Genomic DNA, 57,671 nt, shown 5'->3' with positions numbered 1-57,671 from the left:
CGCGTGATCCAGCCCATGCTGTTCATGGGCTTCGCCGTGGTCGAGGCGCTCGCCATTCTGGGCTTCGTCCTGGCACTGCTCTAAGGGCACACCCTTTCGCACACGCCCTATCTAGAGAACAGGAATCGCGCTCATGAACGCAATGGTGTTGGCAGCTGAAGAGGGACAGAGCCCTCTGTTCCCCAACGGCTGGGAAATGCTGATTACCTTTGTGGGGTTCGCAATTCTGCTCTTCATCGCGTACAAGTTCATCGTCCCGGCGTTCGAGAAGGTCTTCAGGGACCGCGCGGACGCCATCGAGGGTGGACTGGCCAAGGCCAAGGCCGCTCAGGCCGAGGCGAAGGCCGCTCGCGACGAGTACAACCAGCAGCTCGAAAGTGCCCGGCTCGAGGCCCAGAAGATCCGTGAGGAAGCTCGCTCCGAGGGTGAGAAGATCCTGGCGGACTTCAAGGATCGCGCCAACCTCGAATCCGCGCGGATCACCGAGAACGCCCACAAGGCCATCGAGGCCGAGCGTGCGGCCGCGGTGGTCTCACTGCGTGACGAGGTCGGCACTTTGGCAACACAGCTCGCGTCCAAGATCGTCGGGGAGTCCTTGAACGACGACGATCGCGCCAACCGCGTGGTCGATCGTTTCCTGGCTGATCTCGAGGCCGAGCAAGGTCGCACGGGAGCTGCACGGTAATGGCAGAAGCATCGAACGAACCCTATCGTCCGCTCTCCGTGGACGTTGACCACTGGGCATCCGCCGCGAGTCCCGAGATCGCACACCAGTTGTTCGAGATCCTGGACATCGTGGACGAGAACGGCGCACTGCGCCGCGCTCTCACGGATCCCTCCCGCCCCGCCGAGGACCGCGCCCGGTTCGTGCACACGCTGCTCGACGGCCGCGCGCACGAGGTGGCCGTGGACGTCGTCGCCGAACTCGCGTCCCAGCGCAGCGCCACCGAGCGCCAGCTGGGTGACGGGATCGAACGCACGGCCGTGTTGCTCGCGGCCGCGTCCGCCGAGAACCGCGGCGGCGTGAACGCGCTCGAGACGCTCGTGGACGAACTGATCCGGTTCAAGTCCGTGCTGGATCACTCCACCGAGGTGCAGAACGCGTTCTCGGACTCGCGCGCGAGCGCGCAGGCCAAGGCCACCCTGGCCCGTCGTCTCATGACGACGAGCTCGGAGGAGGCCTCCCTGCTGATCGAACGCGCGGTGAGCGAACCGCGGGGTGCGCTGCCCGGTCGCCTGCTCGAGCACTTCGCCGAGTGGGTCGCAGACCGTCAGCAGCGCTGGATCGCGCGGGTCACCACGGCTCGTCCCCTCCGGGAGGACCAGACGGAGAAACTGCGCCAGGGTCTGAACCGGCTGTACGGACGGGACCTGAAGCTCACCACGGAGGTGGACCCGTCGTTGGTGGGTGGCCTGCGGGTGCAGGTGGGCGAGGAGGTCATCGACGGATCGGTGACCCACCGGCTGGAACAGTTGCAGCAGCGGATCGCAGCCTGATCCCCGCGCGCAGCGGGGATCGCGGGGAGTCGGTCGATGCCGGCATCTCGTCGCGTTGCCCCCCGACCGCTGAGGCGGCCGCACGGCGATGGGGCAACGCATCGCGACAAGTACAACCGTGGTCATGGCTCGAGCGATGATCACAAGACGTAGAGAGCAGGGACAGCAGATGGCCGATGTGACCATCAATGCCGATGAGGTCCGTAGTGCGCTGAACGAGTTCGCGGCGTCCTACGATCCCGGCAATGTGGAACGAGTAGAAGTCGGACGCGTGTCGTCCGCCGCGGACGGTATCGCGCACGTGGAGGGCCTGCCCTCCGTCATGGCGAACGAGTTGCTCAAGTTCGAGAACGGGGTGCTGGGCCTGGCCCTGAACCTCGACACCCGCGACATCGGCGTCGTGGTGCTCGGTGACTTCCAGGGCATCGAGGAAGGCCAGGAGGTGCACCGCACCGGCGAGGTGTTGTCGGTGCCCGTGGGCGAGGGCTACCTCGGCCGCGTCGTGGATCCCCTGGGCGAGCCCCTGGACGATCTCGGACCCATCGCCACCGAGGGTCGCCGCGAACTGGAGCTGCAGGCTCCGGGCGTGACCATGCGTAAGTCGGTGCACGAGCCGCTGCAGACCGGCATCAAGGCCATCGACGCCATGATCCCGATCGGGCGTGGCCAGCGTCAGCTGATCATCGGTGACCGCCAGACCGGTAAGACCGCGATCGCGGTGGACGCCATCCTGAACCAGCGCTCCAACTGGGAGTCCGGTGACGTGGACAAGCAGGTGCGCTGCATCTACGTGGCCATCGGTCAGAAGGCCTCCACGATCGCCGCGGTGCGCCAGACCCTCGAGGACAACGGCGCCCTGGAGTACACCACGATCGTGGCCGCTCCCGCGTCCGAGTCCGCCGGTCTGAAGTACCTGGCGCCCTACTCGGGTTCCGCGATCGGTCAGCACTGGATGTACGGCGGCAAGCACGTTCTCATCGTGTTCGACGACCTCTCCAAGCAGGCCGAGGCCTACCGTGCGGTGTCGCTGCTGCTGCGCCGCCCGCCGGGACGTGAAGCGTACCCGGGTGACGTCTTCTACCTGCACTCCCGCCTGCTCGAGCGTTGCGCCAAGCTCTCCGACGAGCTGGGCGCGGGCTCCATGACCGGTCTGCCGATCATCGAGACCAAGGCGAACGACGTCTCGGCGTTCATCCCGACCAACGTCATCTCCATCACCGACGGCCAAATCTTCCTGCAGTCGGACCTGTTCAACGCCAACCAGCGTCCCGCCGTGGACGTGGGCATCTCGGTGTCCCGCGTGGGCGGTGCCGCGCAGGTCAAGGCCATGAAGAAGGTCTCCGGCACGCTGAAGCTGGACCTCGCGTCCTACCGTTCCATGCAGGCGTTCGCCATGTTCGCCTCGGACCTGGACGCCGCGTCCCGTCAGCAGCTGACCCGCGGTGAGCGGCTCATGGAGCTGCTCAAGCAGCCCCAGTACACGCCGTACCCCGTCGCGGACCAGGTCGTGTCCATCTGGGCCGGTACCACGGGCCAGCTCGACGACGTCGACGTCGCCAACGTCTCGGACTTCGAGCGCGCGCTGCTGGACCAGGTCCGGCGCACGACCAACGTGATGGACTCGATCAACTCCACGGGCAAGCTCGAGGACGACGCGGTCGAGGCGCTCAAGACGGCCGTGGCCGAGGTCAAGCGGGACTTCCACGGTTCCAAGCACGGGATCGAGGCCGGGGTCGAGGAGCCCGAGTCCCTGGGCGCGACCGCTGTGAACCAGGAAACGATCGTCAAGAAGTAACCGTTCTCGTGGTGCGCCGGGATCCGGCGCACCACGGCGGTGCCGAAAGGAAATTCCATGGGAGCGCAGATTCGGGTCTACCGACAGAAGATCGCGTCCACGTCGTCGATGAAGAAGATCTTCAAGGCGATGGAGATGATCGCGACCTCGCGCATCAACAAGTCCCGTCAGAGTCTCGAAGCCGCGTACCCGTACGCCAATGCGCTGACCCGCGCGGTCTCCCAGATCGCCACGCAGCACAACATCTCCCACCCCCTGACCACCGTCCCCGACGAGGTGCGGCGTTCGGCCGTCCTGGTGTTCACGTCGGACCGCGGGCTCGCGGGGTCCTACTCCTCCAACGTGCTCAAGCGCACGGAGGAGTTGCTCGAGCTGTTGCGTTCGCAGGGCAAGGAAGCACGCGTGTACCTCGTGGGCCGCAAGGCCAAGGCGTACTTCGACTTCCGGCACCGTGACTACGACGAATTCTGGACGGGCAACACGGACAACGCCACCACCGAGCGCGCCGAGGAACTCACGGACCAGTTGATGCACGACATCAACGCCCCGTACGAGGACGGTGGCGTGGACGAGGTGCTCCTCGTGTACACGCAGTTCAACTCCATGGTGAACCAGGAGCCGCGGGTGTTGCGCCTGCTGCCCCTGGAGGTCGTGGACGCGAACGATCTCGGGGACGAGGTCTCCGAGCGTTACGAGGCCCTCGAGGAGACGCAGAGCAACTTCGAGTTCGAGCCGAACGCGGAGGAGCTCTTCAACCAGATCCTGCCCCGGTACGTGAAGGCGCGGATCTACTCCGCCCTGTGCCACGCGGCGTCGAGCGAGCTCGCGTCCCGCCAGCGCGCCATGAAGGCCGCCGGGGACAACGCGACCGAGCTCATCAAGAAGTACACGCGCTTGATGAACAACGCCCGCCAGGCGGAGATCACCACCGAGTTGACCGAAATCGTCAGTGGCGCCGAGGCACTATAGCCCGCGCTGCCCGCCCTTGCCAGCCGAAACGAAGTGAGAGAAATGACTGCCACAATCAACGACCAGGCCACCCAGCCGGTCTCGGAAGGTGCCACCGGCCGCATCGCCCGGGTGATCGGGCCCGTGGTCGACGTCGAGTTCCCCGAGAACCAGGTCCCCGACCTCTACAACGCGCTGACCGCGGACTACGAGTTCAACGGCCAGCCCCGCCGGATCACCTTCGAGACGGCACAGCACCTGGGCACCAACGTGGTGCGCGCGATCTCCCTGCAACAGACCGACGGTCTGGTGCGCGGGACCCCCGTGCAGGACACGGGCGCCCCCATCTCCGTGCCCGTGGGTGACGTGGTCAAGGGCCACATCTTCAACGTGCTCGGCGACGCGCTGGACCTGCCCACCTCCGAGCTGGACATCCAGGAGCGCTGGCCCATCCACCGCAAGGCGCCGTCCTTCGCGGAGCTCGAGGGCAGCACCGAGATGATGGAAACGGGCATCAAGTCCATCGACCTGCTGACCCCCTACATCAAGGGCGGTAAGATCGGCCTCTTCGGCGGCGCGGGCGTGGGCAAGACCGTGCTGATCCAGGAGATGATCACACGTGTGGCCCGCAACTTCGGCGGTACTTCCGTGTTCGCCGGCGTGGGTGAGCGCACCCGTGAGGGTAACGATCTGTGGGTCGAGATGGAGGAGGCGGGCGTTCTCAAGGACACCGCCCTCGTGTTCGGCCAGATGGACGAGCCGCCCGGAACGCGTCTGCGCGTGGCCCTGACCGGTCTGACCATGGCGGAGTACTTCCGCGACGTGCAGAACCAGGACGTGCTGTTGTTCATCGACAACATCTTCCGGTTCACGCAGGCCGGTTCCGAGGTCTCCACGCTGCTGGGCCGCATCCCCTCCGCCGTGGGTTACCAGCCCACCCTCGCGGACGAGATGGGTGTGCTCCAGGAGCGCATCACCTCGACCCGTGGTCACTCCATCACGTCCATGCAGGCCATCTACGTGCCCGCTGACGACTACACCGACCCGGCTCCCGCGACCACGTTCGCGCACCTGGACGCGACCACCGAGCTCTCGCGTGAGATCGCCTCGCGTGGTCTGTACCCCGCGATCGACCCGCTGTCCTCGACCTCCCGCATCCTGGATCCGCAGTACGTGGGCCAGACCCACTACGACGTGGCCACCCGCGTCAAGGGGATCCTGCAGGAGAACAAGGAACTGCAGGACATCATCGCGATCCTCGGTGTCGAAGAGCTCTCCGAGGAGCAGAAGGTCGTGGTCTCCCGCGCCCGCCGGATCGAGCAGTTCCTGTCCCAGAACACCTACACCGCCAAGCAGTTCACCGGCGTGGAGGGCTCCACGGTTCCCCTCGAGGAGACCGTCGAGGCCTTCGGCAAGATCTGCGACGGCGAGCTGGACAACGTCCCCGAGCAGGCGTTCTACAACGTCGGCGGCCTGGACGACGTCATGCGGCGCTGGGACGAGATCAAGGCCGAGACGGGCGAGAAGTAATCATGGCCGAACTCATCGTGGAAATCGTCGCCCTGGATCGCAAGATCTGGACGGGTACCGCGCGCCTCGTGCGGGTGCGCACCACCGAGGGCGACATCGGCATCATGCCGGGTCACGAGTCCATGGCGGGGCTGCTCAAGCCGGGGGAGTTCGCCATCGACCGTGTGGACGGCGACCGACTCGTGGGCAGCATCGACTCCGGTTTCATCTCCGTGGACAACAACCGTGTCACGGTGGTCGCGGACGAGGTCTCCCTGGATTCGGCGGCGCGTTCCGCCTGAGCGGTATCGCGTGACCGGTCGACGTCGACCCTCGTGCCTTCGGGTGCGGGGGTCGACGTCGTTCGCGTACCGTGGCGCACCGGCCCAGGTGTCGCGGCCGACAGTTCCGTACTCGTGACCGAGGAGGATGCATGGAAGAGAAGATCGAAGTACACGGGCCCACGAAGGTCTCCGGTGAGCTGCCCGTGTACGGTGCCAAGAACAGTGTGCTCAAGCTCATGGCCGCGGCACTGCTCGCCACGGGCCGTTCCACGATCACCAACGTCCCCGAGATCCAGGACGTCACGATCATGGCGGAGCTGTTGCGCCGGCTGGGGTGCGAGGTCTCGTACGAGCCCGCGGCGCACACCGTCACCATCGACGTCCCGGAGGAGCTCGGTCACCAGGCCGACTACGACCTCGTGCGGGCCATGCGGGCGTCCATCTCCGTGCTGGGCCCGCTCATGGCGCGCTGCCGCCAGGCCGAGGTCGCCCTGCCGGGCGGGGACGCGATCGGAACCCGGGGCCTGGACATGCATCGCGCGGGACTCGAGGCCATGGGTGCCCGGCTGACCATCGAACGCGGGTTCCTGCGAGCCAGCGCGCCGGACGGTCTGACGGGTGCGACCTATCGACTGGGCTACCCGTCGGTGGGGGCCACCGAGAACCTGATGACGGCGGCCACGACCGCCCGGGGCGTCACGGTGCTGGACAACGTGGCCCGCGAACCGGAGATCGTGGACATCGGCCGCATGCTGCAGGCCATGGGTGCGCGGATCGAGGGGCTCGGTTCCACCACGATCACGGTCGAGGGGGTTCCGCGGCTGCACCCGGTGACACACCGCACGGTCCCGGACCGCATCGTGGCCGGGACGTGGGCCTTCGCCGCCGCGGTCACGGGCGGCCGCGTGGAGATCACGGGAGCGGAACCGGAGCACTTGGACGTGGTGCTGGCCAAGCTGCGCTGCGCGGGTTGCGAGATCGACACCGACGATGGGCGGTTCGTGGTGCGCGGTCCCGAGCGGCCCAAGGCCATCAACGTCTCGACCTTGCCCTACCCGGGGTTCCCCACGGACCTGCAACCGTTCGTGGTGGCGCTCAACGCCGTGGCCGAGGGCAGCGGGATCATCACGGAGAACGTGTTCGAGGCCCGATGGGGCTTCACCGCGGAACTCGAGCGGCTCGGTGCGCGCGTGCGCCTGGACGGACATCACGCCCGGGTGGACGGTGTCCCGTCCCAGGAGCTCTCGGGCGCTCCCGTGGAAGCCATGGACATCCGCGCCGGCGCGGCACTCGTGATTGCGGGAATGGCGGCCCACGGGGTCACCGAGGTCTCCGGGGTGGGGCACATCGACCGCGGCTACGAGCACTTCGTGGACCATCTGGCCGGCGCGGGAGCCAAGGTGCAGCGCCGCATGGCCCGCAGCTGGAACTGACCGCCCCCGCCGGCCACGGGCATGAGAAAACCCCCGCCACCTCGGAAGGTGACGGGGGTTTCGTCCGGGGACTGTCAGATGACGGTCACGCCGGTGGCCTGCGGGCCCTTCTGGCCCTGACCGATCTCGAACTCGACGCGCTGGTTCTCTTCGAGGGTGCGGAAGCCGCCCGACTGGATTTCGCTGTAGTGCACGAAGACGTCGCCATCAGCGTCGTCCGGCGTGATGAAGCCGAAGCCCTTCTCTGCGTTGAACCACTTAACGGTGCCCTGAGTCATAATGGGGCATCTCCTTCTGGAGTATGTAGTGCGTGCACACGATTGTGCACCTGAACCGGTACCGCGAGAAGGCTGTGGATGCGGCTCACGAGATGTTGTGCCACAGCGCCAGTCAGAACTTCACGCTCGCTACCATTCCTGCGAGCATGTCAAACATGATGCGAGAACACCTCAAGCATCACACACTGCCGCCCCGGGGTCAATCGTCATCAGGCGGCTTACTACGAGGTCCGAGAATATGACCGGTTTCCTCCCACGCTATCCGCAGACGGGTTCCGGCATAAGGGGCTGATCAGAAGAGGCGGGACTGGGTGTCCACGTTGCCGCGCATCTCGTCGTAGTCCAGGGTCAGGCACTCGATGCCGCGGTCGCGCGCGAGGACACGGGCCTGCGGTTTGATCTGCTGGGCGGCGTAGACGCCTCGCACGGGGCTCAACAGGGGATCGCGGTTGAGCAGTTCGAGGTAGCGGGTCAGCTGTTCCACCCCGTCGATGTCACCGCGGCGCTTGAGTTCCACGGCCACCGTGGCCCCGCCGGCGTCCCGCGCGAGGATGTCCACGGGGCCGATGCTCGTTGGGTATTCGCGACGCACCAGGGAGAAACCGTCCCCGAGCAGGGTGATCTGTTCCGCGAGCAGTCGCTGCAGATCGGCCTCCACGCCGTCCTTGACCAGGCCGGGGTCCGTGCCGAGCTCGTGGGTGAGCTGGGAGTGGACGGTCATGATGTGGATGATCAGCCGGTCGTCGGACTTGCCCGCCTGGACCTCCCACACCTCGCTCACACCGTCCGCGGCGAGCTCGTCGGAGGGCTCGCGCACGTGCATCGTGGCGGGGGGACTCATCCAGTTCAGCGGTTTGTAGGACCCGCCGTCGGAGTGGATCAGCACCGAGCCGTCCGCCTTGAGCATGATGAGCCGGCGAGCCAGGGGCAGGTGCGCGTTCAAGCGCCCTTCGTACCGGACCGAGCAGTCTGCAATCACTAAACGCACCAGGACAGCCTAGCGGTCCGGCCGCCCCCGGCTCACACGCCCGGGTCCACGGGCGACGACGCCGCGCGGCGGGGTACAGCGGCGTCGTCGCCGTCAGCGCGCGTCCTGGCGCGGGACGAAGACCTCGCGCACCAGCAGCAGTCCCGCGGCCGCGGTGGGGATGGCGATGAGCGCACCGAGGATGCCCCACAGCGCACCGCCGGCCGCCACCGCGATCACCGCGACCGCGCCGGGGACGGCCACCGCGCGGGCCATGATCCGGGGTGAGAACACGTAGGCCTCGAGTTGGAGGTACGCGAAGTAGCACAGGGCGTACGGGATCGCGGTGTCCCACCCGCCGAGCGTGGCCATGAGCGTCACGAGGATGCCGGCGAGCACGCCACCCACCAGGGGGATGAACGCGAGCAGCGCGACGAACAGGACCAGCAGTGTGGCGTAGGGGACCCCCGTGACGTTCATGAGGATGAACGCGACGAGCGCGTTGAGCAGTGCCACGCACGCCTGACCCATGACGTAGTTGCCCACGCCGTTGGTCATCTGATCGCCCAGGTGCTTGACCCGGGCGCGCTTGCTCGCGGGGGCCAGGCGGTAGCACCAGGCCTTGATCGTGGGCAGCGAGAAGAGGAAGTACAGGCTCAGCGCCATGACGATGAGCGTCCCGGTCACCGCGTTGATCACCACGCCGCTCACGCTCACGACCGAGCCGAACATCCCGCCCAGCAGGTTCTCGTCCGTGGCGAGGCGTTCCTGGAAGGCCCCGGTGGTGTGTTGCACGGACGCGGCGATCTCGAAGCGGTCGTCCAGGCCGTGGAACAACTCGGAGTTCATGAACTCGGTCACGAGCTCGGGGGCGCGGGCCACGAGTTGCTGGGCCTGCTCGATCATGCGGGGGACCACGACCATGATGAACGCGGTGATCACCAGGGCCAGGGCCAGGATCACCACCCCGGCGGCCAGCGCGCGGGGCAACCCCTTGGTCTCGAGCCGGCGGACCAGGGGATCCAGCCCCAGACAGATGAACGCGGCCGTGACGATCCACCCCACGAGTCCGCCCACGTTGGTCAGCACGTAGTAGCCCAGCAGGGCGATCCCCACGCCCACGGTGAGCAGGAAGCCCGTCTGGATGGGATGCGTCCGGGTGTTCACGGGGTGGTCCCACGGCGCACGCCGCGCGGGCTCGTCACCCGCAGCGGGTTCGGGCGGCACCTCGAAGCGGTGGCGGGTCGGACGGAAACGCGCGGGGGGCCGACCCTGCGCTCCTGGGGATGTGCTCACGCCGGAAGCGTACAACGCCGGGCCGCCAGGACTTCCAGCGTTCCCGGTGCACATAATGGGAGCAAAAGACACCCGTCCGTGTGCCCGGGAGCAGGGCGCACGATCGAGTCCGCGTCCCATGTCGCGGACTCGCCGTCGAAGGAGGTTCCCATGAGCGAATTCCCCCGTTCCACCCCGGGCCAGCAGCCCCCACGGGACGAGCAAGCGGTTCCCGCGTCCGTGCGCGGTGCCGTGGATCTCGGCGCGTCGGGCGGTGCCCGGACGGGCGCGCCGAACGACGACGCCGCGGCGTCGTCCGCGGGCGCCGGTAGCTACCGCGTGGAGCTGACCACCGCGAACTTCCAGCGCTACGCCGAGGCCTCCGCGACGTACCCCGTGGTCGTGGTGCTGCACGCGCCCCAGAGCCCGGAGTCGGAGACGTTCGTGGAGGTGGTCGCGCGGGTCGTGGACGAGTTCCAGGGTCGCCTCATGCTGGGGACCGTGGACGCCGCCGCGGAACCGCAGATCGCGCAGGCGTTCCAGGCGCAGACCGTTCCCACCGTGCTCGCATTGCTCGGTGGGCGCGTGGTGCCGCTCGTGAACTCCACGGTCCCGGAACAGCAATTGCGTGAGCTGCTGACCGAGCTCGTGAGCCTCGCGCAGCAGAACGGTGTCACGGGGACGGCCGAACCGGTCGCGGCGAACGAGCCCAAGCCCCTGCCCCCGCTGCACCAGGAGGCCCTGGACAAACTCGAGGCCGGGGACCTGGCCGGCGCGGAGGCCAGTTACAACAAGGCGCTCGCGGAGAACCCCGGTGACCACGACGCCAAGCTCGCGCTCGCCCAGGTGCACCTCTTGCAGCGCGTGAGCGCGATGGACGCGACCGCCGTGCGGGAAGCCGCGGCCGCTGATCCCACGAACGTGCAGGCCGCTCTGGACGTCGCGGACCTGGACCTGTCCGGTGGGCACGTGGAGGACGCGTTCCGGCGCCTGCTCAACCTCGTGCGCACCACGGCCGGGGACGACAAGGACGCCGCGCGGGCGCGCCTCGTGGACCTCTTCGACGTCGTCGGCGCGGAGGATCCCCGCGTGGTGGCCGCGCGCGCCCAGTTGATGCGGGCGCTCTTCTAGGGCGCGGCGGATTCCCGGGCCGCGGCTGAGGTCGACCGGTTCGGGCGGGTGGGCCGTGCGGCGACGCGCGGCCCCGGGCGTCCCCGGACGGGCGTCGTTCAGAGGATCCGGTGAAGGGTTGGCGGGATCCTCGGGTCGACAGTGCCAAGGTCCGGTGAATCCGCCATGTCACGCGGGTCACTCAGTACGTTGGTGACATGAGTAGCCCAGTGAACGGACCCACGACCCCGCGCCGCGAGCCCGCCCCCGGCGCCGGGGGACCCGTGGCGAACGACCCCTCGACCGAGCAGCAGGGAACACCCCGGCACGCGACGCCCCAGTATGCCGCGCCCGGTGACAGTGCTCCCCACTATGCGACCTCTCACCGCGCCCCGGGTAGTGCACCCCAGCACGCGGCGCCCCATGCCACCGCGCAGCACGCGCCTCGCGACGCCGCGCAGCACTCCGGCACGGGGACGACCGCGCTCGCGGTGCGGGACCTCACCAAGTTCTACGGCCAGTCCGGCCGACCGGCCGCGGATCACGTGAACCTCACGGTACCGCGGGGATCGTTCTACGGCCTCGTGGGGCGCAACGGTGCCGGCAAGACGACCACGCTGTCCATGGCCACGGGGTTGCTGCGTCCCTCGGCGGGTTCGGTGCTCGTGGGCGGCGGCAGCCGCGACGAGCTCTTGGACGTGTGGCGCGATCCCGTGACCGCCAAGCGGCGCATGGGCGTGCTGCCGGACGGCGCCCACCTATTCGACCGGCTCACGGGACGCCAGCTCGTGACCTACTCGGGTCTGCTGCGCGGGATGGACCGCGACCTCGTGGCGCAGCGCACCGAGGACCTCATCGTGGCCATGGACCTGCAGGACGCCGCGGGGCGCCAGGTGCAGGACTACTCCGCGGGCATGACCAAGAAGATCGCCCTGGCCGCGGCCATGATCCACGCTCCGAGCCTGCTCGTGCTGGACGAGCCCTTCGAGTCGGTGGACCCGGTCTCCGCGGCGAACATCCGCTCCCTGCTGCACCAGTACACCAACTCCGGCGGCACCGTGGTGGTCTCGAGCCACGTGATGGACCTCGTGCAGCGCATGTGCGATCACGTGGCCGTGATGGACCAGGGCCGTGTGCTGGCCCAGGGGACCATGGACGAGGTGTGCGCCGGCATGTCCCTCGAGGACCGGTTCGTGTCCTTCGTGGGTGGGCGCACCGAAGCGGGGGAGGGGTTGCAGTGGCTGCGTCCCGAGTGAACGACCCGCACGAATCCCCGGCGTCCCGCCACCTCGACACGGCACCCGGGGACGTGCCGGGGCAGGACGTCGCGCCCGACGCCGCCGTCCCCGCCTCCGTGCGCCCCTCGCACGGCAGTGGCGAACCCGTCACGCGCAACATCGGGCCGTTCGAGGAAGCCCGCCGACTGGCCGGGCTGAAGTGGCGGATCCTGATCAACACCCTCACGCGTAGCACGTGGATCCTGGTGGGCACGATCCTGGGCGGTCTCTACGCCCTGTTCATCGTGGGGATGGCGCTCACCGCGTTGTTCGCCCTCGGGAGTGAGGCCCTCGAGACCGTGATCATCGCGTCGGTCCTGGTGGGCTCGCTGCTGCTCATGGGCTGGTGGCTCGTACCGCTGGTCTCCTCCAAGGCCGATTCCACGCTGGACCCGTCCCGGCTCGCACTGTTCCCCCTGAGCACCACGGGCCTGGTGGCCGGACAGGTCGTGGGCGCCGTCATCGGCATCCCGGGGGTGCTGACCGTGATCGCCCTGCTCGGCTGGCTGTTCTCGTGGCGTGGTTCCACGACGGCGCTCGTCGCGGCGATCCCGTGCGCGATCATCGGCGCCCTGCTCGCCTTCGTGGGCTCGCGCTGCGTCACGGCCCTGGGCGCGAACTTCGCCAAGGGGCGGCGCACGAACGAGATCATCTCCATGGTCGTGCTCGTGCTCGTGGTGCTGTTGGGGCCCCTCATCTCCTTGTTCGCGACCGGCCTGGGCCAGGTGTGGCAGATGCTCCCCACGTGGGCGGGTGTCCTCGCGTGGACGCCCCTCGGTGCGATCTGGGCGGTCCCCGGCGACGTCGCGTCGGGTCACTGGCTCGCGGCCCTCGCCCGGATCGCGATCTCCCTGGTCACATTGGTCGTGCTCGTGGTCGCCACGCGAGCAGGTCTGCGCCGCGCCCTCGGCGACGCCGCCGGTGGCGCCGCCCGCGCCACGTCCCGTGCACAGGAGGGCGTCGGCCTGTTCGACCGGTTCCCCGCGAACCAGTGGGGTGCCGTGGCCGCACGCTGTCTCACCTACTGGCGCAAGGATCCACGTTATTCGGCATCACTGCTCATGATCCCCGCGATCGGGGCGGCCTTCTGGTTCATCGCGGGGGATTCGGGATTCAGCCTGTGGGCATTGCCCCTCTTCGTGTCGCTGTTGATGGCGTACGCGATCTCCGCGGACGTCTCCTACGACAACACCGCGTTCAGCCTCCACGTGCTGGCACCGGTCTCCGGCCGGGCGGACCGGCTGGGTCGCGTGGTCGCGATGCTCATCGTGGCCGTACCGCTGGTGCTGCTCTCGATCGTGCTCTGGCTCGTGGGCGTGCAGCGCTGGGACGCCCTGCCCGCCATGGTGGGCGTGTGCGCGGGCATCCTGCTGGGTGGCGCCGGTGTGGTCTCGGTCGTCTCCGCCCGGTACACGTACCCCACACCGCCCCCGGGTGCGTCCCCCATGAAGACACCCCAGGGGTTCACCATCCTGAACCTGGTGGTCCAGTTCGTCATCATGGGTCTGATGGCGCTGCTCGCGCTGCCGGCCGGCATCCTGTTGATCGTGTACCTCGTCACGGGGGCCGCTCTGTGGGGCTGGTTGGCGCTCGTGGTGGGCATCGTGGAGGGCCTGGTCCTGCTGTGGATCGGTGTGCGCATGGGTGGTAAGTGGTTGGACGCGCGCGGACCCGAACTGCTTCAGGAGGTGGCGGCCTACCGGTGAGCCGGGGCCGGGGCTCGGGGTACAGTGGTGGACATGGAATTCACCGAAGCCCAGGACGTCACGGGTCCTTCCGTGCGCTCCTCCCGGGTGATCAGCAACGGTCTGTTCGGCACCAAACCCGAGACCGTGGGTGGCACCTCCACGATCGAGCGCGAGGACACCCGGCAACTGCAGGAACCCGGTGATCACGAGCGGTTCGCCCACTACGTGCGCAAGGAGAAGATCATGGAGTCGGCCCTGTCCGGCGAACCCGTGATCGCCCTGTGCGGCAAGGTGTGGACCCCTGGTCGGGATCCCCAGAAGTTCCCGGTGTGCCCGGAGTGCAAGGAGATCTACCAGGGTCTGCGTCCCGGCAAGGACGAGCCCGAGAACTGACCACCCTTCCCTTTTCGTGAGGTCCCGCCCCGCGCGGGACCACCGGCGGCGCCCGCGCTCAGCGGGCGCCTTTGCCGTGCGGGGTCGGGAACGGGCGCGAGCGGCGTCGTCGCCCGTGCCAGAGACGACCACGACCCGTGCGACGGGACCGGAGTGGATGCGCGCCCAGGAGCGCGCGGAGAGGACGAGCACCACGTGTCTGACAGCGATCAAATGTCCCTTTTCGGAGCCGCGGCGGACCTCCCGCCGGCCTATCCGGACCGGGCGGCGTGGGGGACCGCGCCCAAGTTGCGCGCGTGGCAGGCGGAGGCGATCCACCGCTACGAACAGGCCCAGCCGCGCGACTTCATGGCCGTGGCGACCCCCGGCGCGGGTAAGACGACCTTCGCGTTGACCGTGGCCAAGAAACTGCACGACGCCGGGACCGTCCAGCGCGTGACCGTGGTGACCCCCACCGAGCACCTCAAGCGCCAGTGGGCGGACGCCGCCGCGCGGGTGGGACTCGCGATCGACCCCAACTTCAAGAACGCGGACGGCCAGCACGGCCGCGGGTACATGGGTGCGGCCGTGACGTACGCGCAGGTGGCCAACAAGCCGCTGCTGCATCGCGCGCGCACCGAGGCCGGGCGCACGCTCGTGATCATGGACGAGATCCACCACGCCGGCGACTCCCTGTCCTGGGGTGACGGGCTGCGCGAGGCGTTCGAACCAGCGACCCGTCGGCTCGCGCTCACCGGTACACCGTTCCGCTCGGACACCTCCCCGATCCCGTTCGTGAGCTATGCCGAGGACGGCGACGGGATCCGCCGGTCCACGGCCGACTACACGTACGGGTACGCGGACGCCCTGCACGATCACGTGGTGCGTCCCGTGATCTTCATGGCGTACTCGGGTCAGATGCGCTGGCGGACCTCGGCCGGTGAGGAGATGGCCGCCCAGCTCGGGGAGGGGTTCACCAAGGACATCACGTCCCACGCGTGGCGTACCGCCCTGGACCCGCACGGGCAGTGGATCCCGTCCGTGCTGCGCGCCGCCGATCAGCGGCTCACGCAGGTGCGGCGCACCGTCCCGGACGCCGGGGCGCTCGTGATCGCCACGGACCACCAGGACGCCAAGGCCTACGCCGAGCAGTTGCACGCCATCACGGGGGAGCGGCCCACCGTGGTGCTTTCCGACGACAAGACCGCGTCCAACAAGATCGACGAGTTCTCCGAATCCGACAAGCGCTGGATGGTCGCGGTGCGCATGGTCTCCGAGGGCGTGGACGTGCCCCGGTTGGCCGTGGGCGTGTACGCCACGTCCACCTCCACGCCGCTGTTCTTCGCCCAGGCGGTGGGTCGCTTCGTGCGCGCCCGCAAGCGTGGGGAGACCGCGTCCGTGTTCCTGCCCTCGGTGCCCACGCTCATGGCGCTCGCCAACTCCATGGAGGAGGAGCGGGACCACGCGCTGGACAAGCCCAAGAACATGCCGGGGGTCGTGGACTTCGACCAGCACATGGAGACCGGCTGGGACGACGACCTGCTGGATGAGGCCAACCGCGAGGACAGGGCGTCGTCGTCCCTGGCCCAGGGCAACTTCCAGGCCCTGGACTCGGACGCGTCCTTCCACGGCGTGCTGTTCGACGGCGGTGCCTTCGGCGGCGGGGCCGCGGTGGGTTCGGAGGAGGAGGCCGAGTACCTGGGGATCCCCGGGTTGCTCGACGCCGACCAGGTCTCGGCCCTGCTGCGGGAGCGGCAGTCGCGCTCGGCCCAGCGCAACGGTCAGGGCGGTCACGACGCGCCCCAGGCCCCCGCGGTGCCTGACCACCGTCGCCTGAAGGACCTGCGCTCGCAGCTGTCCAAGAACGTCTCCGCGTGGTCCGCGCGCACCGGCACACCGCACGGGGTGATCCACAACGAGCTGCGCACCAAGTGCGGCGGCCCGGCCGTGGCCCAGGCCTCGGAGGATCAGCTCACCGCGCGGATCGCCCTGTTGCAGCGTTGGTTCATCGGCCGGAAGTAACCGGCGCAGCGACGTACCCGCGCGGGGAAGTACCCCGCGCAGCGACGTGCCCGGCGCTCAAGGCAGGTCGGTGACGACCTCCGCGCCGGCGGCCTCGAGTTCCTCGACCGCCCGCTCACCGGACTCGGCTGCCACGGGCGCGGTCAGCGGCAGCAGCACCCGGGTCTCGTAGCCGGCCTCCACGGCGTCCTTGGCCGTGGCCAGCACGCAGTGGTCCAGCGCGAGACCCACGACGTCCACGGCCTCGACGCCGCGTTCCTGCAGCCAGTCGTCCAGGCTCACGCGTTCTTCGTCGGAGTCCTCCTCCGATTCCCCCATGGGGACGTCCACGTCCGGGGCGGACAGGCCCTCGAAACCGGAGTAGGCGGCGTCGTACGCGCCCTTGCGGAAGTACTCCGTGACGTACTCGGTGTCGAGATCGGGGTGCGTGTCAGCGCCGGTGGTCTCAGCGACGCAGTGCACGGGCCAGCTCGTGACGAAGTCGGGGGTGTCGCTGAAGTGCTCCCCGGGATCCACGTGCCAGTCCTGGGTCGCGGCCACGGCCACGTAGTCGCCGTGGTGGTCCTCGAGGTACTCGGAGACCTGCGCGGCGACCGCCGCCCCGCCTTCGACAGCCAGGCTGCCGCCCTCGCAGAAGTCGTTCTGGATGTCCACGATCAGCAATGCAGTGCGCATGGCTACCTCCCTGGTCAGTGTGCGGTTCCGGGTTCGATCACGGTGGGGATCACGGGCTCGCCCTCGGAGAGCCGGCGCGCCGCGCGGGGCAGTTCGGCCACGGAATCGACGTGGCGCTGCCGGGCGCGGGTCACGGCCTCGGGGCCCGTGTAGCCGTCGTGCAGCTCGCCGCCGGTGACGTAGTCCACGAGCAAGGGGCGGTCGTCGCCGTCGTCCTCGGGCATGTGAGACACGCCCACGATCTCGTGCGTGGCCACGCCCTGGGGATCACGACGGCGCAGCGCGTACTTCTCGCCGCCCACCGACTTCTTGCCGGAGGACGCCTTGGCCACGGGTTCCATGGCGCCCGAGGCGCCCTCGCGCGAGACGAGCTTGTAGACCATCGACGACGTGGGGGCACCCGAGCCCGTGACGAGGCGCGTGCCCACGCCGTACGCGTCCACCGGAGCGGCGCGCAGGGCGGCGATCGCGTACTCGTCCAGGTCACTCGTGACCGTGATCCGGGTGTTGGAGTTGCCGAGCTTGTCGAGCAGCGCGCGCACGGACGCGGCCTGTGTCACGAGATCGCCCGAGTCCAGGCGCACGCCCCCGAGGTCCTTGCCCGCGATCTCCACGGCGAGCGTGACGGCCCGTTCGACGTCGTACGTGTCCACCAACAGGGTCGTGGACACACCCAGCGCGTCCAGCTGGGCGCGGAACGCCTGCTCCTCGGAGTCGTGCAGCAGGGTGAACGAGTGGGCCGCGGTGCCCACGGTCTTGACCCCGTAGCGGAAACCGGCCTCGAGGTTGGAGGTCGAGTCGAAGCCCGCGACCACGGCGGCGCGGGCCGCGGCCACGGCCGCCTGCTCGTGGGCGCGGCGCGACCCCATCTCGATGCACGGGCGCTCTCCCGCGGCACCCACCATGCGGGAGGCCGCCGAGGCCACGGCGGAATCGAAGTTCAGGACGGAGAGGATGTAGGTCTCCAGGACGCACGCCTCGGCGAACGAGGACTCCACGCTCAGCAGCGGCGAGTGGGGGAAGTACGTCTCGCCCTCCGCGTAGCCGCGGATCTGGCCGGTGAAGCGGAAGTTCTCGAGGTACGCCACGGTCTGGGCGTCCACCACGGCGGTGTCTCGCAGGAACCGCAACTGCTCGTCGGTGAATCGGAACTGCTCGAGCCCCTCGAGCACCCGGCCCATCCCGGCGAACACCCCGTAGCGGCGGCCGTTGGGGAGTCTGCGGGCGAAGACCTCGAACACGCTGCGGCGGGACGCGGTGCCCGCCCGGAGCGCGGCCTGCAACATGGTCAACTCGTAGTGGTCCGTCAGCAAGGACGTGGGCTGCGGGTGCCAGGAATAGGTGTGCTCGTTCACGTGGCCAGCCTAGTGGGCCGTCCGGCGTGCGCACATCCGTGTCCCCGTGACTACCATGGAGGCGATGTCCACTACGCACCGCGCCGTCCCCGCCCGGATCCCGGCCGTCCTGATGAGCTCCGCGCCGGCGGAGTCCCCCGTGCTCGAACGGGAGGAGCAGGCGGTCACGGCCATGAACGTGCCGTGGAACGTGGTGGTCTGGGACGACCCCGTGAACCTCATGAGCTACGTGGTCTACGTGTTCCGCGCCCACTTCGGCTACTCGGACGCCAAGGCCCGCAAACTCATGCTCGAGGTGCACAACCGGGGCCGCTCGATCGTGTTCACGGGAACCCTCGAGGAAGCGGAGACGCACGTGAGCTCGCTGCACGGCTACGGCCTGTGGGCCACGTACGAGAAGGCGGGGGAGCACTGATGGCGCACGGGTTCAAGCGCACGCGCAAGGGCATCGTCGGTCGGTTCGAGGCCCCCGAGGTGCGGTTGTTGCAGAAACTGTTCTCGGACGTGGGGGAGACCCTCGAGCCCGAGGCTCGCGAGGACGGGTCGGCTCGCAACGACGACCCGCTCGAGGCGCTGCTCGGCTGGGACGAGGACGTGGCCGAACCCACGGACCCGGCGGTGCGCAGGCTGCTGCCCGCGGCGTCGTCGGACCCGGACCAGGCCGCCGAGTTCCGGCGACTCACGGACCGCTCGCTGCGCGAACGCAAGACCGCGGCGTTGCGCGCGTCCTCCCTGGCCCTGGAGTCCGAGCCCGTGGTGCTGAGCGTGGAGCAGGCACAGGACTTCGCGCGCTCGCTCAACGACGTCCGCCTCGTGCTGGCCTCCCGGTTGAACATCGACTCGGCCGAGGCCGCCGAGCGCGTGGCCGAGCTGACCGACTTCGGCCGGGCCGAGGACGTGGAGCAGTACATGGGCGTGGTCTACAACTTCGTCTCCTGGCTGCAGGAGACCCTGATGAACGCGCTGCTGAAGACCCTGCCGTCCCGGTGACCGGGGATCGCGTACATCACACGTCGCATGTGCCATGAGGCGCGCGAAAAGCACTACAGTTTTCCGGTATGCAGGCGCACGAACGTCCCACCGGTCCCAATCCCAACTCGCCCATCGGCGTGTTCGATTCGGGTGTGGGCGGGCTCACGGTGGCGCGAGCGATCATCGACCAGCTGCCCAACGAGGAGATCCTCTACGTCGGTGACACCGCGCACGGCCCCTACGGGCCCCTGCCGATCGCCGAGGTGCGCTCCAATGCCCTGCGGATCATGGACGACCTCGTGGACTCCGGGGTCAAGCTGCTCGTGATCGCGTGCAACACCGCGTCCGCCGCAGTGCTGCGGGATGCGCGCGAGCGTTACACGCGCGGCTACAACATCCCCGTGACCGAGGTCATCCAGCCCGCGGTGCGCCGTGCGGTGGCCACCACGCGCTCCGGTCGGGTGGGGGTGATCGGTACCGAGGCGACGATCGGCTCACGCGCGTACGACGACACGTTCGCGGCGGCCCCCCAGCTCGAGATCACGTCCGTGGCGTGCCCCGAATTCGTGGAGTACGTGGAGCGCGGCGTGACCACGGGGCCCGACCTGTTGCGCACCGCCCAGCACTACCTCCAGCCCCTCAAGGACGCGAGCGTGGACACCCTGGTTCTCGGGTGCACGCACTACCCGCTGCTCACCGCGGTGATCTCTTACGTCATGGGCGAGAGCGTGAACCTGGTCTCGTCCTCGGAAGAGGCCTCGCGGGACGTCTACCGCTGCCTGTTGGACAACCACCTCGAGCGGGATCCCGAGCTCGCTCCCCACCACGAATTCCTGGCCACGGGGGACCCCGTGAGCTTCGAGGTCCTCGCCCAACGGTTCCTGGGCCCCGAAGTGGTCCGCGTGCGGCACACGGCGTCCGTCGCGGAGCAGTACCCCACCGGTTCCCTCGCCACGATCCACGCGGCTCAACGCTGAGTCGGCACCAGAAAGGCGATCACCCATGATCCTCACAGTGATCGGTAACACCGGAAGTTTCCCCGGGCCCGACGCCCCCGCCTCGTGCTACCTGCTCTCCGGGGAGGACGCGGACGGGCGCACGTGGCGCATCGTGCTGGACATGGGCAGCGGTGCCCTGGGTGTCCTGCAGCGCCACATCGACCTGCACGAGATCGACGCGATCATGCTCTCCCACCTGCACCCGGACCACTGCGTGGACGTGGGCGGTCTGCACGTGGCCGTGAAGTGGGATCCCCGCGGATGGCAGGGCGGGCGCATCCCGATCTACGGTCCGTCCATGTTGCACGGCTACCTCAACCAGCTGCACCTGTTGCCGCCCGAGCACTCGATGGACACCGAGTTCGACTTTCACGTGTGGCAGGCCAACCAGCCCGTGACGGTGGGACCGTTCACTGTCACGCCCCACCCCGTGTATCACCCGTGTCCCGAGCCCTACGCGCTGCGCGTCGAGTACCGCGGGGCGAACGGCACGGAGGTCCTCACGTACTCGGGGGACACGGACGCGTGCGAGGAGCTCGTGGCAGCGGCCCGCGACGCGGACGTGTTCCTGTGCGAGGCCGCCTACCAGGAGGGCCGCGAGGACCATCTGCGCGGGATCCACCTCACGGGCAAGCGTGCGGGGGAGACCGCGACCGCCGCGGGTGTGCGGCGGTTGCTGCTGACCCACCTGCCCGTGTGGAACTCGGTGGACACGGCCACGGCTGAGGCCGTCGGAGCGTTCTCCGGCCCGGTCACCGTGGCCCGCGTGGCCACGAGTTACGACGTCGCCGGGCCGACCGACCATTCGTTCAATGCATTGGCAAGCGCGGTGACCGGGGACTAGGCTGAAACCCATGACTTCGCCTACCGACCCGGCACGATCCACCGAGAATTCCACGGGCGAGGGTGGCTCCGCCGCATCGGGGCTGGTACGAGCGGACGGGCGCGCCGTCGACGAACTGCGGCCCATCACCATCACCCGCGGTTGGTCCGAACAGGCCGAGGGTTCCGCCCTGATCGAATTCGGCGGCACCCGTGTGCTGTGCACCGCGTCACTCACGGAGGGCGTGCCCCGCTGGCTTAAGGGCGAGGGTCGGGGGTGGGTGACCGCGGAGTACGCCATGCTCCCGCGCGCCACCTCCACGCGTTCCGCCCGCGAGTCGGTCAAGGGCAAGATCGGTGGCCGCACCCATGAGATCTCGCGTCTGATCGGCCGCTCCCTGCGTTCGATCATCGACCTCAAGGCCCTCGGGGAGAACACCGTGGTCCTCGACTGCGACGTCCTGCAGGCCGACGGCGGTACCCGCACCGCGTCCATCACCGGCGCGTACGTCGCACTCGCCGAGGCCATCCGCTGGGCCCACGACAACGGCATCCTCAAGCCGCGGGTCAATCCCCTCATCGACACGGTCTCGGCCGTGTCCGTGGGGATCATCGACGGTGTCCCCATGCTCGACCTGCCCTACGTGGAGGACGTGCGCGCGGAAACCGACATGAACGTCGTCGTGACCGGCTCGGGGGACTTCGTGGAGGTCCAGGGCACGGCCGAGGGCGCACCGTTCAAGCGCGCCGAACTGGACGTCCTGCTCGACCTCGCCGTGGCCGGGTGCGCCCAGCTGGCCGAGATCCAGCGGGAGACCCTGGAGGCCACCCGTGGCCGATGACGTACGCGGCGCCCGCGTGGTGCTCGCGACACAGAACGCGGGCAAGGTGCGCGAGCTGCAGGCCATGCTCCGCGACGCGGGGCTGACCGATCCCGGGATCGTGGTGGACGCGCGCACGGCCGGGCTGAGCGACGTCGTCGAAACGGGTGTCACGTTCCAGGAAAACGCGCTGCTCAAGGCGCGCACCGCCGCCGCGGAGACGGGACTCATCGCGCTCGCGGACGACTCGGGGCTCAGCGTGGACGTCATGGGCGGCGCCCCGGGCATCTTCTCCGCGCGGTGGAGCGGGGTCCACGGCGACGACGCCGCCAACCTCCAGCTGCTGCTCGCCCAGCTCGGGGACATCGCCCCCGAAAACCGCCGCGGCTCCTTCGTGTGCGCCGCCGCGGTCGTGGCACCGGACGGCACCGAGCACGTGGTCACGGGTGAGCTGCCCGGGACCATTCTGCGCGAACCCGCGGGGGAGAACGGGTTCGGCTACGACCCGATCTTCGCCCCGGACGGCCAGGACGGCCTCAGCTGCGCGCAGTTGAGTCCCGAGCACAAGAACAGGATCAGCCATCGTGCGCGGGCCATGGCCGCGGTATTGCCGCACTTGTTGCAGCTGCTCACGGGGTCGAGCGGTACTGCGCGGCAGGACGGGCCGGAAGCCGCAGCGGCGTCGCCCCTGGAACCGGAGCCAGAGGACTGACCCATGACTTTCGCGTGCGGACACCTACCTTTCGCTCCGGCCGTCGAGGCCGTGTTGGCGGAGGCCGGGGTGCGCGTGGATCGCTCCGAATGGGAGCTGCACGCCGGCGGGTCCGCGCACATCGTGGTCAATGCGGGGCACGTGATGAGCGTGCGGATCGCCAAGAACCCGACCTCGGGGGAGAACGTGCGCCGGCGTACCCGTGCGCTGTCGCGGCTACCGGAGTTCGACTTCGCCGTGCCGCGCCCCCTGACCCCCGTGCTGCAGGACGGGCGGTACACCGCCGTGGGGATGACCTGGATCCCCGGCAGCCCCCGCCCGCCGGGGCACGCGGACCCGCGGGAGCTGCGCAGGGTCCTCGAGCAGGTGCGTGATGCGGACGCGCGCGCGGCGGAGCCGTGGCTGGACCGGCCCGGTCAGCACTGGGGCGGTCACCGCCGTCGCCACGTCCTGCTGGACCAGGTGCTGCCGCTGCTGCTCCCGCGCAACCGGGACCGCGCCATGAACGCGATCGAGGACCTCGTGGCCCTGGACAACGTCCCGCCGCGGCTCGTGCACGGGGACCTCATGGGCTCCAACATGCTGTGGCAGGACGAGCACCTGGTGGGCGTGATCGACTGGGACCACGCGAGCATGAGTGATCCTGCGTACGACGTCGCGTCCCTCGGACTGTGGTTCGGCTGGTCCAGCGTGCGCCAGGCCACGGACGAGGAGAATTATCTGCGCGCACGATTGCACTCGCGGATCTTCCCGCTGCAGGCCGTGGCGTACGCACTACACCACGAGCTCGACACCGCCCAGATCCGCCAGGCCGTGGAGAAGGCGGACGCGTGGTACGAGACCCGCGCCATGGCCTCCGTGTGAGCGACATGCCATGTCGGAGGCGTTGCCTACCCTGATCGGGTGCCCGTCAGTTTCACCGCCATAGATTTCGAGACCGCCAATCGCAGCCCTGCGTCCGCGTGCGCCCTGGGGGTGGTACGGGTCCGGGACGGCCAGGTGGTGGACACCCGGTACTCACTCATCCGTCCGCCGCTCGGCCACGACGGGTTCGAGCCCGGCAACGTCCGGATCCACGGCATCCGGCCCGCGGACGTCACCCACGCACCCACGTTCGACCTGCTGTGGGACTGGATGTGCGAGAACATCAGCCCGGAGGATCCGGATTCGGTTCTGGTGGCACACAATGCGGTCTTCGACACCGGCGTGATCAAGGCGGCGAATCGGGCGTGCGGCGGAACCGCGAGGACTTGGGACTACGCGTGCACTCTCCGCTTGGCTCGCGCGGCTTACACGCTGCGTTCCTACGCCCTGCCGTCGGCGTCCCGCGCCGCGGGGGCGGAGGTCGTGGAGCACCACAATGCGCTGAGCGACTCCCTCGCGTGCGCCGGGATCGTGCTCGACCTCGCGCGCCGCAGTGGGGCGCGCAGCATGGCCGAACTCACGGCGCACTACGGGGTCAGGCTGCAGCACGCGACCCTGTGACGGGACGCCTCCGATCGGGGTGAATCTCAGGCGTGCGGCCGCCACAGGGTGAGCCAGCGGTCGGCCAGGGCGAGCAGTTCACGGCGGGTCGCCGCGCGGGTTCCGGAGGAATCGGTGCCGGATGTGTCCGTGCCGCTGTCGGTTTTCCTGGCGCCGCTGTTGTCCTCGGTCAAGGCGGCCTGCCGCACCATGCCGTCGTCGCCGACGGCGCCGTTGCCGCCAGCCGAGCCGTGGACGCCGGGCGCGCCGTTGTCGCTCTCCTCGATGTCCTCACTGTGTGCGGCGTCCCCGAGCCCCCAGCGCGCGGCGGCAACACCGACCGCGACGGTGCGTGCCGCGTCGTTCGCCGCCGGATGACCGGACAGCAGCGCGAGAGCCCGCTGAGCGACGTCGTTCCCCGCCCCGTCCGCGTGCGGCGCGTCCTCGGCGCCCAGCGCGGCCGCGAGCCCGAGCGCCAGGGCCGACGACGCCGCGGTTCCGTCCCCCACGGCCCGCGCGAACGCGCCCGCGGGTTCCGTCATCCCATCGAACAGGGAATCCCGGGCGGATCGGTCCGCGCACAGGTCGAGCAGCTCCCTGGTGAGGGGCGCGGGCCGGGTCATGAGTGCGACCACTCGGCCGGTTTCCTCGACCACGTCCTGCAGCGAGGCCCCACTGTCCCGCGCACGGGCCGCCGCATGAACGGCCAGGGCCGCACCCACCGCCGCGGTCTGAGCCTCGGCGCTGCCGTGGGTGATCGCGGCCGAGTCCACGGCGAGGGCCACGAGCGACTTCCACCCGATGTTTGGAACGAGCGCGTACGGCACGGTGCGGACCAGGACCTCGGCGCTGTCCGCGAGCGGCAGGACGGGGCGAGTGACCTCGCCCAGGTGGCCCGTGGACAGCGCGGTGAAGCTGTCCCCGGCGTGCTCGCCCGGTGCGGCGAGCAGGGGGAAGTCGCGGTCCAGGTCGTCGGCGGGCGGGTGCGGTGCGTCGCCGGGAAGCTTCGCGCCGTTGCGCGCGGCCCAGCGCAGATACGCGAGCCACGCGCACGCCGTGGGATCCGCGGCCTGACCGTCATTCGCCCAGTGGGCCACCGCGTTCAGTGCGCCCGCAGTGCGGGCAAAGAGCTGGGTTGCCTCGCCGGGTTGTTCGGCCGCGGTCGCGCGCCACGGCGCGAGGAACACGCTCCGCACGAGCGACGGATACCACGACGCCGCCGCGTCCAGACCGCGGTCTTGTTCCAACAGTTCGGGCGTGCGCGGTGCGGTCATGGGGTCAGTCTATGAGGGTGGCAAAGGAGCGTGCGGGGTGATGCAGCTCGGGCATGGGGCCGATCGGGACGGCCTGGTGGCACAGGAGCGTGTGCGGGCTTACGGGCATGTCCGGCCTCGGGAGCGTTAGGCGCGGGACTCTCGTCCGGTTGCGTTACTTGCTGGCGCCGGGGCAGCCGATGCCGGTGGGGTTGGTGTGGCAGTCGTCGGCGACGTTGTGCACGGTGGCCCGCCACACGCTCAACGCGACCGGGGGTGAGGTGACCTGGTTGTACCCGGCGACCGGTTGCCACCCGGTGTCGGCGATGTTGTATTCCCCGTAGAACGAGGTCGTCAGGCCCACGGTGTAGTCCCCGGTGACCGTGTAGACGTGGGAGGTGTCGGTGGGCTCATCCCACGCACCCTCCGGTAGGGGTGCCCCGGTCAACGGTGTGGGGCCCAGGGTGGTGCCGTCCCCGTAGTCCCATGTGTACTGCACCGGGTAGGCGCGGACTTGGACGGGGTACCCACCCAGGGTGGTGGTGAAGGTCTGTGGTTGGGCTGCGGCGTAGACGTTGGTGTGCATGTTCTTCAAGGTGTCCGGGGCGGGTTGCACATGACTGGCTGCCGGGGCGACGGCGAGTTGTTGGAAGTCCTGGAGGGTGAACACCGGCAGCGGCACGTACCCGTCGTCGCTGGCTTGATCGGCTTGGGTGTCACTGACACATAGTTGGGTACCGCGTGCTGCGCGGGTCCTGTCATTGGCCCCGCCAATGACGATGTCCATGTTCACACCGGCGGCCCCGGTGTCGTCGGTGCATTCTTGGGTGGTACGGCACCGTGTGAGTGCTGCCCCACGTTGGTCGGTGCAGGGGTCTTGGAGGCCGTAGACGGTTTTGTTCTTGGCGGTGTCCATCAGGCGGGCACTGAAGAAGATCGAATCCTCATTGGACATCAGCCGGTCACGCAGGGCCTTCTGGAACGCGGGATCGGTATCCGGATCCCACGCCGTGGCGCCACCAGGTCGCTGCCCATCTAGTCCGTTCTCCGTCTCGATCGCGCTGACACCGGGAGCCGCGCCCGCCTCTCTCACGGCCAAGGTGATATCAATCACAGCATTTTTGGCGCTCGCACTTACTTCCCCGGGAATGGCCTCATCGCCCTGGCCAAATCCGGAGGGAGACCCAGCTGCGTAGGAAATTTTGAGACCAAATGAAGAAGTCAGGAGTAGCAAAAATGAAATGATTAACGCCGAAATTATGCCGCGCCCGTATCTCATCATCACAACTTGCCCCGGGGCGATGCTGTGACGTATGTCCATCGCCCATTTCCATACGTCAGGGACACATCCAAGAGATTTTCGTCGTCATACGGGAGCTGCCGGCTAACGATGTCCCCGTTGTCGATCACCATCACGCCCGCGCTCGATGCGTCGATCGGTAGAGTGTATTCGCCCGTTGGTCTTTGCACGAACGAATCGGGCAGAATCTGGGCGTCCTCGTAGCCTCCGACCATCCAACGGTTGGGCCCAAAATTGCGCTCGATTCGGGTGCGCTGGTCCGCGCATCGGCTACAGGATGACGACGTGACGTCGCGGATCAAAGACGTGTCCCCGGTTTGGAAGGCGTACCACTGCGCTGCCAACCGATAGTCCAGGAACGCCTGCGCGCCGGCCTCGGTTTCCTCCATGGCTTCGTCGGGCATCACGGGCTTGGGGACGTTGCGGGCCGGATGCTCCAGCGTGGCGGGTTCGTAGTCCTCCGGGACCTTCTGACCCGTGGCCAGCACCGTGGGTTCCTCCGGACGCCAGTCATCGGGCAGTTCGCTGTCGGAGCCGCTCGGGGACCCGCTCTGCGGCGTCGTCGGGGACGCGGACGAGGCGTCCGGCGCGGGGGACGTGGGCTGCGCCGTCGTCCCCGCGGAAGTGGCCCCCGTGGGCGCGGCGCTGTCACCCCCACCCGCTTCGGGCGAGCCGTTACCGCACCCGGTGAGCAGCAGCGCTGCGAGCAGGGCAAGGGTCGCTCCCCGGCCGGCCGTGTCGATCAGTCGTGGTGAATGCATCCCGGTGAACCCCCTCATGCCACACCGTCGTGTGACGTACCAGACATCCCCCAGAGCATAGAGGCGCATGACGGCGCGGGCCATGGCCGGGCCGTAGCTTGTGGACGACGAAGAACATGCGCATGCATGACCCCTGGTCACCGCATGGATGAGAGAACTCGGGAGTAGAAACAATCCGCCACGTTGCGCGGCGCCGGCCTCGCGACGCGGTGAAACACACCGTCAGGGGCGCCCGCGCCGTGCGACCTGCACATGTGTGGCAGGTCGCTGTGGGTGTCCGAGACCGCGGTTACATTGACCCCATGCTGATCTTGCACACCTCCGACTGGCACCTGGGGCGTACCTTCCACGGCGTCGACATCCTGGACGTCCAGGCGCGGGCCATGGCCGAGATCGTCGAGTGGGTGCGGCATTACGGTGTCTCCGCGGTCCTGGTCTCGGGGGACGTGTACGACCGCGCCCAGCCCCGCACGGAGGTGGTGGAGCTGCTCAGCACCACCCTGGCGCAGATCCGCGAGGCGGGCGCGTACGTCATACTCACGAGCGGCAACCACGACTCCCCGGCGCGGTTGGGTTTCGGTTCCGGGATCATGTCCCACGGTGGTGTTCACCTATTGACTCGCGTGGCGGACGCCCACGCCCCGGTCCTGCTCTCGCAGTCGACGGACTCCACGATCACGGTCGCCCGGGCGACGACGCCGCCCGCCCGCGACCCGCGCGGTGCCGCCCCGTCGGGGGCGTTCACGGTGGCGGTGTACGGCATCCCGTACATCGAACCGCGCGCGGCCGCGCCGTCGCTCGACTGTGCACCCACGCACCAGGCCGTGCTGGGCACCGTGATGGAGCGCATCGATGCGGACAGGAAAGAACGAGGCGACATCCCGTCCGTCGTCATGGCGCACGCGTTCGTGACGGGGGCGCAACCCACGGACTCGGAGCGCGTCGTCGATTCCGGGGGACTCGGTACCGTCTCGGCGGAGGTCTTCGCCCGTCACGACTACACGGCGCTCGGTCACATCCACCGCCGGCAGCGGGTCGCGGACACCGTGCGCTACAGCGGCTCGCCCGTGGCCTATTCCTTCTCCGAGGCCGGACACCCCAAGGGAGCGTGGCTCGTGGACGTCCAGGAGACCGGGGTTCAGGAGGTCACCGGCTTGGATCACGCCGCGCGCATGGATCTGGCGTGCCTGCGGGGGCCACTCGACGAGTTGCTACGGGATCCGGCGCACACCTCGGCGGAGGGTGCCTGGTGCCAGGTGGTCCTCACGGATCGTGACCGTCCGGCATCCGCGATGGATCGGATCAGGACGCGGTTCCCGCACACGGTGGAACTGCGCTGGGAACCCGAGGGCGGCCGGCCCCTGACCCAGCAGGCGTACAGCGCACGGGTCGCAGAAGCCGCCGGTGCCGAAGAGCTGTGCGCCCAGTTCTACGACCACGTGCGGCACCGGGGGCTGTCCGGGCCGGAACAGGACGAGATCGCGGACGCGGTGGCCGCCGCGCGCAGCAGGGGAGTGGAGCAGTGAAGCTGCATCGGATGCAGATCACGGCCTTCGGGCCGTTCGCCAAGCAGGAGACGGTGGATTTCGACGTCCTCAACGAGGCGGGGGTCTTCCTGCTGAACGGCGAAACCGGGTCGGGTAAGACCAGTGTGTTGGACGCCATTTGCTTCGCGCTCTACGGTTCCGGGCCCACGACTGCCGCTAAGGGCGGGCGCAAGGCCCAGCACAGTGACCACGCGGATCCCCGCACCGGGCCGCGCGTCGAGTTGGAGTTCACCGCGGGTGGCCGGCGGTGGCAGGTGAGCAGGACGCCCGCATGGCGCGAACCGTCCTCGCGGGCCGCGTCCGGGTGGAGTGACCGTCACGCCACGGTGTCATTGCGGGAACACGTGGCGGGGGAATGGGTGGACCGCGGCTACCGCCCGGACGACGTGGGGCAGACCATCCACCACGTCGTGGGCCTGGACCGTGAGCAGTTCACTCAGGTGATGATGCTTCCCCAGGGTCAGTTCGCCAGGTTCCTGCAGGCCGGTTCCAAGGAGCGGGAAGACCTCCTGGAAACCCTGTTCGGCACGGACGTCTACGCGGACATCCAGGACGAGCTGAAATCGCGCTCGGACCGAGCCAAGAGCGTCCTGCACGAGGCGGAACGCGAGGCCGAACGAGCGGACGAGGTTCTCGCTCGGCTCAGGGAACGGGTGGCCCACACGGTCGCCCGGTTACCGGAGGACGTGCTCTCGGGCCTCCCCGGGTCGCTCCGGGCCCGATTGGCTCTCCCATCGGACGAGGGGCCGACCGGCGAAGTCGCCGCGGGCACCGCGGCGGACGCCACCGGTGGGGAAACCGACGCGGGTTCGTCCGACCACGGCCGAGCCCCGGCCAATGCTGCGTCGGCTACTTCGGAGGAGGGGCCCGCGGACGGGATGGCCGCGGACGCCGACAACGAAGGGAGCGCGGACCGGTGGCGTGAGCTGGTCGACGACTGCGACACCCTCGTGGACACGGTGTGCCGGGCACGGGACGGCGCGGCGTCGTCGTACACCGAGGCCCAGAAGCGTAACGCCCGCTTGGAGACCCTGCATTCGCTGGTCAGGAGGCACGGCGAACTCACGCGGCGTCGGGATGAACTTGCGGAACAAGCGGAGCAGTCGGAGGACGCGGCCCGGCAACTGCGCGAGCACGAGGCGGCACAGGGGTTCCAAGCGCCGCTCGCGGAACTGCGTGACGCCCGACGGCGCGTCGCGACCCTTGACGCTACCGTCACCGACCTGCGTGCCACCATCACGGGGGGCGCGCCATTGGCCCGCGTGGCTCAGCAGATTCTGGGTCCGGACGCGAGCCTCATGGACGCCATGGACGAGTCCGGGCAGGTGCCCGCTGGACTGCGCGACGCGGTCGTGACCGCGCGCGAATCCGCCAGGGGCGCCGTGGCCCAGGAGGACTCGCTCACGAGGGACGAGGAGGAGGCGGCGCGCGAACGCAAGGACCTTTCAGCGTTTGAGGAGCGGGCGACGCACATCACCCGGGATCTCGTCTCCGCGCGGGACGCCCTGACCCGCAGCGAGGAATCACATCGCGAACTCCTGGGGGAGGTCAAGGACGAGGCCCTCGTGCGCGAACGAGCCCGCACCGCGCGGGAGGCCGTGGCCGCGAGTCGGGAGTACGCACGGGCCCGGGCGGAGGAACAGGAACGGGCGTGCCAGTACCGGGAGGACGAAACCGCACGGCGGGCCGCTGCCCAGCACGTGGAAGTGCTCGAAGCGCAGCGCTACGTGAGTGCGGCCGCGACCCTCGCCACCGGGCTGGAGCCGGGGGATCCGTGCCCCGTGTGCGGAGCCACGGAGCACCCGCACCTTGCCAGCGCCGGAACCGAGGACGAGGTCACCGATGACTCACTCGATCGCGCACGCGCCGCCCGGGACACCGCCCAGGACACGGTGGATACATCCCATGCAGCGTGGCAGCGGGCGCAGACCGGCGCGGCCGAGGCACTCGCGCGCGGCGCGGACAAGGACGTCGACGCCGCCGTGGACCGGTGCCGCCACGCCGAGGAGGAACTGGCCCAACTCGAGCAGAGCCTGACCCGGGTGCGCCGGGGCGAGGCCGAGATCGCGACTGCTCGGCGGGAGGTCCAGGATCTCGAGGGGGAGGGGACGCGGATCAACGGTGACATCGCAGGGAGCCGTGCGCGCCTCGGGGGACTCGTGACACGGTGTGACCGGGGGCGTGAGGAGCTGGCCCGGCGGATCAGGGGTTTCGAGTCGGCCACCGAGTTCCTCGAACGGTCCGAGCACCTCGTGCGCACGGTGAGCGAGTGGGAATCGCAACAGCGGGCCCTGGACAACGCGCAGCACGAGGCCCGCACCGCGCAGGGTGCCGTGGAACGTGCCCTGGACGCGTCCCCGTTCGAGACCGAGAGCGCCGTGGAAGAGGCCCTCATGGACCCGGCGGACGCGGCCCAACTCTCCGAGCGGCTCACCGCCCTGCAGGAGGAGCGTGATTCGGTCTCGGCGGAACTCGCGACCCAGGACATGCAACGCGCCGAAGGGCTCAGTGCCGAAGAACGCGCGGGCGTGTCCGAGGAAGCACTGGCTCGCACCGCCGCCGAACGGGACGGCTTCGAACAACTGCGGGATTCCTTGAACCAGAAACTGGGCGGGCTGCAGACCCTCGCGTCCGACGCCGCATCCCACGCCGAGCGCATGCCCGCCCGACACGCCGAGCTCGTGCGCGCCCGTGAGAACGCCCAGCGCCTGAGCGGACTCGCGGACGTGGCCACCGCGAATTCCTCCGAGAACGCCCTGCGGATGACCCTGACCTCGTTCGTACTCGCCGCGAAACTCGAGCACGTGGCCGCGGTGGCGTCCGAACACCTCGCACGGATGTCCTCCGGACGCTTCACCCTGGTGCACACGGATCGCACCCGAGGGGGTGGCAAGTCCGGGCTCGGACTCGAGATCGACGACTCGTGGACCGGTGTCCGCCGGGGCACGGAGACTCTGTCGGGCGGTGAGTCCTTCTTCACGTCGCTCGCGCTCGCCCTGGCTCTTGCGGATGTCGTGCGGGCCGAGGCCGGGGGACAGGAGATCGACACGCTCTTCGTGGACGAGGGTTTCGGCTCCCTCGACGAACAAACCCTCGAGCAGGTCCTCGAGACCCTGGACGGGTTGCGCCGCACGGGGCGGGTCATCGGTGTGGTGTCCCACGTGAGCGAGATGAAACAACGCATCGACACCCAGCTCGTGGTCACTAAGACCCCCGGGGGCTCGCACCTGTCGGTCGTCGCGGGGCCGTGGGATGCCGCGTAGGCTGAGGCCGTGAGTACCGCGATCCGCCGCCCCGCGCCCGAGAAGCCCGGCAAGGTGCTCACCCCGCGTGAACGCACCGTGCGCAGCGATCGCAGGCTGGGCGCGATCACCCTGTTGCTCCGGCTGCCCCAGGTCATGGCCCCGTTGGGCCTGCTCACGCTCGTGGCGGTCTCGTCCTCCTCCGCGTGGACGGCCGCGCTGAGCTCGGCGTCCCTGTGTCTCGGCATGGCCGTGAGCGGCGTGGGTGTGGCCGCGCTGGCCAACGCCCGGTGGCAGTTGTGGGCCCTGGTCGCGTTCTCCCTGATCCAGGGGATCATCCTCTGGGTGCTGTCACGAGCCCAGGTCACCGAGATCCCGGTCTCGTGGGATGCCGTCTCCGCGCTCGCGCCGTTCTTCGTGGCCGGCGTGGTCATGACACCCATGGGACTGGCCGCGCGGCTCCGCTGGGCCTCCGTGTTGCGAGCGCAGGACCGGTCACAGGCGTTCCCGGCGGCCATGCGCCGCGAATCCGTGAACGAGGGCCTGGCCACGGTGCTGGGTGCCGCGCTCACGGGACTGCTCGCCGTGACCATGGGACCGGCGGTGGTGCTGCGTTTCGCCGCCGTGTGGGCCGTGCTGATCACCGCGGCCTTCGTCCTGCATTCCTCCGCCCGCTATCCCCGCGCGGACATGCCCCTCTGGTCCTGGCGGCGCGCCCGCGGCGCGCCCGGACGCAGCCGCGCCCTGTTCCGGCTGAGCCACGGATTGATCTACGGGGTGGCGGCGCTGAACGCCCTCATGGGCGCGGTGCTCGGGTGCCTCGTGGTCTACTCGGTGTCCCTGGACAGCGTGGAGACCATGGGGGTCATCTATGCGTTGCTCGGGTTCGGGGCCGCCGTGGGGTCGAGCCTGGCCGTGCGTTTCCGCCGCCGGTTGAGTGCGGCGAACATGTGGATCCTCGCCGCCACGGGTGCACTGCTGGCGTCCATGCTCATGTCCGGGCCGTCCGGTTTCGTGGGGTATTCCCTCGTGCTCCTGGCGCTCGGGTTGTTCTCGGGCCCGTGCCTGCTGTGCGTCCACAGCAGCGCCGGTTACGTCACGGCGGGCAGCGACTTCCTGGGTCTCGTGGCCCGGATGACCGTGGCGTCGAGCATCGCCACGGCGGTGGGGCTCACGCTCAGCGCGTACCTGGGCGTGCACTTCGACTACATGACCGCGGCCATGGTCCCCATGGCGGCCGCCATGGTGCTGTTGGCCACCGCCCTCGTCTTCAACTACACGCAACGCCGCAGCCCCGGGCCCAGGCCCCGCATCTGACGCTGCTCACACGACGACGCCGCCCGGGCCGGTTCGCAGGGGACCGGGCCGAGCGGCGTCGTACCGCAAACGCGATCACTCAGTGGCCGCGGGCGATCCATTCGCTCAGGTGTGGCTTCTCCTGGCCGATGGTCGTGGAGTCACCGTGACCCGTGAGCACGAGGGTGTCCTCGGGCAGCGTGAGCAGCCGTTTCTCGATGGAGTCGATGATCGTGGGGAAGTCCGAATAGGACCGCCCCGTGGCACCCGGGCCGCCCTGGAATAACGTGTCCCCGGTGAAGACCACCCCGTTCTCACCCAGGTGCGGGGCGTGGAACACCATGGACCCGGGGGAGTGGCCGGGCGTGGCCAACACGGTGAACATCACGGTGCCCGCGAGGATCTCCTGTCCGTCTCGCAACGGCTCGGGCTCGGGCCCCTCCGGGTAGACGGCGCGCCACAGCATGAGGTCCTCGTGGTTCATCATGATCGGGGCGTCCGTGTCCGCGCGGTCGGTGAACTCGCGCACCGCCGCGATGTGGTCGTCGTGACCGTGGGTCAGCAGCACGTGCGTGATGGTGCGGTCCGCGACGGCGGCGAGCACGGCGTCGGGGTCGTGCGCGGGATCGATCACGACGCACTCGGCCTGGTTACCCACGACCCACACGTTGTTCTCCACGTCGAAGGTCTCGCCGTCCAGGCTGAACGTACCCTCCGTGACGCAGTTCGTGACGGTGACGCCGCCGCGCGGGTCGGTCAGGACGGTCAGCGGTGTGCGCGTCATCGGGCCAGTTCCACGACGGAACGCAGGACCTTGCCGGACTTCATGGTCCCGAACGCGGCGTCCACGTCCTCGAGGGCGATGCGCTCGGAGACGAAGGCATCCAGGTCCAACCGGCCCAGGAGGTACTGGTCCACGAGCATCGGGAAGTCGCGCGAGGGCAGGGTGTCCCCGTACCACGCGGACTTGATGGACCCGCCGTGGGAGAACACCTGGTCCAGCGGGATCTCCGCCACGGTCCCGGGATCGGGAACGCCCACCAGGACCATGCGACCCGCGAGGTCACGCGCCTGGAAGGCCTGCATGAAGGTGTCGGCCACGCCCACGGCGTCGATCACGAGATCCGCGCCGTGACCGCCCGTGAGCTCGCGGATGGTCTCCACGGGATCCACAGACCGAGAATTGACCGTGTGGGTCGCGCCGAGCCGCTGCGCGATGCTCAGCTTGTCGTCGTCCACGTCCACCGCGATGATCGTCGTCGCACCAGCGAGCGCCGCACCCGCGACCGCGGCGGTGCCCACGCCGCCGCAGCCGATGACCGCTACGGACTCTCCGCGCTTGACCGCGCCGGTGTTGATCGCCGCGCCGATCCCGGCGGTGACGCCGCAGCCCAGCAGACCCACCGCGGCGTACTGCTCGTCCTCGAGCGGGGACTCGATGCGGGTGCACTGCCCGGCGGCGACCAGGGTCTTTTCCGCGAAGGCGCCGATCCCCAGAGCCGGCTCGAGTTCAGTGCCGTCCTCGAGGGTCATCTTCTGCTCGGCATTGTGGGTGTTGAAGCAGTACCACGGCTCACCGCGGCGGCAGGCCCGGCATTCGCCGCACACCGCCCGCCAGTTGAGGATCACGTGATCGCCCACGGCCACCTCCGTGACGCCCTCGCCCACGGCGCTCACCACGCCCGTGGCCTCGTGCCCCAGGAGGTAGGGGAAGGCGTCCCCCACGCCGCCCACCTTGTAGTGCAGGTCCGTCTGACACACCCCGCACGTAAGCACGTCCACGAGTGCCTCGCCCGGCCCCGGATCGGGGACCAGGATGGTTTCCACGGTGGCGGGCTCGTTCTTGGCCCGCACCACCACGCCTTTGACCTTGTGCATACGGTTGCCTCCGTCGTCTCGCAGCTTTCTAGGGTCCTTCCCAGTATGCGTGGTGGCCGCCACACGGCGCACGACGACGCCGCGTACGTTCGCCCCGCGACGAATACCGGGCGCGGATGACGAGCCGGGAGATGATCTGGGTCGACGCAACCAAGTCGGGGAAACCGGTCGGCGACACCGGATGGCAGGCCCTGAACATGAGAACGCGGGCCCGCACGATGGTGCGGGCCCGCGTTGTGAAGGATCGTCGTGGTGACTCAGGAGTCCTGCGAGTAGTCGACGTGCTCGGTGCGCAACCGGATCTTGCGCCCCTCGGCCTCGAGCTTCTCCTCCTTCTCCTTCTGCTTCTTAACCTGGGTGGTGTCCCGGGGAGGCAGCTGGACGGCGTGCTCGGCACGGATCCCGCCCTGCAACTGGCGGCCACGCTCGAGTTCGGCGTCCACCTCGGCGCCGAAGAGGAGCACGTTGTTCATGATCCACAGGCCCAGGAGCAGGATGATCACGGAGCCGATGATGCCGTAGGTCGCGTTGTAGCTCGAGAAGTTCGCCACGTAGAAACCGAACCCGAGCCCGGCGATGATCATGAACACGAGCGCGATCGCCGCGCCCGGGCTCAACCACTTGAACTTGGGCTGCTTCACGTTGGGCGTCGCGTAGTACAGGATCGCGATGAGCAGCACGAGCAGGAACAGGATGACGGGCAGCTTGGCCCAGTTCCACACGGTCACGGTGGTGGAACCCAGACCCACCAGGTCACCCACGGTCTGCGCGAAGTCACCGGAGAGCAACACCATGAACATCACGGCGGCCACGATCAGCACGATGATCAGGGTGATCAGCAGCATGATGGGCTTGAGCTTCCAGAAGGGGCGACCCTCGGCGATCTCGTAGATGCGGTTCATCGCCCGGGAGAACGCACCGGTATAACCCGATGCGCTCCATAGTGCACCCAGGACACCGACGACCAGGGCCAGCCCGGCCCCGGACTGAGTGGTCAGCTGGGAGATGGGTCCGGAGAGCAGATCCACGACGGACGAGGGAGCATAACGGTTCAGGAAGTCTAGGATGGCGCTCGTGGTGGCCTCACCCTGGCCGAACACACCCAGCAGGGACACCAACGCCAGAAGCGCCGGGAAGATGGAGAGCACCGCGAAGTACGTCAGTGTCGCGGCGAGGTCAGTGCATCCGTCCTTACTGAATTCGGACAGGGCGCGCTTGAAGACGTAACCCCATGACTGCCCCTTGAGCTTGGTGGGGGAGTCGGGTTTGGCATCATGGTCCGGGTCCGGGGCCGCGTCCCCCCGACGCGCCGTGGACTCCAAATGCTGAGTTGTCATGGGGGTCCTCTCCAGGAGCGAATGTGGTGGCTGCGCGAGGCAGGTACTCCCAACAGTTTAGCGGCCTCCCGACCCCCTCCGACGCACCGTGCGCCTATACGGCGCCGGCCCCGGCACCGCCGACGACGACGCCGCACGGCGCAGTGCCGTCGGGCACGGCACTGCGCCACACGGCACCGAGGCACACGGCTCGCCGCACGCGGCACCGCCGGGGCGCGACTCCGCTGTACGCGGCACCGCCGGGGCGCGACTCCGCTGGATGTGACGTCGCCGGACACGACACCGCGCCCATGACGAGTCATGGGCGCGGTGTGGGCCGCCGTTCGGGCGGGTCAGTGCGTGCAGCGGTGCGGATCGGTCACCGTGACAACGACAACGCGTACTGATGGATGCGTTCGCTCAGTCGCGTGAGCACCCTGATCTCCTGGGCGTCCAGAGCGGTGCTGATGACGTCCGCGACCATCTGGTCGTTGTCCTGCGAGATCTGCTCGTAGAGCTGGGTCCCGGCGTCGGTCAGGGCGACCCGCACACCGCGCAGGTCCTGGGAATCCTGGCGCCGGGTCACGAGCCCCTTGTTCTCGAGGCGCTCGAGCATGCGTGAGAGGCTCGATTGCGTCAACAGCACGTAGCTGTTGAGATCGCGCAACCGCAGGCCGCCCCGGCCGGTGGTGTACAGCGTGGCCAGGACCTCGAACTCACGACGAGACAGGCCGCGCAGGTCCACTCCGCGTTGGAGCTGACGTGTCACCGACACATGGCAGCGGCTTAGTGCATCCCACGCTTCGACACTCCCCCTTGATGTCATTCTTCCCCCTTTGGCAACGTCCACCCCCTATGGACGTTATCTACATGTTACGAGAGGGGATGAGCGCGCCCCCAGCGAGCGGTGTCCACACTTGTGGCCGGGAGGACAGGGCCTGTCCACGCATTGGGGCACAGCTGATCAGGGGTGGAGACGACGGAGGGTCTTTGTGCGCAGTGCACAAAGACCCTCCGTGACGTCCGCCGGGACGGGGCTACTTGATGCCGAGCACCTGGGCGGTGTGACCCATGATCTCGTCCGCGAGCTGCGGGTTCTCGTCGAGCTTCTTGCCGTAGGCGGGGATCAGCTCCTTGATCCTGGGCTCCCACTCGGACATCTTGGCCGGGAAGCAACGGGAGAGCAGGTTGAGCATGATCGGCACGGCCGTGGACGCACCGGGGGAGGCGCCCAGCAGTGCACCGATCGAACCGTCCGCGCTGGTCACGAGCTCGGTGCCGAACTGCAGCACGCCACCCTTCTGCCGGTCCGACTTCATGACCTGCACGCGCTGACCGGCCTCGATGAGCTCCCACTGGGACTCCTCCGCGGTGGGGTAGTACTCCCGCAGGGCGTCCATGCGCTGGGACCGGGTCTTGGTCAGTTCGCCCACGAGGTACTTGACCAGGTCCAGGTTGGCCAGACCCGCACGGGTCATGGGGTAGAGGTTGTGTGCGCGCACGCTCTTGGGCAGGTCCAGCAGAGAACCATGCTTGAGGAAGTTGGGCTTGAACCCGCCGTAGGGCCCGAACATCAGGGCGCGCTCGCCGTGGACGTAGCGCGTGTCCAGGTGGGGCACGGACATGGGCGGGGCGCCCACGGAGGCCTGGCCGTAGACCTTGGCGTTGTGCTGGGACGTGACGGTGGGATCGGTGTTGCGCAGGAACAGACCGGAGACGGGGAACCCGCCGAAGCCCTTGGCCTCGCGGATCCCCGACTTCTGCAGCAGGGACAGCGCGCCGCCGCCGGCACCCAGGAACACAAAGCGCGCGTGGATGACGCGGTTGTTGTCGCTGTTGAGCCGGTCCTCGACCGAGACGTTCCAGGAACCGTCGCTCTGGCGGTTCAGCGTGGTGACCTCCTGGCCGTAGCGCACGGTCACGTTGCGCCCGGTCAGGTGGGTGAGCAGCTGGTTGGTGAGGGCACCGAAGTCCACGTCCGTGCCCTCGGGGGCGAAGGTCGCCGCCACGCGACCGGCGCCGCGGCCGTGCATCGTGAGGGGTGCCCACTCGGCGATCTGGTCGCGATCCTCGGTGAACTCCATGCGCTCGAACAGCTTGTGGGGCTTGAACGCGTCGTAGCGGGCGCGCAGGTAGTCCGCGTGGTCCTCACCGAACACCATGGAGATGTGGGGTACCGGGTTGATGAACGTGTCGGGGGACTCGAGCGTGCCGTTCTCCACCAGCGAGCTCCACAGCTGGCGCGTCACCTGGAACTGCTCGTTGATGTTCAGGGCCTTCTTGGCGCTCACGGTGCCGTCCGCGGCCTGGGGTGCGTAGTTCAGTTCGCACAGCGCCGAGTGTCCGGTGCCCGCGTTGTTCCAGGCATTGGAGCTCTCGAGACCCGCGGCGTCGAGGCGCTCCAGGACGGTCATGGACCAGTCCGGCTGCAGGTCGTTGAGCAGGGTCGCGAGCGTGGCGCTCATGATGCCGGCGCCCACCAGGACGACGTCGACGGATTCGGTGGGTTGAGATGAAGTCACATTGTCTCCCGTGCGTGCATGATCGACGCGGCGCTGCGCCGAGGCTTTCCGCTGTCCAGGGTATCCCCAGCTCCGGCCAACTCCCAACGGAGCCACCGGGCGCACACGGTGTGGTTCAGGCCAGGCGCAGCTCGTTGAAGCGTTCGAACCCCGTGGACGTCAACGGGAAGGACGCCACGCGCGAGTTCACGGCTACCGCCGAGACGGGGTGGGCGAGTGGCACGGCCGGGATCACCGCGGAGACGCGGTCGTTGAGCGTGCGGTACGCGGCGTTGCGGGCGTCGCCCTGGGGCATGGTGGCGGCGCGGTTGACCGCGGTGAGCAACCCGGCGTCGTCGTCCCCCAACTGCGCGTCGGGGGTGCCCAGCAAGGGGCCCATGAAACCGTCGGGATCGCGGAAGCTCCCGCTCCAGCCCAGGAGGCTGAACGCATGGTCCGCGGCGGGGTCGGTCACGGCGTCCACGTACCCGTCGTCCCAGTCCATGGGGACGGGGTCCAGGCGGAAGCCCGCGCGGGTGAGCTGTGCCGAGATCTGCGCGTACACGCGCTCCGGTTCCTGCAGGTACATCCGGGACGTGTTGCGCGGGTAGTAGAAGCGCAGGGCCTCGCCCCGGTAGGAACTGGCCCGCAACTGGTCCCGGGCGCGCTGGGGGTCGTAGCCGGGGATCTGCAGGTTTTCGCCGTCCACGTTGAACCGGGCGGGGACGAACTGGTCCGCCACATTGGTCCCGTTGGGATACAGCTGGGACGCCAGGGCGCCGCGGTCGATCGCGGAGGCGACGGCGCGGCGTACCGCGACGTCCCGCAGCACGGGGACGGAGCGATTGAGCCCCAGGTAGGACAGGGAGTAGGGGTCACGGTAGAGCACCTGCACGCCGCGGCGCGCGAGGGGCGCGAAGGCGTCGAGCCCCACGAGGTCGTACGCGTCCACCTCACCTGTGAGCAGGGCCGCGCAGCGCACATGTGCGTCACGGATGACCCGCATCTCGAGGGTGCCCACGTCCCCGAGCTCGCCCCAGTAGCCCTCGTGGGCGGAGAGCTTGACCGAGTCCGCGGATGCGGAGTCGAAGCGGAAGGGCCCGGTGCCCACGGGGTGCTCGTCCTCCGTGCCCGCCTCGATGCTCGCGGGGGAGGCGATCCCGAACGCGGGTTGGGTCAGGGCGGCGAGCAGCGGGGTGTAGGGGCGCGTGAGTTCCAACACCACGGTGCGCTCGTCCGTGACCTGCGTGCCCCGGTAGGCCGAGGCCACGAGCGGGCTCGAGGTGCCGTGGCGGAAGGCCGTCGCGAACGCGCAGCGCGATGCCCACGAGGCGGTGGATTCCGCCTGGGCCTGCCACTTGTCGAAGTTCGCCTTGACCGCGGCCGCGTCCAGCGCGGTGCCGTCGTGGAAGCGGACACCGCGGCGCAGGGTGAACGTCACGGAGCGCCGATCGTCCGCGACTTTCCACGACTCCGCGAGGCCGGGCGCGGGCTCACCGGTCGAGCGGTCCGCGGTGACCAGGCCCTCCAGGACCTGCGTGGCGATCCGGGCCGTCTCCTGCGAGTTCCTGCGGGACGGGTCCAACCCGGCCGGTGCGGCGGCGTGCGCCAGCACGAACGTGTTCCTGGGTGCGGACGCGCTCGCCGACGGGCGGGGGGTCGTGCTCCCACAACCGGTGAGCAGGAGCCCCGCACCCGCGAGGGAGAGGAAGGAACGCCGTCCGAGGCGGTTCTCAGCAACCACGGCGCATCCTTTCTCTGGCCGCCGCGTCGTCGCGCGGCGGTACGCGGCATCATGGTGCGCAAGACGGGAATCGAACCCGCACGCCGTGAGGCACAGGAACCTAAATCCTGCGTGTCTACCAGTTCCACCACTCGCGCTGGCATCGGGACCCGGACCCGGCATGAACGCGGAGGGGGTGCCCGGAATCGTCCACCATACTAACCAGTGCTTCCTCCGCACTCGCCGTGAAGCACGCGCGGCGCGGCCCCGGTTCCGAGCGTCCGGGCGGTGGCCGCCCGCTCAGGCATCGAGGCCGAGGTCCCGGCGCAGCTTGGCCACGTGCCCCTTGGCGCGCACGTTGTATTGGGCAAGGCTCACCGTCCCCTGTTCGTCGAGCACCACGGTCGAGCGGATGAGGCCTTCGTAGACCTTCCCGTAGTTCTTCTTCTCGCCCCACGCGCCGTACGCCTCCGCCACGGCGTGGTCCTCGTCCGAGAGCAGCGGGAAGCCCAGACCCTCGTCCCGGGCGAAACGCTCGAGGGCGGCGGGGGCGTCCGGGGAGATCCCCAGCACGCGGTAACCCTCGGCACCGAACGAGGCCATGTTGTCCCGGAAGTCGCACGCCTGCGTGGTGCAGCCCGGGGTCGCGGCGCGGGGGTAGAAGTACAGGATGACCTTGCTCCCGCGCAGGTCCGCCAGGGTGACGGGCTCCCCGTGGGCGTCGGGCAGGGTGAAATCGGGAGCGGGGTCCCCGGGGGACAGACGAACGGTCACGGCGTGATCCTTCCTGGTGAGTGACAGGTGTTCCCTAAGGACGCGTTCTCACGTACAGTTCAGGGATGCACCCGAGCATGCCATGCTTCGGGCTCGCGCACCGGCTCCGGTCTCGGTCCCGCCGTACGACGTCGCTGCGTCCGCCCCGCGCCCAGCGCGCACGATCCCGGGCGGTTCCCGCAGTCGAACGAGGGGGGCTCACAAGGCGATGCCCGGCGCGGGGATTTGACTGGTGGGGTGCCCCGTAGTATTGTCCAGCGATTTCGTCGAGCGGATACGATAGTCCTATGTCCTACAAGAACCAGTGGCCCACGAACCGTCTGCTGTCCACAGCGGCTCGCCTCGTGGAACACGCGTGGAACGAGAACCTCGCGTCTCTCGGGATCACCCACGCGGGCGTGATGGCCCTGGACGTCCTCCGCTCCGAGGGCAGCATGACGCAGGCACAACTGGCCCACCAGGTGCGCGTTCAGGCCCAGACCATGGGCAAGACCCTGCATCGGTTGGAGGTGCACGGTCACATCACGCGTTCCCGCAATGCCCTCGATCGCCGTTCCCACGTGGTGAGCATCTCCCCGGCGGGGGAGCGGGTCCTCGCAGATGCCGCGCGGTTGGAGAAGGGGCTGCTGGGTAGCGACCGCGACACGGACGAGCAGTTCCGCCGCAAGCTCATCGACCTGATCTCCACCCTGGGTGGTGCGCGCTGGCGCATGGAGGTCGAGGACGGCGCCGAGACCCCGGCGGGTCCCACGGAGTCAGCCGACTCCCCGACAGAGTCGGAACACAGCGCCACGTCGCGCTGACCCGGGCGGCGGCGCAGCGGCGTCGTCGTGACCCGGAACGCGACGAGCGGCGGGGCGACCGCGATCACTCTGTGAGTTCAGACAGCGAAAGGACCGGATCACAAGCGATCCGGCCCTTTCGGTCGTTCCGTGCGCCCCCAGGGACTTGAACCCTGAACCCATTGATTAAGAGTCAATTGCTCTGCCAATTGAGCTAGAGGCGCGGGCGTTGGACGGGTCAGCGGGCGGTGTTCGCCGTTGCTTTCTCCCTCGCAACGAGAGATAACTTTAGCACCACGGCGGGGGGAGTCAAATCGGGCGGCGGGGTGCCGATGGTGACGTCCGTAGTACGGGTTCTACGGCGCATGCCGGACCGTAGAATCGGGGGCATGAGCCACTCCCAGGATGTTCCGCTGTCCGACCTGCGTGTGATCTCCCTGCCCGAGCAGCAGCTCTTCGACGAGATCAGCGCCGAGACCACCGATTTCACGTGCGTGCTGTGGGATCTGGAGAACGAGCCGGAGGGCTGCGCCCGGGAGGACGTGGACATCGCGGTGGCCCCTTACTACAGCGGGCGCTGGCTCAAGGACCCCTCCGTCGTCCGGGACGTGAGCCTGGTGCAGTTGCAGTCCACGGGCTTCGACGGTGTGCCCGAGAAGATCGGGGAGGACGTGGCCCTGGCCGCCGGCGGCTGGGTGCACGCGGCCGGGACCGCGGAGATCGCCCTGGGACTGATCATCACCGCGCAGCGCAACCTGGACCGGGCGGTGTTGCAACAGCACGAGGGTGTCTACAAGCGGTACTTCTCGCGCGCGGTGGCCGACTCGCGCGTCACCGTGGTGGGCGTCGGGGAGATCGGAAGCGCGGTCATCTCCCGACTCGCACCGTTCGAGGTGGAGCTCACCCGAGTGGCTTCCCGCGCCCGCGAGGACGAGGCCGGCCGGATCCACGGCATCGACGAACTCGACGAGATCCTGCCGCGCACCGACATCCTGGTGCTCGCGCTACCCCTCATCGATGCGACCCGCGACCTGGTGGGGGAGCGGACCCTGGCACTGCTGCCGGACGACGCCCTCGTGGTCAACGTGGGCCGTGGTCCCGTGGTGAACACAGACGCCCTGACCGCGGAGGTCGTCTCCGGCCGTCTGCGCTGCGCGCTGGACGTGGTGGACCCCGAACCGCTTCCCGGTGACCACCCGCTGATGAGCGCGGCCGGCTCCATCGTGCTGCCCCACGTGGGCGGCTCCAACGTCTCGTTCCGGCCCCGGGTGCGCAAGCTGATCCTGGAGCAGCTGGAACTGATCCGACAGGGTCGCTCGCCCCAGTTCCTCGTGCAGCCAGGCCGACTGGCCCTGCAGGACGAGTGAGCACGGACAACCACGGTCCCGCACGGCCGACCACGGACGGGCTCGCGCACGCGGACGGGGGTGCCACGGTGCGGGACACAATGTTTCACATTGTGAGAAGGGGTGTCCGTAGTTTGACACCCGGGTTCTGTGGGTCACACCATGGGCGGTATGACAACGGCACTGCGCATCGTGGTAGACCTCGTACCGGTCGTCCTCATCGGACACCGGGCCTGAGGCGTACTCGACGCGCGTACCCGCCAGGCCCTCAGCCCACGGAACCCGTGGCAAGGGCCTTTTTCCATGTATGACGACCTGTCACCGGCCCGCCCCGCGCCACCCCGCTCGGCATCTCGCACAACACAGCAGGTAAGGACACAGCACTATGAGTAAGGATCAGCCGATCTCACCGGCGGTGATGGCCCAGCGGCGGCCGCCCGCGGCCTCGGCGCCCCGGCCCGCGGAGACGGACCAGGCACGGCTGACGGGTATTGCGGCGGAGGTCGTGGCCCCGGAGGAGATGACCGGTTCCCAGGCGATCATCCGCTCCCTCGAGCAGCTCGGTGTCACGGACGTCTTCGGTCTGCCGGGTGGTGCCATCCTGCCCACCTACGACCCGTTGCTGGACACCGAGAAGATCAACCATATCCTCGTACGCCACGAGCAGGGTGCGGGGCACGCTGCGGAGGGCTATGCCCTGGCCTCGGGTCGCGTGGGCGTGTGCATCGCCACGTCCGGTCCCGGTGCCACGAACCTCGTGACGGCGCTCGCGGACGCCAACATGGACTCGATCCCCATGCTCGCGATCACCGGTCAGGTGGCCAGCTCCGCGATCGGTTCGGACGCCTTCCAGGAGGCGGACATCGTGGGCATGACCATGCCGGTGACCAAGCACTCCTACCTGGTCACGGACGCCCAGGAGATCCCCCGGGTCATCGCGGAGGCTTTCCACCTCGCCTCGACCGGGCGCCCGGGACCCGTCCTGGTGGACGTGGCCAAGGACGCCCAGCAGGCGATGATGACCTTCAGCTGGCCCCCGCAGATGGAACTGCCGGGGTACCGTCCCGTGACCCGCGGGCACTCCAAGCAGATCAAGGAGGCCGCCCGCATGATCGCGGCGGCCCAGCGTCCGGTGCTCTACACGGGTGGCGGCGCCATGCGGGCGGACGTGCCCGCGGAACTGCTCGAGCTCGCCGAGCTCACCGGTGCGCCGGTGGTCACCACGCTCACGGCGCGCGGGATCTTCCCGGACTCGCACGACCAGAACCTGGGCATGCCCGGGATGCACGGGACCGTGCCGGCGGTGTACGCGCTGCAACAGTCGGACCTGCTGATCACCCTGGGAGCGCGCTTCGACGACCGCGTGACCGGACAGCTGAGCTCGTTCGCCCCGAACGCCAAGGTGATCCACGCGGACATCGACCCCGCGGAGATCTCCAAGAACCGCGTGGCGGACGTGCCCATCGTGGGGGATCTCAAGTTCGTGATCCCGGACCTCACCCAGGCCGTGCGCCAGGAGTTCGACGAGACCGGTACTCCGGATCTGGGCTTGTGGTGGGACACCCTGAACTCCCTGAGCGAGACCTATCCGCTGGGCTACACCAAGACCGATGACGGTCTGGGCAGCCCCCAGTACGTGATCGAGCGCATCTCCGAGCTGACCGGTCCGGAGGCGGTCTACGTCTCCGGTGTGGGTCAGCACCAGATGTGGTCCACGCATTTCGTGGACTACGAGCGGCCCCGGCAGTGGTTGAACTCCGCCGGTTTGGGCACCATGGGATTCGCGGTGCCCGCGGCCATGGGCGCGCAGGTGGCCCAGCCCGATCGGGTGGTGTGGGCGATCGACGGTGACGGGTGCTTCCAGATGACCAATCAGGAACTCGCCACGTGCGTGATCAACGACATCCCCATCAAGGTCGCGGTGATCAACAACTCGTCGCTCGGCATGGTGCGCCAGTGGCAGACCCTGTTCTACGACGGTCGCTACTCCAACACCGAGCTGAACACGGGCCACAACTCCCGGCGGATCCCCGACTTCGTGAAGCTCGCCGACGCCTACGGCTGCGCCGCTCTGCGCTGCGAGAGGGACGAGGACGTGGACGAGACCATCAAGAAGGCGCTCGAGATCAACGACCGCCCCGTGGTGATCGACTTCGTGGTCTCCGCGAACGCCATGGTGTGGCCCATGGTCCCGGCCGGGGTCTCCAACGACCAGATCCAGATCGCCCGCAACATGACGCCCGAGTGGAACACGGAGGACTGATCGATGAGCCGACACACTCTTTCCGTTCTGGTGGAGGACAAGCCGGGTGTGCTGACCCGCGTGGCCGGGCTGTTCGCGCGCCGCGCGTTCAACATCCACTCGCTCGCCGTGGGTCCCACGGAGCTGAGCGGTATCTCCCGGATCACCGTGGTGGTCGACGCCGAGGGTGAGCTGCTCGAGCAGGTCACCAAGCAGCTGAACAAGCTGATCAACGTGATCAAGATCGTGGAGCTCTCGCCGGAGTCCTCCGTGCAGCGCGACCACATCCTAGTGAAGGTCCGCGCGGACGCGACCACCCGGTTGCAGGTCACGCAGGCCGCGGACCTGTTCCGCGCCACGATCGTGGACGTCTCCACGGAATCCGTGGTCATCGAATCCACCGGATCGCGCGACAAGATCCACGCCCTCATGGACGTCCTGGAGCCCTTCGGGATCCGGGAGATCGTGCGAGCCGGCACCGTGGCCCTGGGCCGCGGCCCCAAGTCCATGTCCGATCGCGCCCTGCGGCACTGACCGCTCGGCCGCAGGACACCGGATCCCGCGCAACGCCGTGCCGTTGCGCCCCGACGTGCAATGCCCATCCGCTATTCGAAGGAGATAGAGCAAGCCCATGGCAAAGATCTACTACAACGACGACGCCGACCTGTCGATCATCCAGAACCGCTCCGTGGCCATCATCGGTTACGGCTCGCAGGGCCACGCCCACGCGCTGAACCTGCGTGACTCGGGCGTGGACGTCCGCATCGGCCTGTCCGAGAACTCCAAGTCCCGCGCCAAGGCGGAGGCCCAGGGCCTGCGCGTGCTGACCGTGGCCGAGGCCGCCAAGGAAGCGGACGTCATCATGATCCTGACCCCGGACCAGGTCCAGGCGCAGGTGTTCGAGGAGTCCATCAAGGACAACCTGGACGAGGGCGACGCGATCTTCTTCGCGCACGGCTTCAACATCCGCTTCGGCTACATCACGGCGCCCGAGGGCGTGGACGTGGCCATGGTCGCCCCCAAGGGCCCGGGCCACACCGTGCGCCGCGAGTTCGAGGCCGGGCGCGGTGTCCCGGACCTCGTGGCCGTGGAGGTGGACGCGTCCGGTCAGGCGCTGCAGCTCGCGCTGTCCTACGCCAAGGGCATCGGTGGCACGCGCGCCGGCGTCATCGAGACCACCTTCACGGAGGAGACCGAGTCGGACCTGTTCGGTGAGCAGGCCGTGCTGTGCGGCGGCATGTCCCACCTGGTCCAGTACGGCTTCGAGACGCTGACCGAGGCCGGCTACCAGCCGGAGATCGCGTACTTCGAGGTGCTGCACGAGCTCAAGCTCATCGTGGACCTCATGGTCGAGGGCGGCATCGCCAAGCAGCGCTGGTCCATCTCCGACACCGCCGAGTACGGCGACTACGTCTCCGGCCCGCGCGTGATCGATCCCTCCGTCAAGGAGCGCATGCAGGACGTCCTCAAGGACATCCAGGAGGGTGTCTTCGCGGACCGCTTCATGAAGGACCAGGCCGCCGGCGGCAGCGAGTTCAAGGAGCTGCGCGCCAAGGAGGAGAAGCACCCCATCGAGACTACGGGCCGCCAGCTGCGCTCGCTGTTCGCGTGGGAGCAGACGGACGAGGACTACACCGAGGGCACCGCCGCTCGCTGATCCCTCCCTCCGTTGCCTCCGCGTCGGCAGAGCGCGGGACAACTGACGACGACGCCGCGGTACCCCTCCCACGCGAGGGGCACCGCGGCGTCGTCGTACCCGATTCAAGGGCCACGGACACGCCGCGCGGGTCGATAGAGTGGTGGGGTGACTGAGCAGACTCCCTTCTACGTGACCACGGCCATCTCCTACCCCAACGGCGCGCCGCACATCGGCCACGCCTACGAGGCGATCGCCGCGGACACCCTGGCCCGGTTCAAGCGGCTGGACGGCTTCGACGTCCGCTTCCAGACGGGAACGGACGAGCACGGCCAGAAGATGCAGCAGACCGCGGAGAAGCTGGACATGAGCCCGCGCGACCTCGCGGACGCCAATTCCGCGCGGTTCCAAGCCATGGACGACGAGCTGCAGATCGGTTACGACCGCTTCATCCGCACCACGGACGAGGACCACTACGCGGCGTCACAGGAGTTGTGGCGGCGCATGGAGGCTCACGGGGACATCTACCTGGGCAAGTACGCCGGGTGGTACTCCGTGCGGGACGAGGCCTACTACGCCGAGGACGAGACCGAGGTGCGCGCGGACGGGCAGCGCTACTCGATCGGTACGGGCACGGAGCTCACGTGGACCGAGGAGGAGAGCTACTTCTTCCGGCTCTCCGCGTACCAGGACCGCTTGCTCGAGCTCTACCGCACCGGGTTCGTCCAGCCCGAGACGCGCTCGCACGAGATCGCGTCATTCGTGAGCGGCGGGCTGCAGGACCTGTCCATCTCCCGCACGACGTTCGACTGGGGCGTGCCCGTGCCGGGCAACCCCGAGCACGTGATGTACGTGTGGGTGGACGCCCTGACCAACTACCTCACGGGTCTGGGCTACCCGGACACGGACGCCGAGCTGTTCCGGGCGTTCTGGCCCGCGGACGTGCACCTGATCGGCAAGGACATCGCACGCTTCCACGCCGTGTACTGGCCGGCGTTCCTGATGTCCGCGGGGCTCGAGCTGCCCCGGAAGGTCTTCGCGCACGGGTTCCTGTTCAACCAGGGCGAGAAGATGTCCAAGTCCGTGGGCAACGTGATCGATCCCCACGCCCTGATCGGCGAGTACGGACTGGACCAGTTGCGCTTCTTCCTGCTGCGCGAGGTCCCGTTCGGTCAGGACGGCAACTACTCGCACGACGCGATCGCCGGGCGAATCAACTCGGACCTCGCCAACGACCTCGGCAACCTGGCCCAGCGCAGCCTGTCGATGATCGCCAAGAACCTCGGGGGCGCGGTGCCCGAGCCGCGCGACTTCACTGCGGAGGACCTCGAGATGCTCGCCCAGGCGGAGTCGGCGGTCGGGGACTACCGCGCGGCGTTCGACGAGCTCGCGTTCCACCGCGGCCTGGAGACCGTGTGGCGGGTCATCGCCTCGGCGAACCGCTACTTCACGGCGCAAGAGCCGTGGGTCCTACGCAAGACCGACCCGGAGCGGATGGCCACGGTGCTGTACGTGACCGCGGAGGTGCTGCGCATCGTCGCGATCCTGGTGCAGCCGGTCATGCCGGATTCCATGGCCAGGCTGCTGGACCAGCTCGGTCAGCCCGAGGGGGAGGCGCGGCAGTTCTCCGCCCTGGGCACGCGGCTCGCCGCGGGCACCGAACTGCCCAAGCCCTCCGGCGTGTTCCCGCGCTACGAGGCACCGGAGGCCCTGCAGGACTGAGGTACCGCGGGACCGAGGTACTGCGGTATTGGGGTGCGGTGGCCGGGTCGTCGTCCGATGGCCCGGCCGTTGCGTGTCCGCACGACGCCGCAGCCAGCGTTGCGGGCCGGCCGCGCGTCGTCGGTCCGGTCGGCTGTCAGCGGACCTCACGGCCACCCTTCGTCTCGCTATGTGAAACCCGCGTTCACCATGTGGAAGGCCGCGGCGGGCGCACCTAAGCTGGCCCCATGAGTCCAACGTCACCTCCCGCACCCGCCCGCAGCCACTCGATCGCCGTCCTGCCCGGTGACGGTATCGGCCCGGAGGTCGTGGCCGAGGCCGTCAAGGTCCTCGACGCCGTGACCCGCCCCGCGGGGGTGACCCTCGAGAAGACCAGCTACCCGCTCGGAGCCGAGCACTGGCTCGAGACCGGTGAGGTGCTCAACGAGGACACCATGGAGCGGTTGCGTTCCCACGACGCGATCCTGTTCGGTGCCGTGGGTGCCGCCCCCAACGACAAACGCATCCCCTCCGGGATCCTCGAACGCGATCTGCTGCTCAAGCTGCGCTTCGGGTTCGACCACTACATCAACCTGCGCCCCGCGGTGCTGTACCCGGGTGCCACGAGTCCGCTGTCGGACCCGGGGGAGATCGACTTCGTGGTCGTGCGCGAGGGCACCGAGGGGCTCTACGCGGGTAACGGTGGCACGCTGCGTACGGGCACCGAGCACGAGATCGCGACCGAGGTGTCCGTGAACACCGCCCACGGTGTCCGCCGCCTGGTGCGCTACGCGTTCGACCTCGCGAACAGCCGCACGCGCAAGCGGCTGACCCTGGTCCACAAGCACAACGTCCTGGTCAACGCCGGGCGGCTCTACCAGCGAACCGTGGACGAGATCGGGGAGCAGTACCCGGACGTCACCGTGGACTACATGCACATCGACGCCGCCACGATCTTCATGACCACCGACCCCGCGCGCTTCGACGTGATCGTGACCGACAACCTGTTCGGGGACATCCTCACCGATCAGGCCGGCGCGGTCACCGGGGGTATCGGTCTGGCGCCCAGCGGCAACATCAACGCGGACCGCACCGCGCCGTCCATGTTCGAGCCCGTCCACGGCTCCGCCCCGGACATCGCCGGTACCGGCACCGCCCAGCCCACGGCCGCGATCCTCGCGGGCGCCATGATGCTCGAGCACCTGGGCCACCCCGATCTCGCGGAACAGGTCAACGCCGCCGTGCGCGCAGACCTGGAGGCGAACGGTTCCGCGCAGCGCAGCACGTCGCAGGTGGGCGACGACGTCGTGGCGCAGTTGGGTGCGCGCAGCGCCTAGGTTCCGCGTCCCGGCCACCGCGGGCGGGATACTGGGAGCACATCATCACGTGCCAGCGCACCGCCTCAGCAGGGATGCCCGGCAGCACGCCGTCGAAGGAGAACACCAGTGAGCACTGAATTCGTCAAGCAGCTCAACCCTCACCCCGCAACCGATGAGGTGCGCGAAGCCGTGTTGCAGAACCCCGGTTTCGGCAAACACTTCACGGACCACATGGTGTGCATCGACTGGCAGGGGGACGTGGAAGCGAACACCGGCCGCTGGGACAACGCACGGCTGCAGTCGTACGGCCCGCTGAGCCTGGACCCGTCCACCGCCGTGCTGCACTACGGCCAGGAGATCTTCGAGGGACTCAAGGCCTACCGGCACGCGGACGGATCCGTGTGGAGTTTCCGCCCCGAGGTCAACGCCGCGCGGCTGAATCGCTCGGCGCAGCGGCTGGCCCTGCCCGCGCTGCCCGAGGAGACGTTTGTAGATGCCATCCGCGAGCTCGTGGCCCAGGACGAGAAGTGGGTTCCTTCCGGGGAGGGCGAGTCCCTCTACATCCGTCCGTTCATGATCGGTACGGAGCCGTTCCTGGGGGTGCGTCCGTCCAGGGAGGCGCTGTTCTCCGTGATCGCGTCCCCGGCGGGCAATTACTTCGGCACGGTCGAACCCGTGGACATCTGGCTCTCGCGCACGTACGCCCGCGCGGGCAAGGGCGGCACGGGCTCCGCGAAGTGCGGTGGCAACTACGCGGCGTCGTTGATCGCCCAGATGGAGGGGGACGCGCACGGGTGCAGCCAGGTGCTCTTCCTGGACCACGAGCGCGGGGACGCGGTCGAGGAACTCGGTGGCATGAACGTGTTCTTCGTCTTCGACGACGGCCGGCTCGTGACCCCCGAACTGACCGGGACCATCCTCGAGGGGATCACGCGTGACTCCGTGATCCAGCTGGCCAAGGAGCGCGGGCTGCAGGTCGAGGAACGCGCCTTCACCCTGGACGAGTGGCGCGAGGGCGTGAACTCGGGGCACCTCACGGAAGTCTTCGCGTGCGGCACGGCCGCGGTGATCGCACCCGTGCGGCGGCTCGTGAGCCATGAGGAGACCATCGGTCCGGAGGACGCGGCGCCCGGTGAGGTGACCATGTCCATCCGCAAGCAGCTGCTGGACATCCAGACCGGCAAGGCGGAGGACACGCATGGTTGGTTGACCCGCCTGGCGTGATCCGCGTGGCGTGAATCCCTCGGCACGCTTCGCGTGGCGGGGTCCGTGCCACCCGTTCGAGCAGCCGCCCCCGGTCCGACCTCGGTCGCACCGGGGGCGGCTGTGTAGCCTGTGAGCATGCGCATCGCACGGTTCACACACGACAACGAAATCCACTTCGGCACGGTGCACGGGGAACCCGGCGCCGAGACGCTGCGGTATCTCACCGGCGACCCCCTGTACGTGGGGATCCAGGAACTCGAACGCACCGTGGCCGTGTCCGAGGCCCGGTTGCTCGCCCCGGTGATCCCGCGCTCCAAGATCGTGTGCGTGGGGCGCAACTACGCGGCGCACGCGGAGGAGCTCGGCAACGAGCTGCCGCCCGCTCCCATGCTGTTCTTCAAGCCGAACACCGCGGTCTCCGGTCCCGGGGATCCCGTGACCCTGCCCAGCTGGACCGAGGAGGTCTCGTACGAGGCCGAGCTCGCCGTGGTGATCGGGCGCATGTGCAAGGACGTCCCCGTGGAACGCGTTCCCGAGGTCGTGTTCGGGTACACCGCTGCGAACGACCTCACGGCCCGCGACGCCCAGCGCACCGACGGCCAGTGGGCCCGGGCCAAGGGGTTCGACGGTGCGTGCCCGATCGGCCCGTGGATCGAGACCGAGCTGGACACCTCCGCCCTGTCCGTGCGCTCCACCGTGAACGGGCAGCTCAAGCAGGACGGCAACACGCGGGACATGATCTTCGACGTCGCCACACTCGTCTCCTACGCGTCCGAGGCCTTCACGCTGCTGCCCGGTGACGTGATCCTCACCGGGACCCCCGCGGGCGTCGGGATCGTGGACGAGGGCGATCAGCTTTCCGTGCAGGTCGAGGGGATCGGCGAGCTCACCACGGTGCTGCGGCGCTGACCCGGCGCGTCGCCGGCTCACCCCGGGGTGCGCCGTTACCGGCCACCCGGGGTGCGCCGTCGCCCGACCACCTGGCGTGCGTCGTCGTGGGAACCACTCCGGGGCGCACGCGTTGCCGAACCACCCCGCGGCGCGCCGTCGTCGGAGCCGGCCGGGGCCGTGCGGCAGCGCTCGCCGACGCCCGCGCGGGCAGTCCGCGTGCCCGCCGCGGGGGTGACTGCTACCCGTAGAATGAACGCATCATGACTGACGACGCAGCGACTTTGCACCCCACCGTTCCCGCCGACGCACCCGTGCGCGTGCGCTTCTGCCCGTCCCCCACGGGCACGCCGCACGTGGGTCTGATCCGCACGGCCCTCTTCAACTGGGCGTGGGCCCGCCACACGGGCGGCACCCTGGTGTTCCGGATCGAGGACACGGACGCCGCCCGCGATTCCGAGGAGAGCTTCCAGCAGATCCTGGACGCCCTGGACTGGCTGGGCATCACGTGGGACGAGGGCGTCAACGTGGGTGGACCCCACGAGCCCTACCGACAGTCCCAGCGGGGCGAGATCTACCAGGACGTCCTGGCCCGGCTCGTGGCCGGCGGCTACGTGTACGAGGACTTCTCCACGCCCGAGGAGGTCGAGCAGCGCCACCGCGCCAAGGGTAAGGACCCCAAGCGCGGGTACGACAACTTCGATCGCGACCTCACGGACGAGCAGAAGGATGCGTTCCGGGCCGAGGGCCGCAAGCCGGTGCTGCGCCTGCGCATGCCGGACGAGGACATCACGTTCACGGACCTCGTGCGCGGTGAGATCACCTTCAAGGCGGGCTCGGTCCCGGACTTCGTGGTGGCTCGCGCGAACGGTCAGCCGCTCTACACGCTCGTGAACCCCGTGGACGACGCCCTCATGGGGATCACCCACGTGCTGCGCGGCGAGGACCTGCTGTCCTCCACGCCCCGGCAGATCGCGCTGTACCGCGCCCTCATGGGGATCGGAGTCGCCGAGTTCATCCCCGAATTCGGGCACCTGCCCTACGTCATGGGGGAGGGCAACAAGAAGCTCTCCAAGCGCGATCCCGAGTCCAACCTCTTCCACCACCGCGACAACGGGTTCATCCCCGAGGGTCTGCTGAACTACCTGGCCCTGCTCGGGTGGTCGCTGTCCGCGGACGAGGACATCTTCACCGTGGACCAGCTCGTGGCGAACTTCGACATCCACGACGTCCTGGCCAACCCGGCGCGCTTCGACCTCAAGAAGGCCACGGCGATCAACGGCACGCACGTGCGCATGCTGGACCCCCGGGACTTCCGGGACCGGCTGATCCCGTACCTGCGCTCTGCGGGCCTCGTGGGGGAGCCCCTGACCGAGAAGGAGAACGACGTCCTGGATCGGGCCGCCCCGCTCGTGCAGGAGCGCATGAACCTGCTCGGTGAGACCCCCGGCCTGCTGGGGTTCCTCTTCCTGCCGGACGAGCAGATCGAGATCGCCCCGGACGCCGCCAAGCAGCTCAAGGACAGCGCACCCCAGGTGCTCGACGCCGCGCTCACGGCTCTCGAGCCCCTCGAGGAGTTCTCGGCCGAGAACATCGAGACGGCCCTGCGCGAAGCGATCGTGGACGGCCTGGGGATCAAGCCGCGCCTGGCCTTCGGCCCGGTCCGCACGGCAGTGTCCGGCCAGCGGATCTCCCCGCCCCTGTTCGAATCCCTCGAAATCCTGGGGAAAGAATCGTCGCTCACGCGCATTCGCGCGCTGCGCGAGCACCTCGCCGCGTCCTGACCCGATCCGTCCGCGACGGGTGGGTGTCACCCGGGAGGCGACCCCCACCCTGCGGACCGGTTTGGCAGCGGCGGATTCCCCGGGTATAGTTATTGCTCGTTGCGCGGCCGATCCGGTGCGGACCGGGCGGGCAGCGAGACCTTTGGGATATGGTGTAATTGGCAACACAACGGTTTCTGGTACCGTCATTCTAGGTTCGAGTCCTGGTATCCCAGCGCTTTCAGGCGTCACCCGAACCACGGTTCGTGTGAACCGAGCACCGGCGTTCCACGGTGGGTTTTCCCGAATTGGAGCAACACCGCGAAGATGTTACTGTGTGGTGCGTCAACGCGGGACCGCGCAGGAATGATGTTCCTGGAACGGTCCACGGAAAGTACACGGCCCCATCGTATAGCGGCCTAGTACGCCGCCCTCTCACGGCGGTAACGCGGGTTCGAATCCCGCTGGGGTCACATCGGAAGAGCCCCGGTTTCCACGGAAACCGGGGCTCTTCGCATGTCCGCTGCCCGCAGCTCCCGCGCGTTCCCGGCGCGCTGCCACGGCGCCCGCGTGACGACTGGCACAATGACCGTGTGAACACCGAGAACGCACCGGCCGTGCCGCTCATCGAGTCCCTCGAGACCACGCGTGATCTGCTGCGCTCCACGACCCTGCCCCTGGCCACCGCGAGCGCTCCGCAACAGCGGGAGAACGCCGCACGCGCGGTGTCCCAGTTGGACGACTACGTCCTGCCGCGCGTCCGCTCGTTGGACGCTCCGCTGCTGGCCGTGGTGGGCGGTTCCACGGGCGCGGGCAAGTCCACCCTGGTCAATGCCCTGGTGGGTCACCCGGTCACGCGCTCCGGGGCCATTCGCCCCACCACGCGCCGGCCCCTGCTGATCCATCACCCGAGCGACGCCGGGGCGTTCACGACACAGCGTGTGCTGCCGCACCTGGCCCGTGTCCAGGGCACGCTCGTGGACCCGTCCCGTCCCGCGTCATCGGCGGACGACGGCGGGACGGCCGTGGCGGACACCGGGTCCCTCGTGTTGCTCGCCGACCAGAACATTCCCGAGGGCCTCGCGATCCTGGACGCCCCGGACGTGGATTCCGTTTCGGACGACAACCGTGCCCTGGCGGCCCAGTTGCTCTCCGCCGCGGATCTGTGGCTGTTCGTCACGACCGCCAACCGCTACGCGGACGCCGTGCCGTGGCAGCTGCTGCGCAACGCTGCCGGCCGGGACATCACGGTGGCCGTGGTGCTGGACCGGGTGCAGGCGTCGTCGGCCGCCGAGATCGAGGAGGACCTGCGGCGCATGCTGGACGAAGAAGGGCTGGGTGGCGCCCCGATCTTCGTGGTCGAGGAGTCCCCGCTCAACGAGCTGCGCATGCTGCCCCCGGCAGCCGTGGAACCGCTGCGCGAGTGGCTCGAGACGCTCGGCGCGGACGCGCAGGCCCGCTCCGAGATCGCCGCGCGCACCCTCGGGGGCGCGGTGCGGGAACTCGCGGACACGACCGACCGCACCGCGGAGGCCGTGGCGGGCCAGCAACATACGGAGGAGCACCTGCGCCGCGAGGTGACCACGTCCTTCGACGAGGCGCTGCGCGCGATCATCGACTCCACCCGGGACGGGACCCTGTTGCGCGGGGAGGTGCTCGCACGTTGGCAGGACTTCGTGGGCACGGGCGAGTTCTTCCGCAGCCTCGAGGCCGGGATCGGGCGGGTCCGGGACCGGATGACCGCGTTCTTCAAGGGCCAGCCCGCACCCGAGGTGCGCGTGGAGGAAGCGATCGAATCGGGCCTGCAGGCCGTGATCGTGGAGAACACGGCCCGTGCCGCGGAATCCGCCGAGCGGCGCTGGCGCGACGAGCCCGCGGGACAGGTGCTGCTCGCGGGTCGCGATGCGGCCGCTCTGCCACCGGACTTCCCCGATCAGGTCGCGGAGAGCATCCGCTCGTGGCAGTCGGACGTCATGCTCATGATCCAGCAGGAGGGCGCGGGCAAGCGCACGCGGGCCAGGGCCATGTCGCTGGGCGTGAACGCGCTCGCCGTGATCCTCATGATCGCCGTGTTCTCGACCACGGGCGGGTTGACCGGCTTGGAGGTCGGGATCGCGGGTGGTTCGGGTGTCGTGGGGACCAAACTGCTCGAGGCGGTCTTCGGGGAGGACGCCGTGCGCCGGATGAGCGAACAGGCGCGCAAGAACCTCGAGACCCGGATCCGCACCCTGCTGGCCGGCCGGGCCAAGGTCTTCCTGGACACGATCGACGAACTCGGGGAGCACCCCTCGGCCGAGCAACTGCACGCAGCGGCCGCCCGCGTGCGCGCGGAGAGTGAGGCCCTGTGAGCCCGCGGCCCCGGGACCAGGACGTGTCCCTGTCCGATCGGATCTCCGGACTCGCGCAGGCCGTGGAGATCGCGCAGGGTCGCCTGGACGCCGAGGTGATCCAAGGTGCGCGGGAGACCCTCGAGCGCGCCGCCCAGCGCCGGGCGCTGTCCGCGGACCACACCGTGGTGGGCTTCTTCGGGGCCACGGGCTCCGGCAAGTCCTCCCTGTTCAATGCCGTGGTCGGTCAGGACCTCGCCCGCAGCGCGGCGCGCCGACCCACGACCTCCGCACCACTCGCCGCGATCTGGGGGGACGAGGGCAGCCAGCCGCTGCTCGACTGGCTCGACGTCGCCGACCGCAGGGTCGTGGGTCCCGCGCTGAGCACGTCCACCGGGCGCGGGCGCAAGGCGAGCACCACGAGCGGTGGGCTCGTGCTGCTGGACCTGCCGGACTTCGACTCCGTGACGCGGGAACACCGGCAGATCGTCCAGCGCATGGTCGGGCTCGTGGACGTGGTCGTGTGGGTCGTGGACCCCCAGAAGTACGCGGACGCGGTGTTGCACCAGGACTTCGTGCAGCCGCTCGCGCGCCAC

51 protein-coding genes and 4 tRNA genes (2 of these 55 cut by a window edge) are annotated in these 57,671 nt (G+C 69.0%); 38 read left to right on the top strand and 17 right to left on the bottom strand.

Going from position 1 to position 57,671, the window contains the following annotated elements:
- The 8 genes from atpE to murA all read left to right on the top strand — a co-directional run.
- Positions 1-84, top strand: partial view of an ATP synthase F0 subunit C gene (atpE, locus tag AS25_RS09605; protein WP_035964663.1) — the final stretch only. The gene continues 117 nt to the left of window position 1, outside the view; only the last 84 of its 201 coding nucleotides appear in the window; the start codon falls outside the window, past its left edge; it ends in the stop codon at positions 82-84.
- A gap of 49 nt (positions 85-133) precedes the next feature.
- Positions 134-685: a F0F1 ATP synthase subunit B gene (locus AS25_RS09600; protein ID WP_035964661.1), complete on the top strand. Its 552-nt coding sequence runs from the start codon at positions 134-136 to the stop codon at positions 683-685.
- A 38-nt stretch (positions 686-723) separates the two neighbouring features.
- Entirely contained in the window at positions 724-1,497 is a 774-nt protein-coding gene (locus AS25_RS09595; RefSeq protein WP_253270541.1) for a F0F1 ATP synthase subunit delta, read from the top strand.
- A gap of 169 nt (positions 1,498-1,666) precedes the next feature.
- A complete protein-coding gene (atpA, locus tag AS25_RS09590) occupies positions 1,667-3,292 on the top strand; it encodes a F0F1 ATP synthase subunit alpha (protein WP_035964658.1) in 1,626 nt (541 codons plus the stop codon).
- A 57-nt stretch (positions 3,293-3,349) separates the two neighbouring features.
- A complete protein-coding gene (locus AS25_RS09585) occupies positions 3,350-4,261 on the top strand; it encodes a F0F1 ATP synthase subunit gamma (protein ID WP_035964657.1) in 912 nt (303 codons plus the stop codon).
- A 42-nt stretch (positions 4,262-4,303) separates the two neighbouring features.
- Positions 4,304-5,770, top strand: coding sequence for a F0F1 ATP synthase subunit beta (atpD, locus tag AS25_RS09580; RefSeq protein ID WP_035964656.1), 1,467 nt, complete (start codon positions 4,304-4,306; stop codon positions 5,768-5,770).
- Between the two features lie 2 nt (positions 5,771-5,772).
- Positions 5,773-6,051, top strand: coding sequence for a F0F1 ATP synthase subunit epsilon (locus AS25_RS09575; protein WP_035964655.1), 279 nt, complete (start codon positions 5,773-5,775; stop codon positions 6,049-6,051).
- A 131-nt stretch (positions 6,052-6,182) separates the two neighbouring features.
- Complete coding sequence (gene murA / locus AS25_RS09570; protein WP_035964654.1) at positions 6,183-7,466, top strand: UDP-N-acetylglucosamine 1-carboxyvinyltransferase; 1,284 nt, start codon at positions 6,183-6,185, stop codon at positions 7,464-7,466.
- Between the two features lie 74 nt (positions 7,467-7,540).
- Here the strand turns inward: murA and AS25_RS09565 are convergent, their stop codons facing one another.
- The 3 genes from AS25_RS09565 to AS25_RS09555 all read right to left on the bottom strand — a co-directional run bounded on the left by AS25_RS09565 (position 7,541) and on the right by AS25_RS09555 (position 10,007).
- The gene (locus AS25_RS09565; protein WP_035964651.1) at positions 7,541-7,744 is read right to left on the bottom strand and encodes a cold-shock protein; all 204 of its coding nucleotides are present in this window, start codon (positions 7,742-7,744) and stop codon (positions 7,541-7,543) included.
- A 292-nt stretch (positions 7,745-8,036) separates the two neighbouring features.
- Positions 8,037-8,732, bottom strand: a complete 696-nt coding sequence (gene nucS, locus AS25_RS09560; RefSeq protein WP_035964649.1) for an endonuclease NucS — start codon at positions 8,730-8,732, stop codon at positions 8,037-8,039.
- Positions 8,733-8,825: 93 nt separating this feature from the next.
- A complete protein-coding gene (locus AS25_RS09555) occupies positions 8,826-10,007 on the bottom strand; it encodes an AI-2E family transporter (protein ID WP_035964756.1) in 1,182 nt (393 codons plus the stop codon).
- Between the two features lie 150 nt (positions 10,008-10,157).
- Between AS25_RS09555 and AS25_RS09550 the strand changes: the two genes are divergently transcribed.
- The 5 genes from AS25_RS09550 (at position 10,158) to AS25_RS09530 (ending at position 16,455) form a co-directional block, all read left to right on the top strand.
- The gene (locus AS25_RS09550) at positions 10,158-11,117 is read left to right on the top strand and encodes a tetratricopeptide repeat protein (RefSeq protein ID WP_035964648.1); all 960 of its coding nucleotides are present in this window, start codon (positions 10,158-10,160) and stop codon (positions 11,115-11,117) included.
- A 197-nt stretch (positions 11,118-11,314) separates the two neighbouring features.
- Positions 11,315-12,352, top strand: a complete 1,038-nt coding sequence (locus AS25_RS09545) for an ABC transporter ATP-binding protein (protein WP_035964647.1) — start codon at positions 11,315-11,317, stop codon at positions 12,350-12,352.
- Positions 12,334-14,079, top strand: a complete 1,746-nt coding sequence (locus AS25_RS09540; protein WP_253270540.1) for a hypothetical protein — start codon at positions 12,334-12,336, stop codon at positions 14,077-14,079. The genes AS25_RS09545 and AS25_RS09540 overlap by 19 nt, the downstream gene beginning before the upstream one ends.
- Positions 14,080-14,112: 33 nt before the next feature.
- Positions 14,113-14,454: a DUF3039 domain-containing protein gene (locus AS25_RS09535; RefSeq protein ID WP_084118136.1), complete on the top strand. Its 342-nt coding sequence runs from the start codon at positions 14,113-14,115 to the stop codon at positions 14,452-14,454.
- A gap of 213 nt (positions 14,455-14,667) precedes the next feature.
- Complete coding sequence (locus tag AS25_RS09530) at positions 14,668-16,455, top strand: DEAD/DEAH box helicase (RefSeq protein ID WP_035964644.1); 1,788 nt, start codon at positions 14,668-14,670, stop codon at positions 16,453-16,455.
- 57 nt (positions 16,456-16,512) lie between these two features.
- Here the strand turns inward: AS25_RS09530 and AS25_RS09525 are convergent, their stop codons facing one another.
- Together AS25_RS09525 and AS25_RS09520 are read right to left on the bottom strand one after the other, a co-directional pair.
- On the bottom strand, positions 16,513-17,130 hold the full coding sequence (locus AS25_RS09525) for an isochorismatase family protein (RefSeq protein WP_035964642.1): 618 nt from the start codon (positions 17,128-17,130) through the stop codon (positions 16,513-16,515).
- Between the two features lie 14 nt (positions 17,131-17,144).
- A complete protein-coding gene (locus tag AS25_RS09520) occupies positions 17,145-18,485 on the bottom strand; it encodes a nicotinate phosphoribosyltransferase (RefSeq protein WP_035964641.1) in 1,341 nt (446 codons plus the stop codon).
- Between the two features lie 112 nt (positions 18,486-18,597).
- Here AS25_RS09520 and clpS point away from each other — a divergent pair, with 112 nt between their 5' ends.
- From clpS to AS25_RS09480, 8 genes are all read left to right on the top strand, one after another.
- On the top strand, positions 18,598-18,900 hold the full coding sequence (clpS, locus tag AS25_RS09515; protein WP_035964752.1) for an ATP-dependent Clp protease adapter ClpS: 303 nt from the start codon (positions 18,598-18,600) through the stop codon (positions 18,898-18,900).
- On the top strand, positions 18,900-19,475 hold the full coding sequence (locus AS25_RS09510) for a DUF2017 domain-containing protein (RefSeq protein WP_035964640.1): 576 nt from the start codon (positions 18,900-18,902) through the stop codon (positions 19,473-19,475). The genes clpS and AS25_RS09510 overlap by 1 nt, the downstream gene beginning before the upstream one ends.
- 68 nt (positions 19,476-19,543) lie before the next feature.
- Positions 19,544-20,434: a glutamate racemase gene (gene murI, locus AS25_RS09505; protein ID WP_035964639.1), complete on the top strand. Its 891-nt coding sequence runs from the start codon at positions 19,544-19,546 to the stop codon at positions 20,432-20,434.
- A gap of 25 nt (positions 20,435-20,459) precedes the next feature.
- Positions 20,460-21,299, top strand: a complete 840-nt coding sequence (locus tag AS25_RS09500) for an MBL fold metallo-hydrolase (RefSeq protein WP_035964638.1) — start codon at positions 20,460-20,462, stop codon at positions 21,297-21,299.
- A gap of 10 nt (positions 21,300-21,309) precedes the next feature.
- Positions 21,310-22,119 carry a ribonuclease PH gene (rph, locus tag AS25_RS09495; protein WP_052160865.1) on the top strand — a complete coding sequence of 270 codons (810 nt, stop codon included), beginning with the start codon at positions 21,310-21,312 and terminating at the stop codon, positions 22,117-22,119.
- Positions 22,109-22,810: an RdgB/HAM1 family non-canonical purine NTP pyrophosphatase gene (gene rdgB, locus AS25_RS09490; RefSeq protein WP_035964636.1), complete on the top strand. Its 702-nt coding sequence runs from the start codon at positions 22,109-22,111 to the stop codon at positions 22,808-22,810. Before rph ends, rdgB begins: the two co-directional genes overlap by 11 nt.
- A gap of 3 nt (positions 22,811-22,813) precedes the next feature.
- Positions 22,814-23,674 (top strand): phosphotransferase family protein, encoded by an 861-nt coding sequence (locus AS25_RS09485; protein WP_035964634.1) that lies wholly within the window; start codon positions 22,814-22,816, stop codon positions 23,672-23,674.
- 39 nt (positions 23,675-23,713) lie between these two features.
- A complete protein-coding gene (locus AS25_RS09480) occupies positions 23,714-24,295 on the top strand; it encodes a 3'-5' exonuclease (RefSeq protein ID WP_035964633.1) in 582 nt (193 codons plus the stop codon).
- A 26-nt stretch (positions 24,296-24,321) separates the two neighbouring features.
- Here the strand turns inward: AS25_RS09480 and AS25_RS09475 are convergent, their stop codons facing one another.
- The 3 genes from AS25_RS09475 to AS25_RS09465 all read right to left on the bottom strand — a co-directional run bounded on the left by AS25_RS09475 (position 24,322) and on the right by AS25_RS09465 (position 27,606).
- On the bottom strand, positions 24,322-25,548 hold the full coding sequence (locus AS25_RS09475; protein WP_035964632.1) for an ADP-ribosylglycohydrolase family protein: 1,227 nt from the start codon (positions 25,546-25,548) through the stop codon (positions 24,322-24,324).
- Between the two features lie 154 nt (positions 25,549-25,702).
- On the bottom strand, positions 25,703-26,641 hold the full coding sequence (locus AS25_RS09470) for a PKD domain-containing protein (protein WP_253270539.1): 939 nt from the start codon (positions 26,639-26,641) through the stop codon (positions 25,703-25,705).
- Between the two features lie 167 nt (positions 26,642-26,808).
- Positions 26,809-27,606 carry a DUF6318 family protein gene (locus AS25_RS09465; RefSeq protein WP_035964631.1) on the bottom strand — a complete coding sequence of 266 codons (798 nt, stop codon included), beginning with the start codon at positions 27,604-27,606 and terminating at the stop codon, positions 26,809-26,811.
- A 284-nt stretch (positions 27,607-27,890) separates the two neighbouring features.
- Here AS25_RS09465 and AS25_RS09460 point away from each other — a divergent pair, with 284 nt between their 5' ends.
- From AS25_RS09460 to AS25_RS09450, 3 genes are read left to right on the top strand one after another with little or no spacing between them, the layout of a single operon-like run.
- Positions 27,891-29,114, top strand: coding sequence for an exonuclease SbcCD subunit D (locus AS25_RS09460; protein ID WP_035964630.1), 1,224 nt, complete (start codon positions 27,891-27,893; stop codon positions 29,112-29,114).
- Between the two features lie 11 nt (positions 29,115-29,125).
- Positions 29,126-32,398: an AAA family ATPase gene (locus AS25_RS09455; RefSeq protein WP_035964745.1), complete on the top strand. Its 3,273-nt coding sequence runs from the start codon at positions 29,126-29,128 to the stop codon at positions 32,396-32,398.
- A 9-nt stretch (positions 32,399-32,407) separates the two neighbouring features.
- Entirely contained in the window at positions 32,408-33,694 is a 1,287-nt protein-coding gene (locus AS25_RS09450) for an MFS transporter (protein WP_253270537.1), read from the top strand.
- A 79-nt stretch (positions 33,695-33,773) separates the two neighbouring features.
- Here the strand turns inward: AS25_RS09450 and AS25_RS09445 are convergent, their stop codons facing one another.
- The 8 genes from AS25_RS09445 to bcp form a co-directional block, all read right to left on the bottom strand.
- Positions 33,774-34,457, bottom strand: a complete 684-nt coding sequence (locus AS25_RS09445; protein WP_052160864.1) for an MBL fold metallo-hydrolase — start codon at positions 34,455-34,457, stop codon at positions 33,774-33,776.
- Entirely contained in the window at positions 34,454-35,551 is a 1,098-nt protein-coding gene (locus AS25_RS09440) for an S-(hydroxymethyl)mycothiol dehydrogenase (RefSeq protein WP_035964628.1), read from the bottom strand. Before AS25_RS09440 ends, AS25_RS09445 begins: the two co-directional genes overlap by 4 nt.
- A gap of 257 nt (positions 35,552-35,808) precedes the next feature.
- On the bottom strand, positions 35,809-36,888 hold the full coding sequence (locus AS25_RS09435; RefSeq protein WP_035964625.1) for a YihY/virulence factor BrkB family protein: 1,080 nt from the start codon (positions 36,886-36,888) through the stop codon (positions 35,809-35,811).
- 358 nt (positions 36,889-37,246) lie between these two features.
- Complete coding sequence (locus tag AS25_RS09430; RefSeq protein WP_253270536.1) at positions 37,247-37,636, bottom strand: MarR family winged helix-turn-helix transcriptional regulator; 390 nt, start codon at positions 37,634-37,636, stop codon at positions 37,247-37,249.
- Positions 37,637-37,904: 268 nt separating this feature from the next.
- Positions 37,905-39,389, bottom strand: coding sequence for a malate:quinone oxidoreductase (locus tag AS25_RS09425; RefSeq protein ID WP_035964623.1), 1,485 nt, complete (start codon positions 39,387-39,389; stop codon positions 37,905-37,907).
- A 115-nt stretch (positions 39,390-39,504) separates the two neighbouring features.
- A complete protein-coding gene (locus tag AS25_RS09420) occupies positions 39,505-41,112 on the bottom strand; it encodes an ABC transporter substrate-binding protein (RefSeq protein WP_035964622.1) in 1,608 nt (535 codons plus the stop codon).
- Between the two features lie 52 nt (positions 41,113-41,164).
- Positions 41,165-41,249 (bottom strand) — tRNA-Leu (locus AS25_RS09415).
- Between the two features lie 142 nt (positions 41,250-41,391).
- Positions 41,392-41,865, bottom strand: coding sequence for a thioredoxin-dependent thiol peroxidase (gene bcp, locus AS25_RS09410; RefSeq protein ID WP_035964620.1), 474 nt, complete (start codon positions 41,863-41,865; stop codon positions 41,392-41,394).
- Between the two features lie 287 nt (positions 41,866-42,152).
- Between bcp and AS25_RS09405 the strand changes: the two genes are divergently transcribed.
- Entirely contained in the window at positions 42,153-42,668 is a 516-nt protein-coding gene (locus tag AS25_RS09405; RefSeq protein WP_035964619.1) for a MarR family winged helix-turn-helix transcriptional regulator, read from the top strand.
- A gap of 130 nt (positions 42,669-42,798) precedes the next feature.
- On the opposite strand, the gene AS25_RS09400 is transcribed toward AS25_RS09405, so the two are convergent.
- A tRNA-Lys gene (locus AS25_RS09400) sits at positions 42,799-42,871 on the bottom strand.
- Between the two features lie 165 nt (positions 42,872-43,036).
- Between AS25_RS09400 and AS25_RS09395 the strand changes: the two genes are divergently transcribed.
- The 13 genes from AS25_RS09395 to AS25_RS09335 all read left to right on the top strand — a co-directional run.
- Positions 43,037-44,014, top strand: a complete 978-nt coding sequence (locus AS25_RS09395; protein ID WP_035964617.1) for an NAD(P)-dependent oxidoreductase — start codon at positions 43,037-43,039, stop codon at positions 44,012-44,014.
- A 364-nt stretch (positions 44,015-44,378) separates the two neighbouring features.
- Complete coding sequence (locus tag AS25_RS09390; RefSeq protein WP_035964615.1) at positions 44,379-46,256, top strand: acetolactate synthase large subunit; 1,878 nt, start codon at positions 44,379-44,381, stop codon at positions 46,254-46,256.
- 3 nt (positions 46,257-46,259) lie between these two features.
- Entirely contained in the window at positions 46,260-46,769 is a 510-nt protein-coding gene (ilvN, locus tag AS25_RS09385; protein WP_035964614.1) for an acetolactate synthase small subunit, read from the top strand.
- Positions 46,770-46,866: 97 nt separating this feature from the next.
- Positions 46,867-47,892 carry a ketol-acid reductoisomerase gene (ilvC, locus tag AS25_RS09380; protein WP_035964613.1) on the top strand — a complete coding sequence of 342 codons (1,026 nt, stop codon included), beginning with the start codon at positions 46,867-46,869 and terminating at the stop codon, positions 47,890-47,892.
- A gap of 147 nt (positions 47,893-48,039) precedes the next feature.
- Positions 48,040-49,593, top strand: a complete 1,554-nt coding sequence (gene metG, locus AS25_RS09375; protein WP_035964611.1) for a methionine--tRNA ligase — start codon at positions 48,040-48,042, stop codon at positions 49,591-49,593.
- Positions 49,594-49,820: 227 nt separating this feature from the next.
- Positions 49,821-50,909 carry a 3-isopropylmalate dehydrogenase gene (locus tag AS25_RS09370; RefSeq protein ID WP_035964609.1) on the top strand — a complete coding sequence of 363 codons (1,089 nt, stop codon included), beginning with the start codon at positions 49,821-49,823 and terminating at the stop codon, positions 50,907-50,909.
- 108 nt (positions 50,910-51,017) lie between these two features.
- Entirely contained in the window at positions 51,018-52,115 is a 1,098-nt protein-coding gene (locus AS25_RS09365; protein WP_035964607.1) for a branched-chain amino acid aminotransferase, read from the top strand.
- A gap of 117 nt (positions 52,116-52,232) precedes the next feature.
- Positions 52,233-53,006, top strand: coding sequence for a fumarylacetoacetate hydrolase family protein (locus AS25_RS09360; RefSeq protein ID WP_035964606.1), 774 nt, complete (start codon positions 52,233-52,235; stop codon positions 53,004-53,006).
- A gap of 242 nt (positions 53,007-53,248) precedes the next feature.
- Positions 53,249-54,769 (top strand): glutamate--tRNA ligase, encoded by a 1,521-nt coding sequence (gltX, locus tag AS25_RS09355; protein ID WP_035964605.1) that lies wholly within the window; start codon positions 53,249-53,251, stop codon positions 54,767-54,769.
- 143 nt (positions 54,770-54,912) lie between these two features.
- Positions 54,913-54,984 (top strand) — tRNA-Gln (locus AS25_RS09350).
- A gap of 164 nt (positions 54,985-55,148) precedes the next feature.
- Positions 55,149-55,221 (top strand) — tRNA-Glu (locus AS25_RS09345).
- 120 nt (positions 55,222-55,341) lie between these two features.
- Entirely contained in the window at positions 55,342-57,096 is a 1,755-nt protein-coding gene (locus AS25_RS09340; protein WP_035964604.1) for a dynamin family protein, read from the top strand.
- On the top strand, positions 57,093-57,671 hold the 5' portion of the coding sequence (locus tag AS25_RS09335; protein ID WP_035964603.1) for a GTPase. It continues 1,089 nt past the right edge of the window; 579 of the gene's 1,668 nt are visible here — the first part of the coding sequence; the start codon lies at positions 57,093-57,095; the stop codon falls past the right edge of the window. Before AS25_RS09340 ends, AS25_RS09335 begins: the two co-directional genes overlap by 4 nt.

The sequence above is a fragment of the Kocuria marina genome (assembly GCF_000786655.1).
In the GTDB taxonomy this organism is placed as follows: domain Bacteria; phylum Actinomycetota; class Actinomycetes; order Actinomycetales; family Micrococcaceae; genus Kocuria; species Kocuria marina_A.
The sequence above is the reverse complement of the archived record's forward strand: the minus strand, read 5'-3'. Positions and strand labels throughout refer to the sequence as shown.

Excerpts from the sequence above, each read along its gene's own strand:
- AS25_RS09500 (WP_035964638.1), top strand. The coding sequence starts at position 20,460 with ATGATCCTCACAGTGATCGGTAACACCGGAAGTTTCCCCGGGCCCGAC.
- AS25_RS09370 (WP_035964609.1), top strand. The coding sequence starts at position 49,821 with ATGAGTCCAACGTCACCTCCCGCACCCGCCCGCAGCCACTCGATCGCC.
- gltX (WP_035964605.1), top strand. The coding sequence starts at position 53,249 with ATGACTGACGACGCAGCGACTTTGCACCCCACCGTTCCCGCCGACGCA.
- AS25_RS09525 (WP_035964642.1), bottom strand. The coding sequence starts at position 17,130 with ATGCGCACTGCATTGCTGATCGTGGACATCCAGAACGACTTCTGCGAG.
- AS25_RS09475 (WP_035964632.1), bottom strand. The coding sequence starts at position 25,548 with ATGACCGCACCGCGCACGCCCGAACTGTTGGAACAAGACCGCGGTCTG.
- murA (WP_035964654.1), top strand. The coding sequence starts at position 6,183 with ATGGAAGAGAAGATCGAAGTACACGGGCCCACGAAGGTCTCCGGTGAG.
- murI (WP_035964639.1), top strand. The coding sequence starts at position 19,544 with ATGCAGGCGCACGAACGTCCCACCGGTCCCAATCCCAACTCGCCCATC.
- ilvN (WP_035964614.1), top strand. The coding sequence starts at position 46,260 with ATGAGCCGACACACTCTTTCCGTTCTGGTGGAGGACAAGCCGGGTGTG.
- AS25_RS09530 (WP_035964644.1), top strand. The coding sequence starts at position 14,668 with ATGTCCCTTTTCGGAGCCGCGGCGGACCTCCCGCCGGCCTATCCGGAC.
- clpS (WP_035964752.1), top strand. The coding sequence starts at position 18,598 with ATGAGCTCCGCGCCGGCGGAGTCCCCCGTGCTCGAACGGGAGGAGCAG.
- AS25_RS09485 (WP_035964634.1), top strand. The coding sequence starts at position 22,814 with ATGACTTTCGCGTGCGGACACCTACCTTTCGCTCCGGCCGTCGAGGCC.
- AS25_RS09585 (WP_035964657.1), top strand. The coding sequence starts at position 3,350 with ATGGGAGCGCAGATTCGGGTCTACCGACAGAAGATCGCGTCCACGTCG.
- AS25_RS09395 (WP_035964617.1), top strand. The coding sequence starts at position 43,037 with ATGAGCCACTCCCAGGATGTTCCGCTGTCCGACCTGCGTGTGATCTCC.
- AS25_RS09435 (WP_035964625.1), bottom strand. The coding sequence starts at position 36,888 with ATGACAACTCAGCATTTGGAGTCCACGGCGCGTCGGGGGGACGCGGCC.
- AS25_RS09445 (WP_052160864.1), bottom strand. The coding sequence starts at position 34,457 with ATGACGCGCACACCGCTGACCGTCCTGACCGACCCGCGCGGCGGCGTC.
- AS25_RS09405 (WP_035964619.1), top strand. The coding sequence starts at position 42,153 with ATGTCCTACAAGAACCAGTGGCCCACGAACCGTCTGCTGTCCACAGCG.
- AS25_RS09455 (WP_035964745.1), top strand. The coding sequence starts at position 29,126 with ATGCAGATCACGGCCTTCGGGCCGTTCGCCAAGCAGGAGACGGTGGAT.
- AS25_RS09600 (WP_035964661.1), top strand. The coding sequence starts at position 134 with ATGAACGCAATGGTGTTGGCAGCTGAAGAGGGACAGAGCCCTCTGTTC.
- ilvC (WP_035964613.1), top strand. The coding sequence starts at position 46,867 with ATGGCAAAGATCTACTACAACGACGACGCCGACCTGTCGATCATCCAG.
- AS25_RS09550 (WP_035964648.1), top strand. The coding sequence starts at position 10,158 with ATGAGCGAATTCCCCCGTTCCACCCCGGGCCAGCAGCCCCCACGGGAC.
- AS25_RS09510 (WP_035964640.1), top strand. The coding sequence starts at position 18,900 with ATGGCGCACGGGTTCAAGCGCACGCGCAAGGGCATCGTCGGTCGGTTC.
- atpD (WP_035964656.1), top strand. The coding sequence starts at position 4,304 with ATGACTGCCACAATCAACGACCAGGCCACCCAGCCGGTCTCGGAAGGT.
- rph (WP_052160865.1), top strand. The coding sequence starts at position 21,310 with ATGACTTCGCCTACCGACCCGGCACGATCCACCGAGAATTCCACGGGC.
- AS25_RS09575 (WP_035964655.1), top strand. The coding sequence starts at position 5,773 with ATGGCCGAACTCATCGTGGAAATCGTCGCCCTGGATCGCAAGATCTGG.
- AS25_RS09390 (WP_035964615.1), top strand. The coding sequence starts at position 44,379 with ATGAGTAAGGATCAGCCGATCTCACCGGCGGTGATGGCCCAGCGGCGG.
- AS25_RS09440 (WP_035964628.1), bottom strand. The coding sequence starts at position 35,551 with ATGCACAAGGTCAAAGGCGTGGTGGTGCGGGCCAAGAACGAGCCCGCC.
- AS25_RS09565 (WP_035964651.1), bottom strand. The coding sequence starts at position 7,744 with ATGACTCAGGGCACCGTTAAGTGGTTCAACGCAGAGAAGGGCTTCGGC.
- AS25_RS09360 (WP_035964606.1), top strand. The coding sequence starts at position 52,233 with ATGCGCATCGCACGGTTCACACACGACAACGAAATCCACTTCGGCACG.
- AS25_RS09460 (WP_035964630.1), top strand. The coding sequence starts at position 27,891 with ATGCTGATCTTGCACACCTCCGACTGGCACCTGGGGCGTACCTTCCAC.
- AS25_RS09465 (WP_035964631.1), bottom strand. The coding sequence starts at position 27,606 with ATGAGGGGGTTCACCGGGATGCATTCACCACGACTGATCGACACGGCC.
- AS25_RS09545 (WP_035964647.1), top strand. The coding sequence starts at position 11,315 with ATGAGTAGCCCAGTGAACGGACCCACGACCCCGCGCCGCGAGCCCGCC.
- AS25_RS09535 (WP_084118136.1), top strand. The coding sequence starts at position 14,113 with ATGGAATTCACCGAAGCCCAGGACGTCACGGGTCCTTCCGTGCGCTCC.
- atpA (WP_035964658.1), top strand. The coding sequence starts at position 1,667 with ATGGCCGATGTGACCATCAATGCCGATGAGGTCCGTAGTGCGCTGAAC.